The organism is Paenibacillus sp. YN15, assembly GCF_003285005.1.
Taxonomy (GTDB): Bacteria; Bacillota; Bacilli; order Paenibacillales; family NBRC-103111; genus Paenibacillus_AR.
Window position 1 is genome coordinate 115,344 of record NZ_QMFA01000011.1, and the last position, 46,111, is coordinate 161,454.

The 46,111-nt window shown below is 58.0% G+C and carries 40 protein-coding genes and 1 riboswitch (1 of these 41 running past the window's edge); of the genes, 4 read left to right on the plus strand and 36 right to left on the minus strand.

Going from position 1 to position 46,111, the window contains the following annotated elements:
• The 9 genes from DQG13_RS11660 to gcvT all read right to left on the minus strand — a co-directional run.
• A protein-coding gene (locus tag DQG13_RS11660; protein WP_113019929.1) for an ABC transporter ATP-binding protein crosses the window boundary here: on the minus strand, positions 1–1,643 show its 5' portion. 142 nt of this gene lie to the left of the window's left edge; only the first 1,643 of its 1,785 coding nucleotides appear in the window; it begins with the start codon at positions 1,641–1,643; the stop codon falls past the left edge of the window.
• A 158-nt stretch (positions 1,644–1,801) separates the two neighbouring features.
• A complete protein-coding gene (locus DQG13_RS11665) occupies positions 1,802–3,136 on the minus strand; it encodes an ABC transporter substrate-binding protein (protein WP_113019930.1) in 1,335 nt (444 codons plus the stop codon).
• Between the two features lie 85 nt (positions 3,137–3,221).
• A complete protein-coding gene (locus DQG13_RS11670; RefSeq protein WP_113019931.1) occupies positions 3,222–4,814 on the minus strand; it encodes a response regulator transcription factor in 1,593 nt (530 codons plus the stop codon).
• A complete protein-coding gene (locus tag DQG13_RS11675) occupies positions 4,807–6,600 on the minus strand; it encodes a sensor histidine kinase (RefSeq protein ID WP_113019932.1) in 1,794 nt (597 codons plus the stop codon). Before DQG13_RS11675 ends, DQG13_RS11670 begins: the two co-directional genes overlap by 8 nt.
• 178 nt (positions 6,601–6,778) lie before the next feature.
• Positions 6,779–8,365 carry a gamma-glutamyltransferase gene (ggt, locus tag DQG13_RS11680; RefSeq protein ID WP_113019933.1) on the minus strand — a complete coding sequence of 529 codons (1,587 nt, stop codon included), beginning with the start codon at positions 8,363–8,365 and terminating at the stop codon, positions 6,779–6,781.
• Between the two features lie 503 nt (positions 8,366–8,868).
• Entirely contained in the window at positions 8,869–9,255 is a 387-nt protein-coding gene (gene gcvH, locus DQG13_RS11685) for a glycine cleavage system protein GcvH (RefSeq protein WP_113019934.1), read from the minus strand.
• Between the two features lie 81 nt (positions 9,256–9,336).
• A complete protein-coding gene (gene gcvPB / locus DQG13_RS11690) occupies positions 9,337–10,797 on the minus strand; it encodes an aminomethyl-transferring glycine dehydrogenase subunit GcvPB (RefSeq protein WP_113019935.1) in 1,461 nt (486 codons plus the stop codon).
• Positions 10,794–12,152, minus strand: coding sequence for an aminomethyl-transferring glycine dehydrogenase subunit GcvPA (gcvPA, locus tag DQG13_RS11695; protein WP_113019936.1), 1,359 nt, complete (start codon positions 12,150–12,152; stop codon positions 10,794–10,796). Before gcvPA ends, gcvPB begins: the two co-directional genes overlap by 4 nt.
• A gap of 35 nt (positions 12,153–12,187) precedes the next feature.
• Positions 12,188–13,321, minus strand: a complete 1,134-nt coding sequence (gcvT, locus tag DQG13_RS11700; protein WP_113019937.1) for a glycine cleavage system aminomethyltransferase GcvT — start codon at positions 13,319–13,321, stop codon at positions 12,188–12,190.
• A gap of 271 nt (positions 13,322–13,592) precedes the next feature.
• Positions 13,593–13,695: riboswitch (glycine riboswitch) on the minus strand.
• 192 nt (positions 13,696–13,887) lie between these two features.
• Here gcvT and DQG13_RS11705 point away from each other — a divergent pair.
• Positions 13,888–15,291: a TrkH family potassium uptake protein gene (locus DQG13_RS11705; RefSeq protein WP_258525634.1), complete on the plus strand. Its 1,404-nt coding sequence runs from the start codon at positions 13,888–13,890 to the stop codon at positions 15,289–15,291.
• Between the two features lie 117 nt (positions 15,292–15,408).
• A complete protein-coding gene (locus tag DQG13_RS11710) occupies positions 15,409–16,563 on the plus strand; it encodes a DUF2264 domain-containing protein (protein WP_113019938.1) in 1,155 nt (384 codons plus the stop codon).
• A gap of 71 nt (positions 16,564–16,634) precedes the next feature.
• On the opposite strand, the gene DQG13_RS11715 is transcribed toward DQG13_RS11710, so the two are convergent.
• The 27 genes from DQG13_RS11715 to DQG13_RS11845 all read right to left on the minus strand — a co-directional run bounded on the left by DQG13_RS11715 (position 16,635) and on the right by DQG13_RS11845 (position 43,480).
• Complete coding sequence (locus tag DQG13_RS11715; protein WP_113019939.1) at positions 16,635–17,651, minus strand: AI-2E family transporter; 1,017 nt, start codon at positions 17,649–17,651, stop codon at positions 16,635–16,637.
• A 59-nt stretch (positions 17,652–17,710) separates the two neighbouring features.
• Positions 17,711–18,565, minus strand: a complete 855-nt coding sequence (locus DQG13_RS11720) for a 1,4-dihydroxy-6-naphtoate synthase (RefSeq protein WP_113019940.1) — start codon at positions 18,563–18,565, stop codon at positions 17,711–17,713.
• A 77-nt stretch (positions 18,566–18,642) separates the two neighbouring features.
• On the minus strand, positions 18,643–19,317 hold the full coding sequence (locus DQG13_RS11725) for a futalosine hydrolase (RefSeq protein ID WP_113019941.1): 675 nt from the start codon (positions 19,315–19,317) through the stop codon (positions 18,643–18,645).
• Positions 19,318–19,594: 277 nt separating this feature from the next.
• The gene (locus DQG13_RS11730) at positions 19,595–20,119 is read right to left on the minus strand and encodes a DoxX family protein (RefSeq protein WP_113019942.1); all 525 of its coding nucleotides are present in this window, start codon (positions 20,117–20,119) and stop codon (positions 19,595–19,597) included.
• 202 nt (positions 20,120–20,321) lie between these two features.
• The gene (hypE, locus tag DQG13_RS11735; protein ID WP_113019977.1) at positions 20,322–21,338 is read right to left on the minus strand and encodes a hydrogenase expression/formation protein HypE; all 1,017 of its coding nucleotides are present in this window, start codon (positions 21,336–21,338) and stop codon (positions 20,322–20,324) included.
• Positions 21,339–21,343: 5 nt separating this feature from the next.
• Positions 21,344–22,516 (minus strand): hydrogenase formation protein HypD, encoded by a 1,173-nt coding sequence (gene hypD, locus DQG13_RS11740; protein WP_258525635.1) that lies wholly within the window; start codon positions 22,514–22,516, stop codon positions 21,344–21,346.
• The gene (locus DQG13_RS11745; RefSeq protein ID WP_113019943.1) at positions 22,485–22,724 is read right to left on the minus strand and encodes a HypC/HybG/HupF family hydrogenase formation chaperone; all 240 of its coding nucleotides are present in this window, start codon (positions 22,722–22,724) and stop codon (positions 22,485–22,487) included. Before DQG13_RS11745 ends, hypD begins: the two co-directional genes overlap by 32 nt.
• Before the next feature lie 50 nt (positions 22,725–22,774).
• Positions 22,775–25,333 (minus strand): carbamoyltransferase HypF, encoded by a 2,559-nt coding sequence (hypF, locus tag DQG13_RS11750; RefSeq protein WP_113019944.1) that lies wholly within the window; start codon positions 25,331–25,333, stop codon positions 22,775–22,777.
• The gene (gene hypB, locus DQG13_RS11755; RefSeq protein WP_113019945.1) at positions 25,270–25,953 is read right to left on the minus strand and encodes a hydrogenase nickel incorporation protein HypB; all 684 of its coding nucleotides are present in this window, start codon (positions 25,951–25,953) and stop codon (positions 25,270–25,272) included. Before hypB ends, hypF begins: the two co-directional genes overlap by 64 nt.
• Positions 25,954–26,212: 259 nt before the next feature.
• Positions 26,213–26,569 carry a hydrogenase maturation nickel metallochaperone HypA/HybF gene (locus DQG13_RS11760; protein ID WP_113019946.1) on the minus strand — a complete coding sequence of 119 codons (357 nt, stop codon included), beginning with the start codon at positions 26,567–26,569 and terminating at the stop codon, positions 26,213–26,215.
• On the minus strand, positions 26,569–26,961 hold the full coding sequence (locus tag DQG13_RS11765) for a hypothetical protein (RefSeq protein WP_181592710.1): 393 nt from the start codon (positions 26,959–26,961) through the stop codon (positions 26,569–26,571). Before DQG13_RS11765 ends, DQG13_RS11760 begins: the two co-directional genes overlap by 1 nt.
• On the minus strand, positions 26,958–27,533 hold the full coding sequence (locus tag DQG13_RS11770; protein WP_113019979.1) for a HyaD/HybD family hydrogenase maturation endopeptidase: 576 nt from the start codon (positions 27,531–27,533) through the stop codon (positions 26,958–26,960). The genes DQG13_RS11765 and DQG13_RS11770 overlap by 4 nt, the downstream gene beginning before the upstream one ends.
• Entirely contained in the window at positions 27,526–28,341 is an 816-nt protein-coding gene (gene cybH / locus DQG13_RS11775; protein ID WP_113019948.1) for a Ni/Fe-hydrogenase, b-type cytochrome subunit, read from the minus strand. Before cybH ends, DQG13_RS11770 begins: the two co-directional genes overlap by 8 nt.
• Before the next feature lie 11 nt (positions 28,342–28,352).
• Entirely contained in the window at positions 28,353–30,068 is a 1,716-nt protein-coding gene (locus tag DQG13_RS11780) for a nickel-dependent hydrogenase large subunit (protein WP_113019949.1), read from the minus strand.
• Positions 30,065–31,261, minus strand: coding sequence for a hydrogenase small subunit (locus DQG13_RS11785; protein WP_113019950.1), 1,197 nt, complete (start codon positions 31,259–31,261; stop codon positions 30,065–30,067). Before DQG13_RS11785 ends, DQG13_RS11780 begins: the two co-directional genes overlap by 4 nt.
• A gap of 302 nt (positions 31,262–31,563) precedes the next feature.
• Positions 31,564–31,677, minus strand: a complete 114-nt coding sequence (locus DQG13_RS31210) for a putative holin-like toxin (protein WP_220094367.1) — start codon at positions 31,675–31,677, stop codon at positions 31,564–31,566.
• Between the two features lie 216 nt (positions 31,678–31,893).
• Entirely contained in the window at positions 31,894–32,820 is a 927-nt protein-coding gene (locus tag DQG13_RS11795; protein ID WP_113019952.1) for an SPFH domain-containing protein, read from the minus strand.
• Positions 32,821–32,824: 4 nt separating this feature from the next.
• Positions 32,825–33,253, minus strand: a complete 429-nt coding sequence (locus DQG13_RS11800) for an NfeD family protein (protein ID WP_113019953.1) — start codon at positions 33,251–33,253, stop codon at positions 32,825–32,827.
• Positions 33,254–33,804: 551 nt separating this feature from the next.
• Positions 33,805–34,458: a response regulator transcription factor gene (locus tag DQG13_RS11805; protein ID WP_113019954.1), complete on the minus strand. Its 654-nt coding sequence runs from the start codon at positions 34,456–34,458 to the stop codon at positions 33,805–33,807.
• A 28-nt stretch (positions 34,459–34,486) separates the two neighbouring features.
• The gene (locus tag DQG13_RS11810; RefSeq protein ID WP_113019955.1) at positions 34,487–35,758 is read right to left on the minus strand and encodes a sensor histidine kinase; all 1,272 of its coding nucleotides are present in this window, start codon (positions 35,756–35,758) and stop codon (positions 34,487–34,489) included.
• A gap of 267 nt (positions 35,759–36,025) precedes the next feature.
• Entirely contained in the window at positions 36,026–36,649 is a 624-nt protein-coding gene (locus DQG13_RS11815; protein ID WP_113019956.1) for a hypothetical protein, read from the minus strand.
• Complete coding sequence (locus DQG13_RS11820) at positions 36,639–37,229, minus strand: TetR/AcrR family transcriptional regulator (protein WP_113019957.1); 591 nt, start codon at positions 37,227–37,229, stop codon at positions 36,639–36,641. The genes DQG13_RS11815 and DQG13_RS11820 overlap by 11 nt, the downstream gene beginning before the upstream one ends.
• A gap of 170 nt (positions 37,230–37,399) precedes the next feature.
• Positions 37,400–37,876, minus strand: a complete 477-nt coding sequence (locus DQG13_RS11825; protein WP_258525636.1) for a UPF0158 family protein — start codon at positions 37,874–37,876, stop codon at positions 37,400–37,402.
• A gap of 202 nt (positions 37,877–38,078) precedes the next feature.
• Entirely contained in the window at positions 38,079–39,005 is a 927-nt protein-coding gene (locus DQG13_RS11830; protein WP_181592711.1) for an aromatic acid exporter family protein, read from the minus strand.
• A gap of 335 nt (positions 39,006–39,340) precedes the next feature.
• Positions 39,341–40,267 carry a UTP--glucose-1-phosphate uridylyltransferase GalU gene (gene galU, locus DQG13_RS11835; protein WP_113019960.1) on the minus strand — a complete coding sequence of 309 codons (927 nt, stop codon included), beginning with the start codon at positions 40,265–40,267 and terminating at the stop codon, positions 39,341–39,343.
• Between the two features lie 30 nt (positions 40,268–40,297).
• Positions 40,298–41,284, minus strand: coding sequence for a glycosyltransferase family 2 protein (locus DQG13_RS11840; protein WP_113019961.1), 987 nt, complete (start codon positions 41,282–41,284; stop codon positions 40,298–40,300).
• 21 nt (positions 41,285–41,305) lie between these two features.
• Complete coding sequence (locus DQG13_RS11845) at positions 41,306–43,480, minus strand: glycosyltransferase family 39 protein (protein ID WP_113019962.1); 2,175 nt, start codon at positions 43,478–43,480, stop codon at positions 41,306–41,308.
• Between the two features lie 275 nt (positions 43,481–43,755).
• Between DQG13_RS11845 and DQG13_RS11850 the strand changes: the two genes are divergently transcribed.
• A complete protein-coding gene (locus DQG13_RS11850; protein WP_113019963.1) occupies positions 43,756–44,442 on the plus strand; it encodes a response regulator transcription factor in 687 nt (228 codons plus the stop codon).
• The gene (locus DQG13_RS11855) at positions 44,439–46,022 is read left to right on the plus strand and encodes a sensor histidine kinase (RefSeq protein WP_113019964.1); all 1,584 of its coding nucleotides are present in this window, start codon (positions 44,439–44,441) and stop codon (positions 46,020–46,022) included. The genes DQG13_RS11850 and DQG13_RS11855 overlap by 4 nt, the downstream gene beginning before the upstream one ends.
• Positions 46,023–46,111: the final 89 nt, after the last annotated feature.

Genomic DNA, 46,111 nt, shown 5'->3' on the forward strand with positions numbered 1-46,111 from the left:
ATGAAGGTGGTGCGGCCGCGGATCAGCTCCTGCATGGCCTTCTGCACCACATGCTCCGAGATATTGTCCAAGGCCGAGGTGGCCTCATCCAGCAGGATGATCTCGGGGTCGCGGATCATGGCCCGGGCAATGGCAATGCGCTGCCGCTGCCCGCCGGACAGCTTGCCGCCGTGCTCGCCGATGAGGGTATCCAGGCCGTCGGGCATTTCGGCCACCACATCCTGAAGATTGGCCATATGCACCACTTCCATAACCCGCTCCTCCGGCACATTGTCCAGCCCGAAGGTAATATTGCTGCGGATGCTTCCGGAGAAAAGCACCGTGCTTTGGGGCACCACCGCCAGCTTTTGCCGGTACAGCCGCATATCCAGCTCGTCCATGGGAACGCCGTCTACCAGAATGCGGCCGCCGGTGGGCCGGTAGAAGCCTACCACCATGCTGAGCACCGTGGATTTGCCGGCTCCCGATTCTCCTACAAAGGCGATGCATTCTCCGGCTTTGACGCTTAGGTTGAACTCGGACAGCACATGCTTGTCGGTGTCCTTATAGCTGAACCGCACATTCTGGAATTCGAATGCGCCGCGGAACGCCTCCACTTTCCGGGTTCCCTGATACTCCTCCACCTGATTGGAGGTAAGCACCTCGGAGATGGAGTGGATGGATTCGAAGCCCCGGGCAAATTGGGGATAGACGCTCAGGATAGCGTTCAGCGAAGAAAGGATGGTGGCGAAGAAGCCCTGGTACATCACCACATCGCCCACCGGAATCTGGCCCCTGTAAGCCATGACGCAGGTAAAGCCGAGACACAGCGCCTGGAACAGGGTGAACACCACCCAACTGGAAGCGCCGAACAAGGCTTCGGTAATATCCAGCCGGTAGCCCTTGCCCTTCAGCTCATGAAGGGTATTGTCCACCTTCTCGATTTCAAACTCATCCAGCCCATGGGCCCGGGTGACGGGAATCATCTCCACCGTCTCCGCCACCTGGCCGGACATATGCTCGATATGGCGGCGGAATTCCCGGTTGCGGCTGCGGATTTTTTTGCGGAAGGAGGTGATCAGAACAGCGCCGCAGGGAATCACCAGGATAAAAAAGGCGGATACCGTCAGGCTTTTGGTGACCGTCAGCACAATGGCGATCAGCACATTGGTGATGGCCGGGATAAAGGAGTACATCATCTGCTTGGAAAGGGTTTCAATCGCTTCCACATCGCGGAGCACCTTGGATTGCAGCTTGCCCGAGCGCAGATCGGAGTGATACGACATGGACAGATGCTGGAGCTTGCGGATCAGTGTCCCCCGCAGCCCCGCCTCCACCTGCCGCGACGAGCGGCTCATGAAGCTGACATGGATCACGGCAGAGGGAATGTTTTGGATAATAACAACGGCCAGCACCGCCAGATCAATCCACAGCCAATTCAGATTCTCCGGCTTGGGTCCGCTCAGGCGGTTGATCATATCCGCCGTAACAATGGGGATGACCCAGGTTGGCGCATGTTTTGTAATGTAAAAGATAAGGGATATTAGCAAATTTACCCTCAAACCCTTGTACAGCAGCAAAAGGGTGCGAAACGGGCGGTCCTTGCGCAGGCTTCCATTCATGAATAAATGCTCAAAATCCAGCGGCTTTCCCAGGTTAGCCATGTTTTCTTTTTCTCTCCCGTCCTTTTTGTTGTCTGTTTTCCCAACATACCATCCCCCATATTAGAACTGTCCCGAGCGGAAGTCAATGGTTCTTCCTTCTATTGATCGAGCAAATAAAAAGAAAAAACCTCCGGATTTCTCTCCGGAGGCGCTCATTCTTATTTATTCTTGGCAAGAACCGCGTTGGCATCCTTGCGGAACTTGGCTGCGGCATCGGCCACGGAAATCTTCTTGTAGATGATTTGCTCGCTGATGTCCTTCAACAGCTTTTCCACTTCCACGGAACCCACAGGGTTCGGGGGGTCCATCGGGCTGCTGTTTTGCTCGGCCCAGGCTACGAAATCGAATACCTTGATTTCAGCGGGGGTCAGGAGGGGCTTCAGCGCTTCCTTCACCTTGGAGGATACGGGAACGCCGCGTTCGCCCTTAATGATCTTGTTGGCTTCGATATCATTGATCCAGAAATTGATGAACTTGGCCGCTTCTTCCTTCTGCTTGGAGTTCTTGGTGACGGAGAAGTACATGCTGGGCTTCAGGAACAGACCCTTGTTGGCCCCGGGACCCGGCATAGGCTGCAATTCCAGGTCGCGCTTGGCGGTGCTTTGCAGAAGCACAAACTGGTTGGACCAGCCTACAGTGGAGATGGAATTGCCCATAACCATTTCGTCTTCTTCCGGTGTGCCCTTCTTGGTAGCTTCCTTGTCCAGAGTCAGGAGAAGGCCGCTGTCATACCATTTTTGGTACATGGTGAAGTAGTCCACAAACGGCTTGTCGTCGGTATAGGCCAATCCGGTGCCGTCTTCCTTGTACATCTTCATGTCCAGGGTGCGCAGATAGTACGGGAAGTATACGTCATGCCGGAAGCCGCCCATAATCTTGCCCTTGCCCTTGGCTGCTTCGCCGATTTTGGTCAAATCATCCCAGGTCCAATCCTTCTTGGGGGTTTCGATGCCCAGAGTCTTCAGCATGCCGAAGTCCATAGTGATGCCTAGGGCATTGACGCCCAGATTCATAGCCACCAGCTTGCCGTTTACCTTGCCGCCGTCAACGGCGTTTGCGCTTACGCTGGACAGGTCCAGAATGCCGTTTTTGGTGTACGGAGTCAAATCCTCAAGCTGGTCGCGTCCGCCGTATTGGGTCAGGTAGGAAATATCCATCTGGATAATGTCGGGAAGCTGATTGGCGGCCGCTTGGGGAGCTAGCTTCTTCCAGTAATCATCAAAAGGCGCGTACTCCGATTCGATGGTCACATGGGGATTTGCCTTTTGGTACATTTCGATAACCTTCAAGGTGTAGTCATGTCTGGCTTGGCCGCCCCACCAGGCGATCCGCAGTTTTACGGGATCTTTCTTGGCGCCTGCTGCGGCCGATGCTGCGCCTGCAGTGGGGGCGGCGCTGGCTGCTCCCGAATCCTTCTTGTCCCCGCCGCCTCCGCAGCCGGCTGCAGTTACCAAAAGAGCAGCGGATAAAACTGCTGTAAGTGTCTTTTTCACATTTATTCCTCCCCTTTATATTAAAGCAAGTTTGGAAGTGCTTTCATTCCTGACACTGTTATTATCCGCTATTTCGCTCCAACTTTTAATCCAAAAATCCGTCATCCTTGTTTAAAAAACCGAGTTGTGTGGGAGATTTCATATATTCCGAAGGGGTGCAGCCTACCACTTTTTTGAAAACCTGGCTGAAATACTGGGGATTATCTCCGAAACCCAGCTGCTCCGCCAGCTCGAAGATCTTCACATCCTCATTCTGGGCGATCCGTTCCGCCGCCTTTTTGATCCGCTGCTTAATGACATAGGTGGAGAATTTGTCCCCCGTTTCCTTTTTGAACAGCTTGCCCAGGTAGTCCGCATTCATGTACAGCATTTGGTTGGCCACCCAGTTGAGCGACAGCTCCGGGTCGGAGATATGCTGCTCAATGATATCCAGCACCTTGCCGATAATGGCGGAGTGCTTTTGCTTGTTTTGCTCATAATGCTTCTTGGCGATTTCCCCGGCTACCTGCAGGAAGGTCTGCTGGATGCCCGGCAAAGTGTTGGTCTCCAGCAGCTGGACCAGCTTGTTCATGTACCGGGTAATATCCTCCTTGCCGCCCTGGCGGATCATGGCCATGTAGCTCTGGATGATGTAGGACTTGGAGGTATGGAGATCCTGGCGCATCTCGGCCACCTGGCGGAACAACCGCTGGATCGTCTCCTCGGCATGTTCGGTCTGGCCGGATTTGAGCTGGAGCAGGAAGCTCTCCTCGTCGAAGGGCAGCTCGGCAATAACCGGCGTTTCCGGAGCCTGGATGTCCCGCAGGGTGATCAAGCTCCCTTCGCCCAGATAGAAGCGGTGGTTCAGGCATTCCAGGGTTTGCTTGTAAAGCAGCCTCGCCTGGGCCATATCTCCGGGTTCGCTTAAGGCAATGGTCAGCCCCAGCTTATAAAAGCCCTGAAAGGTCTGGCGGATATCCGCCATCCGCTGGTAGGTTTCCTCCGTATGCCCGTCGTCCTCAATCAAGAGCAGCACCTGATGGCCTACAGTGGAGCTGAGCAGCGGCCTGTCCAGAATTTCCTCGGCAATATTCTTCACGGCAAACAGATGCTCAAATTCAAAAGGCCCCTCCAGCTGAAACAGAATCAGCCGGACCCGGCGGTTTTCCCAATGCAGGTCGAAAAGCTTGCAATAATAGTCCCAATCCTGGCTTCCATAGGTTTTATTGGTAACAAATTCCTTAAGAAACTGTTCCTTCACATGGGGCATCACCTTTTCCAGACGATGCTTCAAATTTTGGACAAACTGCTCCTTGCCCTCATGCTGCCGAATGTCCTCCGCCAGCTCCTTCAGGGAAGCCTCGATGACGGACTCATTGCAGGGCTTGAGCAGATAATGCTTGACGCCATACTGCATGGCGGTTTTGGCGTAATCGAATTCGCTGAAGCCGGAGAGCAGGATAAAGCGGATATCGGGATTGATGGCGTTCACCTTGGCCACCAGCTCCAGTCCGTCCATGCCGGGCATGCGGATATCGCTGATAATAATGTCGGGCGGAGTAGACATGATGAAATCCAGGGCCTCCAGCCCGTTGCGGGCGGTTCCCGCCAGCTCCGTGCCGCAGCTCTGCCAATCGACGATTTGCGAAATGCCGGTCAGGATGATGCGCTCGTCATCCACCAACAAAACCTTATACATGGCTATCCTTCCTTTCCAGCGGAATATGAACCAGAACCCGCGTGCCCCGCTGCGGCTCACTTTCCATTTCCAGCCCGTAACCTTCTCCAAAAGCCAGCACAATCCGTTCCCGGATATTCGATAAGCCAATGCCGTTGCCCTTGGACTGCACCTCGCCGCGGCGCACCCGCTCCAGCATTTCGGGGGCCATGCCCGGCCCGTTATCCTCCACGGCCACCAGCAGATGATCCGACTCCTCCCGGGCGCGGATGGTGATATGGCAAGGGTTCACCATAGGCTCCAGGGCATGGTGGATGGCATTCTCCACCAGGGGCTGCAGCGTAAGCTTGGGGATGGGACAGGAATAAAAATGCTGGGGCACATCCTGAGCATACACCAGCCGCTCCTCGAAGCGGGTTTGCTGGATGGTCAGATAATGGCGGATGATGTCCAGCTCCTGGCCCAGGGTTACGATAGACTCCTTCTGGCTGATGGAGTTCCGCAGCAGAAACCCGAGGGATTCCACCATCCGGGAAATTTGCGGCTGGCCGCCCATTTTGGCCTCCCAATTGATGGACTCCAGGGTGTTGTACAAAAAATGGGGGTTGATCTGGGCCTGCAGCGCCTTGAACTGGGTCTCCTTGATGGTCAGCTGTTTGGCGTAATTCTCATGGATCAGCTCGTCAATCTGCTGGATCATGATCCGGAAGGTCCGGTGCAGCTGCCCCACCTCATCCTTATTCAGATTATTGCCCACCGTCAGATCGGCAATGCCCTCTGTGGAAAAATCCCCTTTTTGCACCTGCTTCATTCTGCCAATCAGCTCCTCGATGGGACCGGTTATGCCTTGGGCCACCCGGAAGGCCAGCAGAATAATCACTAACATGCTGGCGGAGAAAACGGCGATCAGCAGATTTTTCATCCAGGAAATCCGCTCAAAAATGCTGTCGAAGGGGATAATGCTGGAGTAAATCCAGCCAGTATAGCCCGATATCATCTGAGATACAAAAATCTTATGGCCGTTTTCATTCCTCACTTCATAAGGCTTGGCCAAAGGCTTCTGCAAAAAGTCCTGCTGGGAGCCCACAAGGGAATCCGTGCCGGAAAAGATCAGACCCTTGCCCGTGGAAATCAGCAGCTCCCCGGAGGCCAGCTCCGAGCCGGCAGCCACATTGTGGACAACCTCGTTTATGCGGACGCGGACCACCAACACCCCCAGCGTCTCCAAATCCAGTCTCAGGTTAGAGTTATAGGAGCGGATGAGCCGGACAGCCACCAGATAGGGATCCCCTTCCATAGGAAGCATCCAGCGCATTTTGCCTTCTCCCAGGCTGGCCTCATTCCAGATGCTTCGTTTGTATTCCTCTGTCCAGATCGCCTCCCGGCCGGCAGAGATAATGTTGCCGGACAAATCCATAATGTCCGCGGTGGCCATATATTTTTCGGAGCCGGCAGATTGAACCAGGCGCACAATGATGTCATCGCGGATTTTGTGGCGCTCGTAATTCATTTCGGAGGGATCGGCCCGGAGAGCGTTCAGGCTGCTCTGGATGGTGGGATCGATGGCGATATTGAAGCTGGTATTTTCAATGCCTCTAAGCTCATTCTCAATACTGTTGGCCGTCAGGTTCAGCACCTGGGAGGAGCGTTCGTAAATCTGCCGGTCATAAATGGAATAGGCATATTGAAGCACGCCGTAAGTCAGCATAATACAACCGATCATAATGGAAAAAAGCATAATAAACAGCTTCAGCTTAATCCGCAGGTTCCGGTAAAACTGTGTAATGGAATGGAATAGCTTTCCCATGCTCCACCCCTCTCCGGGAATTTACCCATAGATATTCCCATTTTCATTATACCGGAACCATGGGGTTGTCCAAAGGGAAAAAGCAGTGCCGAATGTTGAAAAAGCCGACTTGAAGCCATCCCTTTGTTTGGGATGGCAAGCGGCTTTACTCATGTATATGCTGCTGCCCGGCGCAATCTCACCACCCGATGACGGAGCCGTCGCCCCGCGGGTCTGTTCCTCCCTCCAGGCAGCCGTTCTCATTCACCCGAATAGCGTGGACGTGGCCCATAAGCCTGTCGAAGGGCTTCACTGTTTTCACCTGGTGCCCCGCCTGCTTCAGCTTGTCCATCACCTCGCCCGGCAGCCGCTTTTCCAGCTTCAGCTCCGTGGCCTGCTCTCCCCAGGTCCTCCCCCACAGCCAGCGCGGCTCATTAATCGCCTCCTGGGGGTCCATGCCGTAATCAAGCATCCGGGTAAGCATCGCCGTTTGGGTCTGAGGCTGGCCGTCGCCGCCCTGGCCTCCGTAAAGAATGGCCGGTTTCCCCTCCCGCAGGGCCATGGCCGGCATCAGGGTGTGAAAGCAGCGTTTGCCCGGCTCCAGCACGTTGGGATGCCGCGGGTCCAGGGAAAAGTGGGAGCCCCGGTTTTGCAGCAGGATGCCGGTATCCCCCGCCGTCACCAAGGAGCCGAATTCATGGAAAAGGCTCTGCATGAAGGAAACCGCATTGCCGTCCTTGTCCATCACAGCCGCAAACGCCGCGTCTTCCCCCATGGCCGCTGCTTTCCGGTCCGCAGCCGCCCGGCTCAGGCTAATATCGGCAAACCGGCTGCAGGCGTAATCCTTGGACAGCAAGCGGTCCAACGGAACGGGATGGAATGCGGGATCGGCAAGGTAACGGTCCCGGTCCTGCAGGCCGGTCTTCAGCGCTTCCACCAGCAGATGGTAATATTCATAAGAGCCGTGGGGAACGGCGCTTATGTCCGTATGCCCGAGTATATGCAGCGCCAGAATGCCGGCAAAGCCTTGGGAGTTGGGAGGGGCCTGGCAGATTTCATAGCCCCGGTAGGCGCCGGTGACAGGCAGGGTCCAGTCGCCGGAATGGGCAGCGAAATCCTCCATGGTCAGCAACCCGCCCTGTGCCTGCAAATCCTCCGTAATAGCCCGGCCAAGCTCCCCCTTGTAAAAAACATCCCTTCCGCCTGCCGCCAGCTTCCGCAGGCTTTCCCCCAGCTGCCGCTGGAAGAGCCTCGTACCGGTCTGGGGAATCTTGCCCCCGGGCAGGTACACCCTGGCCGTGCCGCTGTGCATGGAAAGCATCAGCGCCCGCTCCGACAGGGCTCCGTGCAAATGGGGGGCCACAGGCATGCCGTCGACGGCATAGCGGACAGCCGGCTCCAGCACCTCTGCCAGCGGCATGGTGCCGTACTCCCGCAGCACCGCCTCCCAGCCGTCAACCATTCCCGGCACGACAAGGGCGCTTTTGGGGCCCCGCGCAGGAAGCACCGCCTCCCCGGCAAACCGCTCGCGGGCCGCCAGACGGCCGGCACGTCCGCTGGCATTGTACACCCGGACGGCTCCGTCCCCCCGGTGGTAGGTCATCCAAAAGGCGTCCCCGCCCAGCCCGGCCATATGCGGATACACCACCGCCAGACAGGCGCTGACTGCCACCGCGGCATCAAAAGCATTGCCGCCCTTCATGAGCATCCCCGCTCCGGCGGCAGTAGCCAGATGATGAGGACTTACAACCATCGCTTCCGTACCCGACACAGCTTTAAGGCTCATCATTGACCACTCCTTGCTTCATCTCTTAGTTAAAATAATAATCGTTGTTCAAAAAATTTTCATCTTTTTGAGGTAAAAATCCCAGGTTCTCCCCACTATCCCCTGCGCTCAGGCACTCTACGCTCCCCCCGCTGGCACCTGCACTCCGAGTACCCGTTTTCGTGACTCCCCCTGCACTCCGAGCACCCACACCGTTTTCTTGGCTCCCCCTGCACTCCGAGCACCCACACCGTTTTCTTGGCTCCCCCTGCACTCCGAGCACCCACACCGTTTTCTTGGCTCCCCCTCCCCTTAAGGTCACTCCATCGCCTTTCTCTACTATCCCCTGTACTCAGGTTTGGGCTCTAATTGGCCCATACCGTTGAGGATACAGCCTCTTCCTGAGCGAAGGGGAGAGTATGCGAAGGGCGGGGAAAACCCCTTATACAGCACAAAACACCGTTTGCGCTTCCCGGAGGAAGCGCAAACGGTGTCCCATGATACCCTATAGAGCACTAAACCAATTATTCCACAAGGGCCTTGTAGGCTGCGGGATCAAGCAGGCTGCCAACCGCCGCCGCGGCGGACTCCACCTGAATTTCCGCAATCCACCCGCCTTCGTAGGGTTCTGCATTCACCAGCTCGGGCTGATCCAGCAGGGCTTCATTCACCTTAATCACCTTGCCGCCAACCGGGCTATAGAGGTCGGATACCGTCTTTACAGACTCGATGGAGCCCAGGCTGTCCCCCGGCGCAACAGCTGCGCCGATCTCCGGCAGCTCCACGAACACAATATCGCCCAACTGGATTTGCGCATAATCCGTAATCCCGATGCGTACGGTGTTTTCGTCTGCGGCCAACGCCCATTCATGCTCTTCCGTGTAGCCCAAACCTTCCCTGATCTCGCTCATCTTCCTACGCGCCTCCTCATTTCGCCTTACCTTATATATTCTCTTCGCCGCCGGATATGAAATTCCCTGCTGACCGCGGCGTCATCCGCAGCTGCAGTTAAGCACCGGCTTCCGGGCCGCCGCCGTTTCATCCAGACGCTTGACTACCGTTTCGTAAGGGGCGTTTTTCACCAGCTCCGGGTCCCGGGCCGCCTCCTCCACAATCTGGATCATCGTGTCGATAAACCCGTCCAGCGCCTCCTTGCTCTCCGTCTCCGTGGGCTCGATCATGATGCACTCCTCCACATTCAGCGGAAAATAAATCGTGGGCGGATGATAGCCGAAATCCAGCAGCCGTTTGGCCACATCCAGCGTACGAACCCCGTACTGCTTCAGATTTTTGCCGGAGAGGACAAATTCATGCTTGCACACGCCGGGGTACGGCACATAGAAGTAAGGCTCCAGCCGCTTGCGCATATAGTTGGCGTTCAGCACCGCGCATTCGGACACCCGCTTCAGCCCCTCCGGGCCGTAAGAGCGGATGTAGGCATACGCCCGAACCAGAATCCCGAAGTTGCCGTAATAGGATTTCACCCGTCCGATGGAGTCGGGACGGTGCCAATCCCAGAAGTATGCGCCATCCTCCTCCCGGCGGCCCACCACAGGCTTCGGCAGGAAGGGAATCAGCTTCTCCTTTACCCCCACCGGCCCTGCGCCCGGTCCTCCGCCGCCGTGGGGAGTGCTCATGGTTTTGTGCAAATTGAGATGGACCACATCGAAACCCATGTCCCCCGGCCGGGTAATCCCCATAATGGCGTTGGAGTTGGCGCCGTCATAATAGAGCAGGCCTCCGGCCTCGTGAACAATCCCGGCAATCTCCGCAATGTTGCGCTCGAACAGCCCCAGGGTGCTGGGGTTGGTCAGCATCAGCGCGGCGGTGTCCGGGCCAACCGCGGCCTGCAGCGCCGCCAAATCCACCATCCCGCCTGCATCGGAGGGGATGGTCAGGGTCTCGAAGCCAGCGGCGGTGGCGCTGGCGGGATTGGTGCCGTGGGACGAGTCCGGCACCAGCACCTTAGTGCGCCGTTCGCCCCGGCTCTCATGGTAGGCGCGGATGAGCATCAGCCCGGTCCATTCGCCATGGGCGCCGGCGGCCGGCTGCAGGGTTACCGCGTCCATGCCTGTGAGCGCGGCCAGGTCCTGCTGCAGCGTGTACAGCAGCTCCAGCGCGCCCTGCACCGACGCCTCCGGCTGGTACGGATGAATCCGGGCAAAGCCGGGAAGCCGGGCGGCGTCCTCGTTCAGCTTGGGGTTATATTTCATGGTGCAGGAGCCCAACGGGTAAAATCCGTTGTCCACACCGAAATTCCGCCGGGACAGCTCCGTATAATGGCGGACCACATCCACCTCGGACAGCTCCGGCAAGGCGGCGGGAGCGGTACGCAGCAGGCTGCCGGGAATCGCCTCCGCCGGATCAGCCTCCGGCACGTCGCACTCCGGCAGGGAATAGGCGGTTCTGCCCGGCTTGCTCAATTCAAAGATCAGCGCTTTTTCCGGTTTCATAGACAAGCCTCCAGTTCCCGCATGAATGCGTCAATTTCATCCTTGGTCCGCTGCTCCGTCACGGCTACCAGCATATGGCCGACCAGCTCGGGATAAGCCAGCCCCAGATCATAGCCGCCCAGGAAGCCCTTCTCCAGAAGCTTGGCATTCACCGCTTGAATGTCTGCACCCTCCGGCAGCCGGAGGGAGAACTCATTAAAGAAGGGGGCCGCAAAAGCAAGCTGCACCCGGGAGTCCCCGGAAGCCGCCGCCAGCCCGGCCGCATACCGCGCTTTGCGGTAATTCAGCAGCGCCGCCTCGCGGAAGCCCTCTTTGCCCATGACGGACATATAAACCGATGCGCACAGCGCCAAAAGCGCCTGGTTGGAGCAAATATTGGAGGTGGCCTTCTCCCGGCGGATATGCTGCTCCCGGGCCTGAAGCGTCAGCACGAAGCCGCGCTTGCCGTCCTTGTCCACGGTCTGGCCCACGATCCGGCCGGGCATCCGGCGCATCAAGGCCTCCGTTACCGCGAAGAAGCCGCAGGTGGGACCGCCAAAGGAGGCGGGGATTCCCAAAGGCTGGGCATCGCCTACTACAACATCCGCCCCCAGCTTGCCGGGGGATTCCAGAAGGCCCAGGGACAAGGGGTTCACGCTCATGACCAGGAGCCCCTTGGCCTGATGGATCAGCGCTTCAATGGCGGGAATATCCTCCAGATGGCCGAGGAAATTGGGGGTCTGCACCAGAACGGCGGCCGTGTCTCCGTCAATGGCGGCAGCCAGCTTTTCCAGATCGGTGACCCCGTCCTTGAAGTCTGCCTCCACCACCTCCAGATCAAGGCCGCGGGCTGTGGTGCGGACAATCTCCCGGGCTTCGGGATGGACAGTCCGGGTTACCACGATCTTCCGCCGTTTCACCGCTCCCGCCGCCAGCGCCGCCGCCTCGGCCAGGGCTGTCGCCCCGTCGTACATGCTGGCGTTGGCCACCTTCATCCCGGTAAGCTCGCAAATATAGGATTGGAACTCGAAAATCGCCTGCAGCTCCCCCTGGCTGATCTCCGGCTGGTACGGCGTGTACGCCGTATAAAACTCGGAGCGGGAGATCAGATGCTGGATCACCACGGGCACCTGATGGTCATACAGCCCTGCTCCCAAAAAGGAGGCATAGCGTTCAAAGTCCGCATTCCGTCCCGCAAGCTCCTTCAGATGCTTCATTAATGCCGGCTCGCTTAAGGGCCCGGACATGGGCAGGGTGCCGGCATATTTCACTTCGTCGGGAATATCCGCGAACAGCTCCGCCACCGACTGCGCGCCGATCACCTCCAGCATTTCCTGCTCATCCGACCGCGTCATAGGCAAATACCGATGCTTCATATGGCTCTTTCCTCCTGTCTCCTGGTTGAAATCTCCTATTCCGCCGCGCCTCTCTTGTAGAACGGCGTTTTCACTACCTGGGCCTTAAGCCGTTTGCCGCGGATTTCCACCCACACCTCCGTATCGGGGGCGCTGTATTCCCGCTTCAGCAAGGCCAGGCCCACATTGCGCTTCAGCGTCGGCGATTGGGTGCCGGTGGTGACTTCACCGATCTGCTCTCCGTCCGGTCCGGCATAAACCGGATAATGGCTGCGGGGGATGCCTCTGTCCAGCATCTCAATGCCTGTAAGCTTCCGCGGCAGACCCGCCTCCTTTTGCTTCAGCAGCGCCTCCCGGCCGATAAAATCCCCTTTGTCCAGCTTGACAAAAATACCCAATCCCGCTTCCAACGGGGTAATCTCCCGGGAAAGCTCCTGGCCGTAGAGGGGCAGCCGCGCCTCAAAACGCAGCGTATCCCTGGCCCCCAGGCCCACGGGAACCAGCCCGTCATCCTTGCCCGCAGCCAGCAGGCCGCGCCAGACAGCGGCGGCGTCCTCCGCCCGCAGATACAGCTCAAAGCCGTCCTCCCCGGTGTAGCCGGTGCGGGAGATCAGCGCCTGAACGCCGCAAACATGGGCCTCCTCCACAAAGTGGAAGGCCGCCAGCTCCCCTGCCGGGGCATCCGTCACCCGGGCAAGGATACGCGCCGCCGCAGGCCCCTGAAGCGCCAGCAGGGCGGTGGCGTCAGAGCAATCTGTCAGCTCCACCGCGGGAACCGCCGCATCCCCCGCATCAGGCAGATGGCTCTCCAGCCATTGGAAATCCTTGCCGATGTTGGAGGCGTTGACCACCAGCATAAACCGCTCCTGCCCCAGCCGGTAGATGAGCAGGTCATCCACCACGCCGCCCTCGGGGTAACACATGAGGGTGTATTGGGCTTGCCCCGGGAGCAGCCGGGAAACATCATTGACTGTCACCCGCTGAAGGAACTGCTCGGCTTGCGGTCCCGTCACCAGGAACTCGCCCATATGGGACACATCGAACAGCCCCGCCCGCCGGCGGACCGCCTCATGCTCCGCCTGAATGCCGGAAAACTGCACCGGCAGCTCCCAGCCGCCGAAATCAATACAGCGCGCTCCTTCCGTTTCCCCGTAGCAGGGGAACAAGGGCGTTCGCTTCAACCCGTCCATGCCGCCACCTCTTTCGCCGCAAATTTTCAAACAAAACAATAAAAAGGACAGGCAAAAGGCCTCAAAGGGAACCACCCGTTGCGTGCACGAATAGATCCGGTAGCCTTCCGCTCTGTCCCTTGTACCTGAGAGTTGCCTTGCCTGCCGTCCGGATGTACCATAACCTTCATCCTGCCATACCATAGGCCAGGAACCCGGTTATTCCGGAGTCAAGTTTCCCCTTGGGTGATCCCATACACGCACAAGCCGCATGGGATGCTCTCCAGAGTTGCGTCCGGCAGAGGTCCTTTTGCCTGAGAGATTCACCTGCTGCCAGGCTTACTCCTTCGGCGCCGCCTCTCCATCTTACAGGCGATCTCTCCCGCTGCCATCATCCGCCTATTCTGTTGTAGTTTGCCGTCTTAAGCATCATTATAAACGTCAGCCCAAGGAAGGCGCAATGAAACTTTCACAGGAATTTCACCATTTTGACAAAAGCACCGATTTCCCTTATGATGAGGCCAATTCCAGCTATTTTCCGCTGCTTGCAAAACGGCAGACAAGCCGCCATCAAGGAGATATGCGTCGTGATCAAAAGCATAAGCGGCCGGTTACATCCGGTCAAACGAAGCTACGAGCAATTGGATATTTACTTCAACCAGGTCAAAAACAAAATCAGCCCGCCCCAGCTGGTTACAGCCATCTTTATTATCCTTATTCTGGCGGGCACTGTTTTGCTCTCCCTTCCCCACGCAGCGGAAGACGGGGAATCCGTCGGATTCCTCAACGCCTTTTTTACCGCCACCTCCGCCGTATGCGTAAACGGCCTCATCGTCATGGATACGGGAAGCTCCTTTTCCCATCTGGGGGAGGTTGTCATCATGCTCCTGATTCAGGTGGGCGGTCTTGGTTTTATGACCATGGGCGTGATGGTGGCCATCATATTGGGCCGCAAAATCGGTCTGAAGCAGCGGCTGATTCTCCAGCAGACCACCCAGTCCACCTCCGTTCAGGGGTTGGTCCGGCTTTCCCTGCATATGGTGGCCATTTCCTTCGTCCTGGAGACCGCAGCCGCCATTATTCTGGCCCTGCGCTGGCAAGGGGAGCTGGGCTGGGGCCGGGCTTTCTATTACGGCATCTTCCATGCCGTATCCGCCTTTAACAACGCCGGTTTTTCCCTGTGGCACGACAGCCTCTCCCGGCATATCGGCGATCCGGTGGTGAACCTGACCATTACCCTGCTGTTTCTCACCGGCGGGTTGGGCTTTATCGTTGTGGTGGAGGTGCTGCGCAAACGCTCCTGGCGAAAGCTTTCCCTTCATTCCAAGGTAGTGCTGCTGGGTTCGGCCATCCTGACCCTTTTGGGCTTCCTGCTGGTATTCCTGCTGGAAAGCTGGAATCCGGCCACCTTCGGCAATTTGAGCTGGCCCGAACGGCTGTTGGCCGCCTTTTTCCAAGGGTCCGCGCCGAGAAGCGCCGGCTTCAACTCCATTGAAATCGGGCAAATGCTGTCCGCCACCCAGTTTCTGACCATCATTCTTATGTTCATCGGCGCCGCATCCGGCGGTACGGGGGGCGGCATCAAGATCAACACCTTCATTGTGCTGGTGCTGGCTACCTTCAATACCTTCCGGGGCGGCGGCCAAATTCATGCCTTCGGCCGGAAGATCAACCAGGAAACGGTGATGCGTGCCCTGGCCGTAACCATGAGCGCCATAGCCGGGGTGCTGATTGTCACCATGGCCTTGACCATTACCGAGGATCTGATGCATGAGCAGTTTCTCTCGATTCTGTTTGAATCGGTTTCCGCCTTCAGCACCACCGGCATGTCCATGGGGCTGACGCCGGAGCTTTCTCCCGCAGGCAAGATGATCGTAACCATCACCATGTTCGCCGGAAGACTGGGTCCCCTGACCTTGGCCTACGCCCTGTCCCAAAAGAAGCGGGTATCCAAAATCGGCTACCCGGAGGACAATATTCTTATCGGCTAGAGCAGGCAGCCCGGTTTGACGGAGGAAGAACGTTTTCCTTGACGCTGCCGGACAAGACTCCTAGACTAGAGGAAGCAACATGTGGAGGTTTGTTTTCTTACAAGGGAGGAAAAAGGAATGTTACCAGGCCTTGAAGACCGCAAGTATTGGGTGGAATCGCTGACGGGCATTGCCCGGCCGGTATTGGAGCGGCTGGCTCAACGGGAGCTGAAGGCGTACATGCCGGTGGAATGTGAAGAAGGGGTGCTTGACCGGCCCAGCTTTTCCCATCTGGAGGCCTTTGGCCGGACCATGACCGGCCTTGCCCCCTGGCTGGAGATGCCCGCTGTAGATCCTGAGGAGGAGCGGCTGCGCCAGGAATTCGCCCAATTGGCCCGCTTAAGCCTTGATGCCGCCACTGACCCGGACTCGCCGGATTACATGAATTTCAGCTACGAATACCAGCCGATTGTGGATGCGGCCTTCCTGGCCCATGCCATTCTCCGGGCTCCCGGGGAGCTGTGGGACAAGCTGGACAGCCGCGTCCGGAATAATCTGGTGGCGGCCCTGAAGCAGACCCGCAGCCGCAAGCCCTTCTTCTGCAATTGGCTGCTGTTCGCGGCCATGATCGAAACGGCGCTGCGGCACATGGGCGCAGATTGGGACCCCATGCGCATCGACTATGCCCTCCGGCAGCATGAGCAATGGTATGCCGGCGACGGGGGGTACGGGGACGGGCCGGAATTTCATTGGGATTACTACAACAGCTTTGTGATCCAGCCGATGCTGGTGGACATTATCCGTTCCGTTGGCAGCGCCTCTCCCGACTGGGCAGCCATGACCCCGGCCATTCTCCGGCGGGCTGTGCGCTACGGCGAGATTCTGGAGCGTTTTATCGCTCCGGACGGAACCTTCCCCCCTATCGGCCGGTCTTTGGCCTACCGGTTCGGGGCCATGCAGCATCTCTCCCAGATGGCGCTGCAGCACACCCTTCCCGCCGGGGTATATCCCTCCCAGGTGCGCTCCGCTCTGACAGCCGTGATCCGGCGGACCCTGGCTGTGCCGGGCACCTTCGACAACGAAGGCTGGCTGCGCATCGGCTTCACCGGAAGCCAGCCGGATGTGGGGGAGCGGTATATTTCCACCGGCAGCTTGTACCTGTGCACAGCCGTATTCCTGCCCCTGGGCCTTCCGGCGGGAGACGAATTCTGGTCGGATGAGCCCCGGGAATGGACCTCCGTCAAAATGTGGTCCGGCCAGCCCGCTCTGCGGGATCATGCTTTAGGGGAATGAAAAACGAAGAAAACCGCTCCGCGGCAGCGTTTGCCGAAGAGCGGTTTTTTTGCATGTTCGTTGGGAGAGGGTCAGGCCTTGGGTTCATCCAGCACCGACACATCGAGAATATCGAGAATGAAGATAAAGATGGGGATACCGATAATAAAGCCCCATACCCCCAGATAATGCTCGGAGAACAGCAGAATCACGAAGGTATAAAATACGGGAAGGTTGGTTTTGGAGGACATCAGCTTGGGATTCAGGAAATAACCCTCGATGAAGTGGAGGACGGTAATCATCACGATGACATAAACCACCATCAGAATGCCGTCCAAGGTATATCCGATAATTCCCAGGGGAACCAGGGAGATCATCACTCCCGCCACCGGAATCAGACTCAGCACAAACACCATAATCCCCAGGGCAAACAGGTACGGGAAGCCCAGCAAGGATAATCCCACAACGGTAAAGGCGGTATTGAACAGGGCAATCATAAACTGCGCTTCAATCACCTTGCCGAAGGAACGCACGAATTTCCGGCCAAAATATTCCATCTCCTGGTATAACCAGCCGATTTTGCTGTGGCGCAGCTTGGAGGTGAATTTCACGATCCGGTTTTTCTCCAGAATGAAGAAGAGACTTAGGATCAGCGCCATCAAAAAGGTCGTACCCCAGTTGCTGATAATCAGGATGTAATCAAAGCCGTGCTGGAGATAGGACTGAAAATTCATTTGCTTCAAAGCATCCGCAATATATTGGGAAACCGTGTTGTTGCCGGGGGGATTGCCGGCGATCTTGATCAGATAGTCGGACAGCTGCCTGATCTGGGATACGATTTTGGGGGAATACATAACAATCCCCAGGGTAACCAGACCCACCACTCCCAGATAGAGCAGAATGACCACCACATGGTACGGCACCTTGAAAAACCGGTTCAGCCATGCGGTAATATGGGACTGCAGGCTGTTCATGATGAAGGTGAATAAAAACACCAGCAGCACCAGATTCAGCATATCCCTCATAAAGTACAAGAGAATGCAGATCAATCCCAGAATAGAAAAGCGTTTCATTGTCGGATTTGAAAATAAACTCCTGAAATAATCCATTGCCACTGCTCCTGTTCACTGAGGGCTTAATCTGTCTATATTATACATGAATCCGCAGCTTATGAAAAACCGGGATGCTCCAGGCTTCCGGGCTCCACGGCGGGAACAAGCCCTTCTTCGGCGGCCCTGGTCAGCAAGGCCCGCACCGCTCCATAGCCCTGCTCTCCCAGGCTGCCTGTAAACTCGTTGACGTACAGACCGATATGGGCATCCGCCACCTGGGGCGACATCTCCTGGGCATGCTCCAGCACGTAGGCCCGGGAAGCCTGCGGGTTGGCCCAGGCATACTCCACGGAGGCGCGCACCGAGCCCGCTACCTGCACGGGGTCCAGGTCCTTGCGGGCGATAATCGCCCCCAGCGGGATCGGCAGGCCGGTGTCCTCCTCCCACCAGGCCCCCATATCCGCCAGCATGGTCAGCCCATAGCTGGGATAGGTGAAGCGGGCTTCATGGATGACCAGCCCGGCATCGATCTCCCCTTTTTGGACAGCGGGCATAATGTGGTGAAACGGCATCACCACTACCTCGCCGATGCCTCCCGGCACATGCTTGGCCGCCCACAGGCGGAACAGCAGATAAGCGGTGGAGCGCTCGCTGGGAACGGCTACCTTCTTGCCGGACAGCACGGACGGGCCGCGCGAAGCCGTTGCCGGGTCCGCCGTCAGCACCAGAGGGCCGCAGCCGCGTCCCAGGGCTCCACCGCAGGGCAACAGATGATACCGGTCCAACACCCACGGAAGGGCGGCATAGGAAATCTTCAGCACCTCGGGGCCTTCGCCTCTGGCGGCCAGCCCGTTGGTCACATCAATATCCGCATAGGTCACATGAAGCTCCGGAGCGCCCGGCACCAGCCCGTGGGCCCAGGCATGAAAGACGAAGGTATCGTTTGGACATGGTGAAAATGCTATGTTCATTTGTGTTGCACCTCCAGAATGGGTGTAGCTTAAAATCCTGCTCTTGTTGCCGTTGCTTCTTTTCTTCCATCCTACCTTTACTCCTCCAGCACATCCTTAAGCACGCTGAAGGCTTCCTCCAGCGCCTGCAAGGCTTCCCCGATGCGCCAGGCAGCCCGGTCCCGGGGGCCCACCGCATTGGAGATGCCCCGCACCTCCATGCAGGGCAGCCCGCACAGGCTGGCCGCACAGGCTACGCCGAAGCCCTCCATGGCTTCGGCGGCGGCTTCGGGATGCCTGCGCCGCCATGCTTCTGCGGTGGCGGCGGTGCCTGTGGCGGTGGACACCGTCAGCACCGGCCCGGTCAGCACCGTGCGGGCGGGAAACCGCTCCGCCAGCACTGCCGTGAGCCTTGCAGCCAGGGGCTGGTGGGCCGGGTGCAGGTTGCCGCCGAAGCCCAATTCGTGGGCGGTCTGAAACCCCTCCCGCGTTTCCGCCCCCAGATCGGCGGCAATGATGGCGTCGGCGATAACCAGGCTGCCCACGGGCGCCCGCCCGGCGAAGCCGCCTCCGATTCCGGCGCTGACCGCAAGCCGATATGCGCCGGAGGCCAATGCGGCTCCCGCTGCAGCCGCTGCCATGCCCACACCCGCCCCCGGCGCTACAACATCGAAGCGGGGATCGCCGTCCAGGCCCCGCAGAATGGCCTGGCGCTCCGCCTCTACGGCGGCAATGACCAGAATACGGGCCTGTCCGGCCGGTTTTGCCTCCATCTTTCATCATCCTTTGCCTTTAGACGTTACAAATACCTATTCTCCTAGTATACGTGAACACGGGCTCGAAAAAAACTGTGCCTGCTGCCCCCGCCCCAGCCCCTTTTCCCAAATAGCAGACATTTGCTGCCCGCTATCATTCCTTCTCCCCGATCCCCAAGATGTCCGTTGGAAGGCGAACACGGGAGAGGGCAGCTACGGGAGCAAAAGGAAAAGAGCCTTCCGCCGTTCAAGCGGGAGGCTCTTTTGGATTTATTGGCTCCGGGATGGCACCCGGTTACGCATTCGTATGTTGTTTATAGCCGGGGCCGGGCTTCAGGCGCAGGAACTTTCTCACATAGGGCAGAACGTAGTAGTCAGCGCCGAACTTGCCGGCATTTGCTCCGGCTACCATGATGATGACGCCCCAGAGAATCAGCCAAGGGTTGGAGGAAACAGTGCCGGCCAAGAGGAACATGAAGTTCATCAGTACGCCGAAGAAAGCCGCTGCGGTGGTGAGACAGCCCAGAATCAGGCCAAGACCTACCAGGAATTCCCCCCACGGAATCAGGATCTTGAAGAGTCCTGCATTCGGCAATGCGAAGTTATCAAGGAATGCCACGTAAGTAGGATACAGCTTAGTTTGTGTTCCGGTTTCGAGGACCGGCTTGGCGATAGCATTCTTCAGGAAGCCCGATGCGTCGAAGGAGCCGCCGGTGATCTTATCCCAGCCATGATGCATCCAATCCCAGCCGATGTACAGTCTGATCAGCAGTAATGCTCCGGCTGCATACACATTTTCCCGCAAAAATTTGACGATCATATCTGATCTCTCCCTTTGAATAGGTTGCTTTCCCTATGTGACAATATTAACACCATGTGAAATGGGTCACAATACCAAAAATGAAATGTTCAAATTTTGATAATAAAGATGTGTCGTAATATTGAACAATTACTTTGAGATATTCTTTTTTAACGCATAATGATTTTTAAACAATCTTCATTGTTGTAAAAACGGACGGCTCTTAACAGATGCGGGGAAGCATGCTTCCTGCCAGCCGGTACAGCCGCCTTGTGGAGCCAAAGGGGGTCCGGATGAGCAGTTGGCCCTTTTCCCTGTTGGTGACAAATCCGACAATACGGGCATCCCTCCCTTCGGAAAAATGCCGCAGCGCATCCAGCACCCCTTCCGCGTCCCGGGCGGGCAGGATCATCACCGCTTTGCCTTCGTTGGCCAAATACAGAGGGTCAAAGCCCATCAGCTCGCAGGCCCCCTCTACCTCCGGCCTCACAGGAAGCAAATCCTCCTCCAGCTCCACCGTCAGCCCGTAGTCCTCGCAGATTTCCGCCAGCGCCGTAGCCAGCCCGCCCCGGGTAGGATCGCGGATAATGCGGATATTCCCCGAGACCTGTCTGGCCTTGTGCAGCATGGGGAAAAGCGTCGCGCAGTCGGAGGGAATCTCCGACATAAGCCCCAGCTCCTCCCTGGCCGTCAGAATGGCGATGCCGTGATCCCCGATGGCCCCGGTAACCAGCACGGCGTCTCCCGGCTCGATGAGCTGCGGCTGGAGCTCCGCTCCCGGCTCCACCACGCCGATGCCCGTCGTGTTGATAAACAAACCGTCGCAGTCGCCTTTTCCCACCACCTTGGTATCTCCCGCCACCAGCCTGATGCCGGAGACGGCAGCCTCCTTGGCCATGGACCTGCAGATGGTCTGCAGGCTTGCCACAGGCAGCCCTTCTTCTAAGATAAAGGATACGGTCAAATACAAGGGCACCGCGCCGCTGACCGCCAAATCATTGACTGTTCCCGCCACTGCCAGCTTGCCGATATCCCCGCCGGGAAAAAACAGCGGCTTGATCACAAAGCTGTCTGTGGTCACAGCCAGCTTCCCCGCCGCCGGAGCAGGCAGCAGCGCTGCGTCGCCCAAAGGCTCCCGGCTTTCAGCCCCGGTCAGCGCCGGAAGAATCACTTGAGAAAGCAGCCGATGGGCGGCTTCTCCTCCATCCCCGTGGCTCATGTTGATCAGTTCCGTTTCCATCATGCTTATCCCTCCCGGCTGTATGCATATTCCGCAGCGCAAGCGCCTTCCGCCGATACCATGCAGGGACCGGCCGGCTGATACGGCGTGCAGCTTCTGCCGAACAGGCCGCAGCGCGAAGGCGGAATCAGTCCGCGAATCACGTCCCCGCAGCGGCAGCCGGTCGGTTTGGGCAGGGGTGCAGCGGTCGCCGGGAAGCGCTCGGCGGCGTCCAAAGCGGCAAACTCAGACCGGATAGCCATGCCGCTGTCGGGAATCGCTCCGATTCCCCGCCACCTGGCTTCGCAGGGCCGGAAATACCGGTCCATCACGGCCAAGGCTGCCGGATTGCCGTCAGGCGACACAACGGAGGCATAGTCGTTCCGGATGACGGCTTGGCCGTCTGCAACCAGCTCCAGCAGCCGGTGAATGCCGCTGGCCAGCTCCAACGGCTCGAAGCCGCTGATCACCCCGGGAAGGCCGTACTCCTCCGCCAGAAAAGCAAAGGCGCGGCTTCCTGTCACCATCGCCACATGGCCGGGAAGTAAAAATCCGTCCAATTGCACCTCCTGCAGGTGCAGCAGATGCCGCAGTACCGGCTCCACCCGTTTGGCCGAAAGCCTCATGCTGAAGTTGGTCAAGCTCCGTTTTTCCGCCTCCATCAGGGCCGCTCCCAGCACGGGAAGGGTGGTTTCAAAGCCGATGCCGAGAAACACCACCTGCCGTTCGGGATGGGCGGCGGCCAGCTCCACCGCATCCATAGGGGCGTAGACCACCCGCACATCCCTTCCCTGGGCCCTGGCCTGGAGAAGGGTGCCGCTTGTGCCCGGAACCCGCATCATGTCGCCAAAGGTGCAAACCGTCCGGTTGTCCTCGCGGGCTAAGGCAATCATGGCGTCAATATCCGATTGATCCGTTACGCATACGGGGCAGCCGGGACCGGACAGGAGCCGGACATGACCCTGGAGGCTTTTGCGCAGGCCCGACCGGGCCAGGGCCATGGTATGGGAGCCGCAAACCTCCATGATTACCGGCTGGCGGCCATGTTTGGCGGCGAAGCCGTCCGCCAGGCCCAAGATCCCTTGCAGCAGCCCTTCGTGCAGACTGCCGCCGGGCGGTCTCCGACGCCCCACAGCCGTTCCGCCGCCCGAATGGCCCAGCTCCGGTTCACCTGGAAGAACCTTCCGCATCTCGCTCATGCATGATCCGCCTCCATTCCTCCAGGCTTTCCTCCGCCGCCTGACGGTCAATGATGCTCATGGCCTGCCCGGCATGAACGATGACAAACTCCCCAAGGGCAACCTCCGGCACGAATATAATCCCCACCTTCATCCGGGTTCCCATACAATCCACAATGGCGGCATAGCCGTCGATTTCCACAATTTGCGCAGGTACGCCCACACACATCGGTTTTCCCTCCTTGTTGCCGTCAAAGCCGCCGCGGGATTAGCGGACGTCTAACCTAGCCTTGCCTTTGCTTGGCCTTGTCTTGCAAAGGCTGCAGCCATCAGCTGCCCCACGGACAAGCCGCCGTCTCCCGCAGGCACCAGGCGGTGCCGGTAAGGCGCCAACCCCCGGCTCCGCAGCAAGGCGGGAATCCGCCTGGCCAGATACGGGTTATGGAAGGAGCCTCCGGAGAGCATCACCTTGGGGACGAAAGCGGGATTCAACGCTGCTTTCCCATCTTTTTCTATGGCGCGCAGCAAAAGCTCCACAGCAGCCTGGGCCACCGTTTCGTGAAAGCGCAATGCGATCTCCTCCAACGGCAGGCCGCCCAGCCGTTCTTCCGCAATACAGCCAAGGGCTTCCGCCATATCCAGCTCCAGCGCCTGCTCCTCCTTGTCCCGGACGGCATACCCGTAAGGCAGAATGGCATCCTCCCCGTCCATGCGGGCAAACGCCGCCAGCTCGGACAGCCGGATAGCCGCTTCGCCGTCATAGCCGGAAACTGTCACCAGACCCAGGATGGCGGATACGGCGTCGAACAGCCTGCCGCAGGTGCCTGCATTCGGGCTGTTGATCCGGTTGATGGCCATTCTGGCGATCACCGGCAGCTCCCGGCTTTTCCCGGGAAATAGCTGTTCGCCCCATAACGGGGCCTGCTCCGGGAAAAGCGCCGCCAACATCCCCACGGCGTTGCGCCAGGGCTCCTGTACCGCCTTTTTCCCGCCGGGCAAAGGGGTATAGCGCAGATGTCCCAGCCGCCGCCAGCCGGCTGCGTTTCCGGCCAGGACCTCGAAGCCCCAGATGCAGCCGTCCGGACCGTAGCCGGTTCCGTCCAGAATAATCCCGTACACCTCTTCCTCCGGAGGCAGCCCGTTGTCCGCCATACACGAAACCAGATGAGCGTGATGGTGCTGAACCTGAACCGTCTCCTGGCCTATGCTGCGGCTCATCCGCCCGGTTTCATAACCCGGATGCAAATCCGCCGCCGACCGCTGCGGCTCCGCCCCCAGCAGCCTGACGAAGTGGGCCAGCTCCTTTTGCCAGTGGTCCTGGGTCTCCACACTGTCCATGTCCCCGATATGGGGTCCGGTAAAAAGCTGCCTGCCTCTGCCCAGGGCAAAGGTGTTTTTCTGCTGCCCGCCCAAAGCGGCCACTCCGCTCAAATCAACGGGAGCAGCCAGCGGATCGGGGGCATAACCTCTGGACCGGCGGAGGATATCCGGTTCGCCGTCTATAACCTGCACCACCGAATCGTCCAGGGGGTGAAGAATTTCACGGTTATGGGCAAGCACGTAATCGGCGATACCGGCCAAATAGGTGAAGGCTTCCTCATCCCGGTACAAAATAGGCTGGCTTGAAGGATTGGCGCTGGTCATCACAAGAAAGGGCAGCTCCTCCATCAGCAGCACATGAAGCGGGGTGTAGGGCAGCATCAGCCCTACCGTTGCCATTCCCGGCGCCACAGCCTCCGCAAGCGGCCCCGCCTCCGCCTTGCGGGCGATGACGATGGGCGCCTCCGGCGAGGCCAAGAGCCGCAGCTCCCGGCTGCCCAGCACTGCCGCCCGGCTGGCGATGGCCGCATCCGCCGCCATCACCGCCAGCGGCCGGGTCGGCCGCCGCTTGCGCTGACGAAGCCGGGCCACCGCCGGGCCGTTGGTGGCGTCGCAGGCCAAATGATAGCCGCCGATGCCCTTCACGGCGACAATGGCGCCTTGGCGCAGCAGGCGGACGCATTGGCGCACCGCCTCATCGGCCTCCGCCAGCGCCTCCCGGGCGCCGCCGCAGCTCCCGCCATCCCGCGCCGTCCAGACCGTCGGCGCGGGCTCTTCCATGGCGTACAGCCGCAAGCGCGGGCCGCACTCGGGGCAAGCGATAGGCTGGGCATGATGGCGGCGGTTCGATATATCCTCATATTCCGCCCGGCAAGCCTCACACATGGGAAAGCTGCTCATGGAGGTATACGGACGGTCATAAGGCAGCTCCCGGATGATGGTGTAGCGGGGACCGCATTGGGTGCAGGTAATAAACGGATACCGGTAGCGGCGGTTGGCCGGGTCCTTCAGCTCCGCCAGGCAGTCGGGACATAACCCCGCATCCACGGGAATCACCAGGGAGGAGGTTCCCTCCCGGCTGCTTGCCACAATGCGGAAGCCCAACCGCCCTTCCGCCGGCAGCGGCTCGGCCCGGATTTCGTCCACCCGGGCCAGCCGGGGAGCCTCCCGCCGGATAGCCGCCAGGAGCTCCTGCAGCGCCTGCAGCGTTCCTTCCGCTTCCATGCGGATGCCGTCCATATTATTCTGGACGGTGCCGCTGATAGCGTACCGCTCCGCCAGCCCGAACAGGAAGGGCCGGAAGCCCACACCCTGGACCCTGCCCTTCACCGTTACCAGCAGCGCTTCCCGGGTTGAACCGCCCTTCTTCTCCGATAAACCGGAAGCCGCTCCGGCTGCCTTAGGCTCAGGCTCCGACTCCACAGCTATCCCTGCCGCAAGGCCGGTTCCCGCCTTCAGCCTGGCTGTCCCGCCTCCGCCGCACCGTTCCTGATGTCCGCAAGTCTGGCCTCGATCCATGCCGTCCACAGCTCCATCCCTTCCCCGGTGCGGGCCGACAACGGGATCAGCGCCGATTCCGGGTTCATTTGAAACAGATCCTCACGGGCCGCCTCCACACTGAAATCCACATAAGGAAGAAGATCGACTTTGTTCAGCAGCACCAAACCCGTCCGCATAAACATGGTCGGATACTTGGGAATCTTATCGTTGCCCTCGGGAACGCTGAGCACCGCCACCTTATGGTTCTGCCCCAGGTCATAGCCGGAGGGGCAAACCAGATTGCCCACATTTTCGATAAACAGAATATCCGTCTCCTCCAGTTGGAAACGGGAAAGCACCTTGGTGACCATTCTCGCATCCAGATGGCAGCCGCCGCCGGTATTGATCTGCACCGCATTGACGCCCAGGGCGCGGATGCGGTCCGCATCCTTCTCCGTAGCCAAATCCCCTTCGATAACGCCCACTCTAAAACGCGGGGCAAGCCGCCTGATGGTTGCCTCCAGCAGCGTGGTTTTGCCTGCGCCGGGGGAGCTCATCAGATTGATGGCCAGCACCCTGTGGCGCGCAAGCTGCTCCCGGATATACGCTGCCGCAGTATTGTTGTCCTTCAGCACATCCTCATTCAACACAATTTCCATGGACGGACCGGAGTCTGCCGCTAGAAGTCTGTCCGACGGTGTTGCTTAAGCGAATCAATAATCATCGGATTTCATTCCTTACCGGGAAAGCAATGCCTTGGATGCTCAAACAGTTTTTGTCGGTTTTGATTTTAATTGAATGTTTAAGGTGTCAAAGCCGCCAAAAAAACTCGCCCTCAAGTCATTCTTTCCCTCCCAGTCATTTCATCATGAATATTTATTCGCTTGTTCCTTTCGTCGGACAGACTTCGCCAGACCCCTACCTCCCTTCGTAGGATAAGACCTTGAATTCCTCACCTTCGGTAATCCGGCCGCCGGGGAAGCGGCATACCGGGCACATTGCCGCAGCCGCACTTCGCTCCGGCACATAATCCAGCCCGCACAGCACACAGGTAGCCCGGGCCTGCCGGAGCTCCAGGGCAAGCTGCGCCTCCGAAGCAAGCATGGCCGTTCCTTCCGCTTTATACATGTCAAAGGCCATCTCCAGCGCATCTGGCAGGGCATTGCTCAAGTCGCCTACCAACAGCCGCACCCGGGTAATTTCCGCAAAGCCGCGGGCTTCCGCATCCCGCTTCACCAGGGCAAGGACATCGCCCATCAGCGACAGCTCGTGCATCAGAACGCCTCCCTTGCGGGCAGCCCCACCTGAAGAAGCGCATTGGCCCGCCTCACGGGAAGCAGGGCAAGCCGGGTATCCTCGCCCAGACGGTAATTCTGGTCACAAGCAAAGCATTTCAGCTCAGCCGCATAGGACAAAAAATGTAAATGCTGCTTGCAGGACGGACAAACCGCGCTGTACGCCCTCCACTCCCCGTCCTCCTGATTCAGCAGGAACGGATGGCCTGCCGACTGCTCCATCACCGGCCAGATACGGGGCGGAGCAACGGTATGATACTCATGCCCGCTCAGCTTGTCGGCCAACTGGGTCAGCTTTTTCACATCCCGTTCCACCAAAGGCCCCGCCGCTTCCCGGATGGCCCCGGTGACGCCCCTTCGGAGCTCTCTCATAAATTCCCTGCGGTCCAAGGGGCACTCCTCCATTCCCGGACCTGCCGGTTTACCAGCTCCGCCAGTCCAGCCAGACGTCCGCGCACCGTGTCCGACAGGCCGATGCCGAATTCCAGAGAGGCGGGCTGCACGCCGAACAGCACCATTCTTGCCGGCAGCCGCTCCCGGATGCGGGCGGCAAACAGCACCTCCTGGAAGCCCAACTGATGCACCGACATTTTCACATTGCAATATGCCGGGATATCCTCTCGCTCTACAGTGTACAGATGGCCCGGAGGCGCTCCGCCGTTGATGGAATCCAGCAGAATCAGTTGGTCTGTGTCCTCCACCGGTCCAAGCAGCCTGATGCCGTCGGTGGAGCCTTCGATGATCTCTATGTTCTCCGTCCCGGCCAGGATTTCCTCCAGGAGAGGCAGCACATGGATGCCCACCCCTTCATCGGTGTAAAGGGTATTGCCCAGCCCGATTACCGTTATCTTCTCCGGCTGGGTTCCGTCTCCCTGCAAGCCGATCTCACCGTTCCAGAGATCCGTCAGCGCCGCATTGGCCAATTCGCCGCTCCCGCTACTCATGCTCCGCATCCTTTTCCGCCGCCTCCAGAGCATTCGGGTCCACTCCTTCGTGGGTTTCCACCTTATCCTTCTTCTCGGTTTTGAAGCCGGTGAAGATGGAGCTCATGGTGCCGTTTTTCTCCAGCCAATCCTCCCGGAAGGACAGGTACACATGGATCACGATGAAAATGATGAAGACCCATGCCATCAGATGATGCCAGGAGCGGACCGAGAAGCTTCCCCCGAAGATGAAGGGCACCCAAGCAAACAGCTTACCGAAGAAGGATTCCGGCTGCGGCTCGAAATACAGATAAAACCCGGTAAACATGGCCACAATGGAGCCGCCGCCCATCAGCACCAAATAGGTCAGCTGCGCCAGCGGGTTATGTCCGGTATAGTGGGGCTTGCGGTTTTTCATAAAAAGGTAAAATTTCACTGTCTGCAAGGTTTCTTTCCAGAAGGCCGGTTTCAACGCATTGGTGGTGACGAAGGAATTGCCCTTAAAGACCCAATACAGCCTGAAAATCATATTGGCGGTAAACAGAAACGCCGCAAAAAAGTGGATGTACCTGACCCAGCCCATCACGAAGGTATAATAGGCCTCCTCGCCGGTGGTGGAGCCTACAATGGGATTGCCGATGTACAGGCCGGTCAGAATGAGAAGCATGATGGCGCCGGCGTTGATCCAGTGGAAAATCCGCACCGGCAGCTCCCAGACGTATACCTTGACCACGTCCTTGGACAGCTCCTCCATCTTCACCTTCCGCTTGCCCTTGAGTACAATCTCCGATTTGGGATGGTCTGCCCCATGATGGTCGATCATGCTCATGGTCCTTCCCCCTATCCGATCCGTATGTCTACGGCAGATTGATTTTGCAAATCCGTCATATGCACCGCGCAGGCCAGACAGGGGTCAAAGGAATGGATGATCCGCAGAATCTCCAAGGGCTGATGCTTATCCGCCACAGGCGTTCCGGTAAGCGCCGCCTCGTAGGCGCCCTTCTGATTTTTGCCGTCCCGGGGGGAGGCGTTCCAGGTGGAGGGGACCACTGCCTGGTAGTTGGCGGTTTTGCCGTTTTCGATGTTGATCCAGTGCCCCAACGCGCCCCGGGGCGCTTCGATCCAGCCGACGCCCTGGGCCTTCTTCGGCCAGGAGGAGGGTTCCCATTTGGCCTTGTTGAAGGTGGTCTGATCGCCGTTTTTGATATTTTTCAACAGCTCATCCATATCGCTGCGGAGCCAGCCGCCCACAATCTGGGCCTCCAACCCCCGGGCCAAAGTCCGGCCCAACGCCGATTTCAACGCAGAGAGAGGCACGCCCAGCTTTCTTAAGCTGTTGTCCACGCTTTGGACAAACTCATCCTTCTTGGCCGCATAGCCCACCATAACCCGGGCCAGGGGCCCTGTTTCCATGGGCTGCTCCTTCCAGCGGGGGGTTTTGAGCCAACTGTACTTGTCGTTGGTGTTCAATGTATCGTACCGGCCCTTCGGTCCCGTATAGTGGAAAGTGGTTTCCCCTTCCCAAGGATGGCGACCGCCGGTGGTTTTGCCGCCGTAGGTATACCAGGAGAAATCGATCCATTCCTTGATCTGCTCCGGGTCCCTGGGGTCCACGTCGTGAATTTCGTTGAGATTGCCGCCTAGAATGATGCCCCGGGGCATACGGTACATGCCGATATCCCGGATATCGCCTTTGGAGAAATCCCCGTAGCACAGGTAATTGTCCAGTCCGCCGCCATAGGTCCAATCCTTATAAAATGACCCGATAGCCTGCAAATCAGGCAGATACACCTGCTCCACAAACTCGATGGCCTGGTCAATCAGCTGGGACACATGCATCAGGCGCTCGGCGTGGATGCCGTTGTCGCTGTTGATGTCGATAGGGGTGGCCATCCCGCCCACCAGATAGTGGGGATGGGGATTTTTTCCGCCGAAGATGGTATGGATCTTGACGATCTCCTTCTGCCAGTCCAGCGCCTCCAGATAATGGGCCACGGCCAGGAGATTCACCTCAGGCGGCAGCCGGTAGCCGGAATGTCCCCAATATCCGTTGGCGAAAATGCCCAGTTGGCCGCTGTCCACAATCTTTTTCACCTTGTCCTGAATATCCTTGAAGTAGCCGGGCGAGGACTTGGGCCACTTGGAGATGGACTGGGCCAGGGTGCTGGTGGCCTTGGGATCGGCCTTCAGGGCATTGACCACGTCCACCCAATCGAAGGCGTGCAGATGATAAAAATGGACCACATGGTCATGCATCATAAGGGTTCCGTTCATAATTTCCCGGATCAAATGGGCGTTGCGGGGAATCTTGATGTCCAGCGCATCCTCCACACACCGGACGGCAGCCAGGGCATGGGTGGTGGTGCACACGCCGCAAATCCGCTGCACATACGCCCACACGTCCCGGGGGTCCCGGTCCTTCACAATCAGCTCCAGGCCGCGGATGGCCGTGCCCGAGCTGAAGGCGTCCTTGATCACGCCGTTATCAATATCCGCTTCAATCCGCAAATGGCCTTCGATCCGGGTAACCGGGTCAACTACAATTCGTTCGCTCATACCGATGCGCCGCCTCCTATCCCGCTATTCGGGCCCTGCCCCGGAGGGGGACCGCTTTTCTTCGGCTTCTCGTCAACGGGGCTTGCCGCTTCATCATGGCCGCTTGCCGCTCCGCGCTTCTTTTCATCCAGCATTTTTTTGACGGCTGTGGCGCCTGCATGAACGGCCACGCCGCCTACTGTCGCGCCCAACAGGCCCACTCCCACCAGATCCGGATTGATGGTGGTCTGGGTGCCGGGAATCTGGGATACCCGGGTGGTGAAGGGCCCCATGTCCCAGAAGGCGTTCTCCGAACAGCCGATGCAGGGATTGCCGGACTGGATGGGATAGCTCACCCCTCCGTTCCAGCGCATTTCGGCGCAGGAATTATACGTGGTGGGACCTTTGCAGCCCACCTTATAGAGGCAATACCCCTGCCTCAGCCCCTCATCGTCGAAAGACTCCACAAACAGCCCGGCATCGAAATAAGCGCGCCGGTTGCATTTGTCATGAATGCGGTGCCGATAAAAAGCCTTGGGCCTACCCTGGCTGTCCAGCTCCGGAACCGCTCCGAAGGTCAGCACATGGGCAATGACGCCGGTCATCACTTCGGCGATGGGCGGGCAGCCCGGCACCCGGATCACCGGTTTATCCTTGATCACATCGGTAATGGGCATGGCTCCCGTGGGGTTGGGCCCTGCCGCGGCAATGCCGCCCCAGGAGGAGCAGCTGCCGTAGGCGAGAATCAGCTTGGCCTTGGCCGCCGTTTCCAGGAGCACGTCCTTGGCGGGAACGCCTCCCACCATCAGATATTCGGCGCTTTTGGGCACACTGCCCTCCACCGCCAGCACATATTCTCCGGCATACTCTTCAATCACCTTCTTGCGTGCCTCCTCCACCTGATGCCCGGAGGCTGCGGACAGCACCTCGCTGTACTCCAGCGAGATCATATCGAACAAGACACTTTCCAGCCTGGGATGCGTCGTCCGGATAAAAGATTCCGAGCAGCCCGTGCAATCCTGCATCTGCAGCCAGATTACCGGAACCCGCTTGGCCGCTTCCACCGCCTTGACCACCTTTTCCTCGAAGGCGATATCCAGCCCCATTACCGCTGTAAGCACCGTACACATCTTCAGAAAATCCCGCCGGGTAACCCCTCTTTCCATTGCCGCTTCATAAATGGTCTTCCTGCCGGCCACCTTGCTCACCTCCATGTTGCGTTTCCTTCAACATTTGTAAGCCTTTACAACCATCATCGCACATCGCTTAGGGTTGCGCTATAGGAAAAACCGGAAATTCCTGCCGGGAATTTCCCTACACGAAACTGAGAGCAAGATTCCACTCGCCTCATTGCGCCGCATTAAATGTGCATGGTATACTGGAGTTAGAAACAGCCAACAATGCAAAGAGAGCCGTGCTGAGAACACGACTCTCCCGCGCAACAGCCGCTTGAAAGGCGGTCGGCTTTTAGGTTTATTGGTCGGAGAAATAGACCGCTACCTTTGACCAGGGCGGTCTATTTCTTTGTGTTATGGTTAACCGCTACGACGATGGCCACAATCAACGTCAGCAGCGCAACAAGCAGCGCACCGAAGCTAATCATGAGCGTCAAAGCGTCTTTAACCTCCACAGGCATCACCCGAGGGCTTTCGTGAGAAAGCCTGCTTCGTAAGCATATGCTAACCGGGAGATTAGCCGACCGCCCTTGCAAGCCTATTCTATTGCTCTTGCATTGTACCATACCAAATCCCCTGCAGTAAGTCCCAATTATGGACATTTCCTACATATGAAACAACGGGTCACCCCCGAAAGCCTCTTCCAGATGACCCGTGTTTATCCTCTTGCCTTATTTGCTCCCCTTCAGCATTTCGCCGATGGCGCCGATGCTGCCCAGAGTTTCCACCGCCTTGGTGGGAATGAACACCTTGTTGGCAGCGCCGTTAGCCACCTCGCCCAATGCTTCCAAGGCGCGGTATGTAAGCACCTGCTCGTCAAGCCCGGCCTCCCGCAGGAGCTGGATGCGGAGCTTTTCGGCGTCGGCGATGGATTGAATCGCCTTGGCTTCCCCCAGAGCCTCCAGCTCCTTGGCCTGCCGGACGCCCTCCGCCTGCCGGATGCGGGCTTCCTTCTCGCCCTCTGCCTTCAGGATTTGGCTTTGCTTGTTGCCCTCGGCGCGCAAAATCATATCCTGCTTGGCCGCCTCCGCTTCCAGCACCATGGCCCGTTTGCTGCGCTCCGCCTTCATTTGCTTATCCATGGCATCCTGAATGTCGCTGGGCGGCTGAATATCGATAACCTCTACCCGCTCGATCCGCACGCCCCATTTTTCCGTAGCCTCATCCAAGGCGACCCGGATATCGGTAGAGATTTTTTCCCGTCCGGACAAGGTTTCATCCAGCTCCATCTTGCCGATAATCTGCCGCATGGTAGCCGTGGTGATGTTGCGCACCCCGTATACGTAATCGGAAATTCCGTATGTAGCCTGCTCCGGTCCCGTCACCTGGTAAAAGATGATGGTATCGATTTTGACCTGGACATTGTCCTTGGTAATGACGGTTTGCGGCGGCACATTGGCCTGCTGGACGCGCAAATCGTGATAGGTCCGCACATGATCGATAATCGGAATCAGGATATTGATGCCCGGCGTCAGCAGATGATTGAACTTGCCCAGTCTTTCCACAACGCCAACCTTCTGCTGCGGGATGATTTTGACCGACAGCGATATAAACACAACTGCCAGCACAACAATCAGGATAGGAATGGCATAAATCATTTCGTCAGCCTCCTCTTTTGGTTACCTGCAATAAAGCGCTTCCACGAGCCAATACCACTACTGTCTCGCCCTTCTGCAAACTTTCGTCCGACTCCGCACTCCACAGCTCGCCGCCAACCTTGACAATTCCCCGCCGGCCCGCCTCGATCTCCTCAATCACGGTCCCTTCCTTGCCCACAAGCTCGTCAACGGCATCCTTGAATCCTCTCGCCTTCACAATCCGCCTGGTCAACGGTTTGGTAAACACCGTCAGCAGCAGCGCAACCACACAGCCGGTGACCACCTCCGCCACCCAAGCGCCCGGGAAAATTAAATCCACTATCATGGCCACCAATGCGCCCAGCCCCAGCCACAGCAGATAAAAGGTCAGCGTCAGCATTTCCGCAATAACCAGAAGACCGGCCACTATTAGCCAAATCAGCCACAGATCCATCTCATCACCTGCCCTTCAGCACTTAATGTATTCGCTCCGGACCAGACAAAGACCTGCTGCATCGTGAATAAATTGTCGAAGATGGGAGTTTTTTCAGATGGGAAACGGGGATAGTTATCCGGCGGCGTTCTTGCGGCGGCGTGCGTTTGTCCAGAAGGCGGTCGGTTTCCCGGAAAGCCCTCCCGTGCCCTTGCGCCACACATCTTTTTGTACGGACCCAGATTCCGTTATTTCACAAAAATTCACCCTTTTGGGTTGGGGGTGGACACAGAATCCGCTAAGTGTGAAAAAACGGGGGTGCCCTGTGCTTCTGGTGCGAAATAGCGGAGCGTCTGTCCGTGAAAATCTGGAAAAGGGCCATCCGCGGAAAATAACGGATGCTCTGTCCGCGCCCATCAGACAGCCTGTTCTCCGCAGCCGTCAATAGGGGACATGTGCACCGCCCGTGCCGCGCAGTTCGTCCTTGGATGTTGTTTTTATCGCCAATCAGATGTGTCTTACTGAAATTGCGCCTTCCGATATGCTAAAAAACCGTGCCGGAGCCGGAGCCCCTACACGGTTTTATCGGAAATGATATTATGCTTCAGCGCGTAACGGACCATGTCCGAACGTTTGGTGAGATTGAGCTTCTCGCGGATTCGGGTTTTGTAGGAATCCACGGTTTTGATGCTGACTGTCAGCTGCTCGGCGATTTCCTGCTGGGTATGGCCCAAGGCAATCAGCAGCAGCACCTCCTGCTCCCGCGGGCTCAGCACCTCCTCCTGCACCTCATCGGCAGCCGCTTTGCCTCCGGGTTTGCAGAACCCGCCCAAGAGGGTGGGATAAATGTAGCGCTCCCCCTCCATCACCGCCCGGATGGCGATGATCAGCTCCGTGTCCACCGCCCGCTTCAGCACATAACCGGAGGCGCCGGCCTCCATGCTTTCCTGCCAATAGGCATCATCGGAATAGGTGGAGAGCATCAGCACTTTAATGGAAGGATCATGCTCCTTCAGCTGCCTGGTGCATTCGATGCCGTCCATCACCGGCATGCTCACGTCCATGATGACCAGATCGGGCTTGCAGCCCCGGGCCAGAAGCAGCGCTTCGTCTCCCCGGCTGGCTTCCCCGACAATATTGAAGGCCGGGTCCGCCTGAAGCACATTCTTGAGACCAGAGCGGAACAGCGGATGGTCGTCCGCCAACAGAACTCGTATGGGTTGCATAATGCCGCTCCTTCCAAACAGAGGCCAGTCAGCCTGCATAGGTTTCTTTGCCGGCAAACAACGGCAGGTTGACGAATACCGTCGTTCCCGATCCAAAGCCGGATTCAATCTTCAGTGTCCCGTTCAGCAGAACCGCCCGCTCCTGCATCCCGCGCAAGCCCAGATTGGACCGGGTCGGCTCCCGCCCCAGAACCTGCTCCACATCGAAGCCTGCCCCATCATCCTCGATGATGACGGAAAGCTGGCATTGCTTGCGGCTGATAATGACGCTCACATTCCGCGCTCTTGCATAGCGGGCCACATTGGTCAGCGCTTCCTGGATAATCCGGTAAACGGAGATTTCAATCTCCATGGGCAATCTGACCTCATCCAGTCCCACTATGCACAAATCCGTGTCAATCCCGTATTTGCTCCGGTATTGCTCCATATATCTTTCCAACGCTATGGCAAGACCGTATTTGTCCAAAACACTGGGCCGCAGCTGCCAAGCCAGATCGTGGACCTCCTCCAGGGTTTCCTGCACCATTTGCCGCAGGCCCCGAAGATGCTCGTGCCGCTCCGCCTCCGTCTTTTTGTCCGCCAGCACGCTTAATCCCAGCAGAATGGAGGTAAGGGACTGGCTGGTTTCGTCATGCAGCTCCCGGGCAATGCGCTTCCGCTCCTCCTCCTGGGCCTGAATGACCTTGTCCAGAAGCTGCAGCCGGAGCGCTTCCTTTTGCTTGAGCTCATGCCATAACCGGAGGTTCTCCGCGGTAACATAAATCTGGTTGGCCAGGGACTGGAGGACATTGACGGACTGGGCATTCAGCGGCAGATAGCTGCATACGGCCAGCTGGCCGATCCGGTTGTCCGTTCCTCCTACGGGAAACACCAGATAGTAGATGGACACAATCGAGCAATAACATTCGCGTCCCTGGAGACGCTCGCAGCGGTCGCAGGGGCATTCCACAATTTTGTAAGGCAGGTCGAGGTATTCACCCACCACGTTAATTTGAATCACAGCCGAATGGAGCTGAAGATCGGTAACAGCCCGCTTCAAAAACTGCTCGAGCATTCCCTTCATTTCCGGAATGGAACGGACCTGCCCGCTGAGCTCATTCAATAGAGAAAGCTCCCGGTTCTGCAGGAGAATTTCCTGGCGCTCCTCCAGCTCTTTGTGGCCCATCAGCAGCCTGGCAAACAAGCTGCGGAGAATTTCCATGCTTCGCCGTCTCACCAGCAGCAGCCATTTGCGCAGGGAGATTTTCCGGATAAACCTGAAAAGCCTCGGAATGTTCAGAATCCATGCTTTTGCGCCCATACCGATCTCCTTCCGCAAGTCCCTGTGGGTATCCGCTTCCGGTCTATGTCGCTAAAATTATACCATGGGGCATAAAGGGCAACAAGACACCAATAAATCTTCTGGTTTTCCAGGAATCGCCTGCCTCCCGGAAGAGCGCAAAACGGAACTGAGCGGCTCTTAAAGCAGCTCCGTAAAACATCCAAATTCCCGCTTTTGCCGCCATAAGAGCCGCTGAGTTCCGCAGCAGGAAGCTGAATCGCTAAAAACATGCTGCTGTCACTCCTTTTACACAATCTTACGATCCATACTCCCGCGGCTCTGCCGCCGGAAGTGCCGGGCAGACAAGGCCATTACAGGCGCAAAATAAACGCACCATCCCATCAGGGCATATACCCCCGCATTGCCGCCGCTTCCCTCCGGAAAAATATCCAGCACCGGCATCAGCACACATGCGGGGAAAAAGATGCCGTGGAGCAGCAGCAGCCATTTCAGTATTTTATCCCCGGCTGCGGCAGGCACCATGGACAAGCCGATCAAGAAGGTAGATAAACCCATCAGGCCGTATCCCAGAAGGTCCAGACCAAACATCCAGCTTCCCTGCTGAAAACGCAGCACCCGGAGCACCTCCGCATTTGCCGTTCCCTGTGCCACTGTGGTCACTTGGGTATAATAGACCAGGTTGGTCAGTAGGGAATAGACGGCGGCAATGGCAATGCCTGCTCCCGCTACCCCTTTCCGGTCTGCCGGAGCCTCCTGGGCAAGAGCGCAAGCCGTCCCGATGTATGCCCAGCTCAGCACCAGGCAGGACCAGTAATTCAGACTGTCGTTCCAGGTGATCAGCCCCACAAAAAACAAGAGCGTACAGATCAGCGCAGATAATGATGCAATCAAGCCGAATTTATGATTCATGAACATCGCTCCCGAATAAGCGGTCCGCCATCCAGCCGATAAAGCGGTCCCGCTCCTCTTTATTTTCCATATCATAGCCGAACAGCTCCTTGCTCAATTCCTTCCTCAGAAATGCGGCCTGCATCAAAGCCGTTAAAGCAAATACTGCAGGTTTGCAGTCCTGCTCCCCGGCGCTGGCGCCTCCCCTCCAGGCTGCGGCAAAACCCGCCATGGTAAGAGCGGTGTTGTCGCCGGGCGCGGGATGGTTCAGATCGCCAAGAATCGAAATCCGCGAGATAGCCGGATTAGCCGCAAGAAAATCGGCCACCTGCCTGGCCACCGCCTTCACCCGGGCAAGCTGGGTGTCCGCCGCAGCTATGGAAGGGCGGAAATCCTCAATCACCCCGGTAATAATCCGCTGCACACAAAGCTCCACCAGCCGCTCCTTGGTCTGAAAATGATAGTGGAGCAGGCTGATCCCGATTCCCGCCTCTTCGGCGATCATCCGGGTGGTGATCTCTCCGATATTGCCGTTCCCCTGCTCAATAAGCCGGATGGTGCTCCGGATAATCCGTTCCTTCATTTCCTCCGCTTTCTTCATCTGCAGCTCCTTTCGTCACCGCCATTTCACCGCGCTAAAACTGATCACTGATTTGATCATTGATCAGTTTTAGGATAGCATGATTTCCCTACGGGCACAAGAACGAAAGATACGTGTTAAAAAAAGCACTGCAGCATCTCAGATTGAGATCGCAGTGCTGCATTGCCCCATCACTCCAGAATCAGCTTCACATCAATGGACTCCAACCAATCCGAGACGCGCACGCCATTCCGCTCTTCCACAAAGCGGTAATAGCGCTCCAACTGCTTTCTGTCCGAGGATAAGGCGTCCTTGAATCTGCGGAATACTCCCTTACCGCCATTCAAGATATACATTAATGTAGATTTCAGTTGCTCGTCTTCAACCGTTGCGGCAAAATCAACCATATCCTCAAATCCTTCAAACGATTCCAGCTGCGGTATCGAAAAGTAAATTTCGTTGTACCCTTCTTCAACCATTTCGCTTAATTCTTCGTCTTCCTCATCCTGATCCTGATCAAACGTCCGCAGCATGACCACATCGCCGGTTTCGATATTCAGGAAGGACTCCATTCCTTCTATGTACATGCCAAAGGTATCCACGAGCTCCTGAAACTGCTGCTTGTTCAATTTCAATTCCTTCACGTGATCATCTCCCGCTTCGTTCATGTTTATCAACCCTCCTCCTTGTTCTGCCTCATGTTCCTCATATTGCTCCCATGTGACCCCATAGGCGAAGCCTCCAGCCGTATATCCGGCAATAAAATAAAAATTCTCGTCTTGCTCAAGCAATCCTGCATGATCCGTTTTCTGATCGGTTCGCTTCCTTTTCTTCCTGCCGCGCATGAAGCTCTCCTCCCATTTATTCCCCCTACAACGTCTCCATAAACCGCTCCAGCTCGTTGGCAACAGCGTACAGACTGGCCCGGTTCTCGAATTCGTCCCGGGTGACGGGCATGGGCAGGAGCTTGTGATAGTCCCGGATGCCGCGCAGCTTCTCCCGCAGATGGGGGGAGGAGATGCCGCTGCTCATGTGGGCGTTCATCTCTTCGATGAGCTCCCCGATGCGGAAGCCCTGCTCAAGCTGGATGGAGATGCCGGAAACCGCCGGCAGCATCCGGTCGAGAATTTCATATTGGCGGCGCTTCTCCTCAAAATAATAGCGGTAAGAATTGTCTTTGCGGTGCAGGCTGTTCTCGTCATCCAGCAGCGCCAGCTCGGAGGCCTTGCGCAGAGTGTCGCCCAGAAGCAGCAGTTCCTTGCCGTCCCATTGGGTTCGCCCTTCCTTCAGATACAGGGAAACCTCCTTCAGGATGGCGGCAATGAGCCCGTCCACCTGATCCTTGTACCGGTTCAACTCCTTGTCGATGCTGGGCATGTACCAGTTGACGGCCAAAGCCACGCCCAGACCGATGAGAATGACGCAGATTTCGTTCAGAAAAAAGCTCCACTCCCATTGACTGTGCATATAGACGTGCATGACGATGACGATGCTGCTGGCAATCCCCTGCTGGATGCGCAGGCGCACTGTCAACGGAATGAAAAAAAGCAGCAGCACCAGAAAGCCGTAAGCCCCATAGCCGATGGCCTCAAACAGCAGGGTGGAGGCAAACAGCGATATTAGGCACGCAAATAGGCGGCTTAAAGCCGCCTGAAAGGATTGCTTGCGGGACTTCTGGATGCAGAGCAGGGTCAGGATTCCCGCCGCGGTAAAATATTGCAAGCCCAGAGACTGGGCAATGAAGACGGATAAGGCAACGCCAACGGCGGTTTTTAAGGTGCGGAACCCAATTTTCATGTGCGCTTGCGCCCCCATGGTGTTTTGGATTTATTGTACACAGGGGAATGGGCGGGGTCAATATAAGCGGGGGATGCGGAGAATTTGAGTGATTTAGCGGCGGGCTATCCTCCAAAAGTGCAGTTATTTTTGACCGTAAACCCGCTTTTGCGCTCCTATCCTGCATAAATGCAGCTATTTTTCGGTGAAACCGCCACACGGGCGGCATTCGCGGGAAATAAATGCACTTTTGCATTTTGGCCCTCCAAGTTAGCGGCTGACTCAGAAAATAAATGCACTTTTGCATTTGGACATCTGGCCTTCCAGCTTCGTATGCCGCCCGGTCGGCCAGAAACTTACCGGTTGGCCCGGCGAAGCAGCCCTTCGCTGCCGGAGCGGGCCGCCTGGGCAGGACGCAGGCTGTCGGCCAGCCCCATTAAATAAGGCTTCAGCTGTTCTCTCAAATCCTCCCGGGCCAGTCCCATTTCCAGCACCGCCTGAATATAACCCAGCTTGTCGCCGATATCATACCGCCGTCCCTTCAGCTCCAGAGCCAAAAGCCCCTCCCTGCCGCAGGCGGCATGAAGCGCGTCCGTCAGCTGGTACTCTCCGCCTCTTCCCTTGTCCATAGTTTCCAGGATCTCAAAAATTTGCGGATGCAGAATATATCTTCCCATCACCGCACGGTTGGAGGGAGCTTCATGGACAGGCGGTTTTTCCACCAGACCGGTAACCTCGTGCAGCCCATTTTGGGGCCCGCCGGAGGCAATGACGCCATACTTGCCCACCTCTGCGGCGGGGACGGGCTGAACCCCCACCATCTGCATGCCAATCCGGTCATGGACCCGGATCATCTGCTCCAGGGCGGGAGGGTCGGAGACCATAATATCGTCCCCCAGCAGCACGGCGAAGGGCTCATCCCCGATAAACTGCCTGGCGCACAGCACCGCATGGCCCAAGCCCAGGGGCTCCTTCTGGCGGATATAATGGATGGCGGCCATATTGCTGATGGCCCGGACCTCCTCCAGAAGCGCTGTCTTCCCCTTGTCCTCCAGCGCCTGCTCCAGCTCCACAGACCGGTCGAAATGGTCCTCGATGGCCTTTTTGTTGCGGCCGGTGACGATAATAATGCTTTCAATGCCGGAGCGGACCGCTTCCTCCACGATGTATTGAATGGCCGGCTTGTCGACCACCGGCAGCATTTCCTTGGGCTGCGCCTTGGTGGCCGGAAGAAACCGGGTTCCCAGGCCGGCGGCGGGTATAACGGCTTTCCTGATTTTCATGGCGATCCCTCCTGGTTTTCATTTGGGGATTTAACCTCGTTGGTTCTCCACCGTCCGGTAGCGAACCGGCTCCGGCTTTTTCTCCTGGGCGCCGCCTTCCTTCAGAATATACAGCGGCCGGTTTTTGCTTTCATCGTAAATCCGTCCCACATATTCCCCCAGAATGCCCATCATCAGCAAAATGACCCCATCCAGCAGCAGGGTGATTCCCATCAGCGAGGTCCAGCCCTTTACGGCGCTGTCGGTAAATACGGCCAGGCAGAGGATATAGACCAGATACACAAAACCCGCTGCGGACATCAACGCCCCCGCATACCCGGCAAGCTTCAACGGCTTGGAGGAAAAAGAGGTAATGCCGTCCAGGCACAGCTTCATCATTTTGCGGAAAGGGTACTTGGTCTCTCCAGCCAGCCGCTCCTCCCGCTCATACTCGATGGCGGTCTGCCGAAAGCCCACCCAGCTGACCAGCCCCCGGACAAAACGGTTCTTTTCGGGCAACCGCTTCATTTCATCCACAATCCTCCGGTCCATCAGCCGGAAATCTCCGGTATCCACGGGGATCGGCGTATCCGTGCAGGTCCGCAGCACCCGGTAAAAGGCGCTGGCGGTAGCCCGCTTGAACCAGGTTTCCCCCTTGCGCTTCAGCCGCTGGGCATAGACCACGTCATAGCCTTCCTTCCACTTGGCGATCATCCGGAGAATCAGCTCGGGCGGGTCCTGCAAATCGGCATCGATAAGAATCACCGCATCTCCCGCGGCATGGTCCATACCGGCGGTGATGGCTACCTGATGGCCGAAGTTGCGGGAGAATTCCAGGAGCCGGACATTGCTGTCCCAAAAGGCATATTCCCGGATAATTTCCGCACACCTGTCCCGGCTGCCGTCGTTGACAAACAAGAGCTCGTAGGGCTCGCCGGCGGTACTCATCACTTTTTTCAAACGGCGGTACGTTCCTTCGATGACTTCTTCCTCATTGTACATGGGAATCACAACGGAATAACGGACTTTTCCGGCCATACAGTTCATCCTCCTTCAGATTCAGTCAAGTGTCACTTCATATAACGTTCCGCTGCTGCCGCCATACTCGCTCTCCGAAATAGCTTTGCCGTGGGAGGTAATCCACTGGGTCAGCCCGGAGCTGCCGCCTCCCGGACCGCCGTTATTGGATATCAGGAAATATTTCACTTTTCCCTCGGCCACCATGGCCGTAAGGGATTCCTCGGTGAGAATCGGATCAGAGCCGGAGTAGCCTCCCATGGCCATCACCGCTGCGCCTTTTTCGATGATATACGGAACCGCCGTATTGTAGCGGGTGGTAGCAAACAGGAAGGTTTCCCCGGTCTGATGCGCCGTGAGATATTGATACAGCCCTTCGTCGATACTGGCGGACTCGCCGCCTCTTCCTCCGACAAATCCGCCGCCGCGGCTGGAGGTGCCCGGTCCCGCCTGGGGAAGCTGGGCGCTCTGCCCGTAGGTAATGGGTGTGGCGGCCCAATACAGGGGAGCGATGAGCAGCACCAGAAAGGCCAGTACGGCTGCCGCTGCGGGTACGGTTTTCTTGAGCAGCTTCGCCAGGATCAGAAAGCCGGCCGCTGCGCCGCCTGCAGCAGCCACAGCCATGGACCAGCCGCTGCCGAATTGGCTGTCATACGGCTGCACGAAATACCACTGGAGCGCTGCCGTTGCCGCTACGGCTGCCGGGAACAGCCAGACTGTCCAGCCCGCATTCTCCCGGTATCTGCGCCACAGCTCCATCCAGCCTGCCCCGCTCATGGCCGCAATGGGCGGAGCCAGCATAATCAGATAATAATGGTGAAAAAAACCGGCAATGCTGAAGAATATCATCCCGGGAACCAGCCAGGCCAACCAAAATGCCGTTTCCTTATGGGCCTCGGTTATATTCCTTCTGCGTATGCTTGCCAACACGCCTGCCGCTCCAATGAAGGCAAAGGGGATCATCCAGCTGGCCTGGCCGGACAGCTCGGTCTGGAAGAGCCGGAACACGCCTTTGGTTCCGGTGCCGAACATGCCGCCACCCTGGCCGCCGCCGCGGTTCATCTGGCCGTCCTGGGGCAGCTGCCCTCCCCCGTCCTGGCGGGTCTGTCCGTCCTGGCGCATCTGCCCGCCTTCAGGCATCTGTCCCCCTCCGTCCTGGCGCATCTGCCCGCCTTCGGGCATTTGGCCTCCGTCCTGGCGGTTTTGTCCAGCCTGGGGCATTTGCCCGCCCTCCGGCTGGGCCCGTCCGTCCCGGGGGGTCGGTTGGGCTCCGCTCTGCCCGGACGAATCGTTCTGCGGCGGCTGCATGCCGTCCTGCCGGGAGGCTGCGCCGTTGGCGGCATCATCCATACCGCCTCCCGGCTGCATATTCATCATGCCGCGTCCGCCGCCACCGCCGTCCCCACCGTTGCCGCCGCCTGTGCCCCGGTCGCCGGTCAGTCTGGAAACGCCGTTGTAGCCAAAGGCCAGCTCCAGCACCGAGTTGGTCTGGCTGCTGCCCACATAAGGCCGTTGGTCCGCCGGAACCATGTCCACAATCACCGGCCATGAAAGAGATACGAGGAGAAGCGATGCCGTCACCGCCGCCAGACCGGCCAACTTCTTTTTCCAATTGACGCGGTATCCGATCAGGTAGAACAGATAAAAGGCGGGCAGCACCAGATACGCCTGCAGCATCTTCATGTTGAAGCCCAGGCCGACTACGGCAAAAGCGGCCATCAAGAGCCACAGGCTTTTCCTGCGCACTCCGCGAAACAGCAGCCAGGTGCCTGCCAGAAGAGCAAATACCAGCATGCTGTCGATATTGTTGGTCCGGCTTACCGCCGCGGCAATGGGGGTGCAGGCCAAAACCAATGCCGCCAGCCGCGCCGCCCCCTGTCCGAAGGTGGGCTTTACCAGCGCATACATCAGCAACACGGAGCCGACGCCTGCCAGCGCCTGGGGCAGAATGACGCTCCAGCCATGGACGCCGAACAAGGCGGCGCTGGCCGTTTGAATCCAGAAGACCACCGGAGGCTTATCCACCGTCACGAAGCCGCCGGGGTCAAAGGACCCGTAGAAAAAATTATGAAAGCTCTGCAGCATACTGGCTACAGCAGCTGTGTAATAAGAGTTGGCATATTGCTCATTCCAAATGCCGTACCCGTTCAGAAACGCCGCGAGCAGGGCGATAAGCGCCAATGGAAGGTCCAATCTTGTTTTGCGAAGCCATTGCATGCCGTCCGCCGCCTTTCTGTTTTTTTGTAGAAAATATGAGGAAAAGGTTTGGTATAATGTTGTTGCCGATTGCTTTCTATTCTGATCCTTTTATCTGAAGCGGTCATGAAGGCAGGCTGAATGTTGCCTGAAAATCAGCGCCCGCCCTACCGGGAAAAGGCTGTTCAGCACAGCTTCAGCAGGCCTTCAGACAATCTTCAGCTACGCCTTATATAATGTAAAAAACAATCCCCATCTGAAACAGAAAGGCAACTTACATTTAGGAGAGAAGCGCCATGAAAATGACCAAAGGTGTCAAAATACTGCTTGTGGATGATGAACCGCATATCTTGCAATTTCTTGAGCTGGGTCTGGTGAATGAGGGATTCGAGGTAAGAACTGCGCCGGACGGCTTGATGGCGGTGAATGCGGCTGCGGAATTCCAGCCCCAGGTGGTGATTCTGGATGTGATGATGCCAGGAATGGACGGCTTTGAGGCCTGCCGGATGATGCGCAAAACCGGAATTAACGCCGCCATCATCATGCTCACCGCCAAGGATGAAATCGAGGACCGGGTGAAGGGGCTGGGGCTGGGAGCCGACGATTACCTGGTCAAGCCCTTCAGCTTCGAGGAGCTGCTGGCCCGGATTCACGCCAGACTGCGCAACCAGTTCCCGAGCCTTTTGGGCGAAGTAAACCACGGGCCCTTCCGGCTGGACGACAGGCGCAAGGAGATCAGCTACCGGGGGCAGGTGCTGGAGCTGTCTCCTACGGAATACGAGCTGCTTCACTATTTGGTGATTAATCATGGCATTGTGCTGAGCAAGGCGAAAATTTTGGACTCCGTATGGGGCTATGATTTTGGCGGGGAGGAAAATATTGTGGAGGTGTACATCCGTTCCCTGCGGGAGAAATTGGAGGACAAGGAACATAAGCTGATCCGGACACTCCGGGGTTCGGGCTACCGGGTTGATCTGCCATGAAAACCCTGGCCCGGCGGATGCGGCGGCTGGTGGTCCCCCATTCCCTGCGCTACCAGTTGGTTACCCGCTCCCTGTTGATCATGGCGGTGCTGCTTCTGTCCATCGGCGTCTTTCAGTATTGGTTCATGAAGAATTTTCTCTACAAAAATCAGGCGGAGGCCATGTTCACTCAAATGAATTCGGTGCCCCGGGAGCTGGTGGGGGCCGAGCCTATGCCCGACCGCAAGGACAGGCAAAACCAGGGCCAGCGGCTGGAAAAGCTCCCCGGCGTCAACGGGGGCGCTCCGGCGCAGAATCAGCCGGCAGCACCGGCAGATTCTTCATTGGAGCCGGTTAATGGGGAAGGGCGGCGGCCGTACTTTTTTCTGCCGGATACGGCATTGGCCACAGTGGACATCAATGGCAATGTAACCCGGCTGTCCGAGGAAGGCGGCCATCCGATGCCCTCCATCTCCAAGGAGCAATATGCCGAAATTCTGCAGGAGGTAAAGGCCAACAACAAACCCCAATATTGGGTGGCGGACGGCAGCGACGGCTCAGGCCGGCAATTGGTGGTTTTCCGCTCTACCTTGGGAGCACCTGGCCGAACCGGGGATACTTTTATCCAGATGAGCATACCTACGTCGTCTTTGGATGATACCGTGCTGCAGCAGCTGATGATTTTTGTCGTCCTGTCGGCAGCGGCCCTTCTGGCCGGCATTGGCCTGTATTTGCCGGTTATCCGGCGGACGCTGGTGCCTCTGTCCCGGATGGTCAGCGCGGTCCAGCGGACGGATGCAGGCACATTGAACGAACGGCTGCCTATCGGCCAAGGCCAGGAGGAAATTGACCAATTGGCCAATTCCTTCAACGGAATGCTGAAGCGCCTGGATGATTCCTTCCGGGCAGAACGGGAGGCCAAGGAGCAGATGGCCCGCTTTATTGCCGACGCCTCCCATGAGCTGCGGACCCCACTGACCTCCATTCACGGCTTCCTGGAGGTGCTGCTCCGCGGGGCCATGAACAACCCCGGGCAGCTCCAAAGCGCCCTCTCCAGCATGCACGGCGAATCCAAACGGATCAACAAGCTGGTGGAGGATCTGCTGCTCCTGGCCAAGCTTGACCGGGCGCCTCAGCTGACCTTTAAGGACACGGCCCTGGACGAGCTGATCCGGGAGATGGAGCCCCAACTGCGGATGCTGGCAGGCAAACGGGAGGTTCTCATCTCCGTCCAGCCCAAGGTGCAGGGGGTGTATGATCCGGACAAAATCAAACAGGTGGTGCTGAACCTGTTCCACAACGCGGTCCAGCATACAGACCCGGAAACGGGCCGGATTTCCCTCACCCTGGCCGCCCGCAAGGACAGCGCCGAGCTCAGTGTGCGGGACAACGGCCCGGGCATCCCGGAGGAGCATCTGCCCCATGTGTTCGACCGGTTCTACCGCAGCGAATCCTCCCGGACCCGCCGCTCCGGCGGCGCAGGCCTGGGGCTCTCCATCTCCAAGTCCCTGGTGGAGGCCCACGGCGGGGACATCTGGGTGGAGAGCGCCGTGGGCGAAGGCACCACTTTCGCCCTCCGGCTGCCGCGGAAGCAGGGCTAATCTGCTTGTGGGGAGCAGCCTGACAAGTCATAACCACCGGCTTAGCCGGTGGCTTCCATCAGCCCTATAAGGGCACGGTACTAGCACGC

Excerpts from the sequence above, each read along its gene's own strand:
- DQG13_RS11715 (WP_113019939.1), bottom strand. The coding sequence starts at position 17,651 with ATGGATTATTTCAGGAGTTTATTTTCAAATCCGACAATGAAACGCTTT.
- DQG13_RS11675 (WP_113019932.1), bottom strand. The coding sequence starts at position 6,600 with ATGGGAAAGCTATTCCATTCCATTACACAGTTTTACCGGAACCTGCGG.
- ggt (WP_113019933.1), bottom strand. The coding sequence starts at position 8,365 with ATGAGCCTTAAAGCTGTGTCGGGTACGGAAGCGATGGTTGTAAGTCCT.
- DQG13_RS11725 (WP_113019941.1), bottom strand. The coding sequence starts at position 19,317 with ATGGAGGCAAAACCGGCCGGACAGGCCCGTATTCTGGTCATTGCCGCC.
- DQG13_RS11800 (WP_113019953.1), bottom strand. The coding sequence starts at position 33,253 with ATGGATCTGTGGCTGATTTGGCTAATAGTGGCCGGTCTTCTGGTTATT.
- DQG13_RS11785 (WP_113019950.1), bottom strand. The coding sequence starts at position 31,261 with ATGGAGGTGAGCAAGGTGGCCGGCAGGAAGACCATTTATGAAGCGGCA.
- hypE (WP_113019977.1), bottom strand. The coding sequence starts at position 21,338 with ATGGAAACGGAACTGATCAACATGAGCCACGGGGATGGAGGAGAAGCC.
- hypF (WP_113019944.1), bottom strand. The coding sequence starts at position 25,333 with ATGGATCGAGGCCAGACTTGCGGACATCAGGAACGGTGCGGCGGAGGC.
- DQG13_RS11810 (WP_113019955.1), bottom strand. The coding sequence starts at position 35,758 with ATGGGCGCAAAAGCATGGATTCTGAACATTCCGAGGCTTTTCAGGTTT.
- DQG13_RS11850 (WP_113019963.1), top strand. The coding sequence starts at position 43,756 with ATGAAAATGACCAAAGGTGTCAAAATACTGCTTGTGGATGATGAACCG.
- DQG13_RS11825 (WP_258525636.1), bottom strand. The coding sequence starts at position 37,876 with ATGAACGAAGCGGGAGATGATCACGTGAAGGAATTGAAATTGAACAAG.
- DQG13_RS11820 (WP_113019957.1), bottom strand. The coding sequence starts at position 37,229 with ATGAAGAAAGCGGAGGAAATGAAGGAACGGATTATCCGGAGCACCATC.
- DQG13_RS11770 (WP_113019979.1), bottom strand. The coding sequence starts at position 27,533 with ATGAGTAGCGGGAGCGGCGAATTGGCCAATGCGGCGCTGACGGATCTC.
- DQG13_RS11720 (WP_113019940.1), bottom strand. The coding sequence starts at position 18,565 with ATGAACATAGCATTTTCACCATGTCCAAACGATACCTTCGTCTTTCAT.
- gcvPB (WP_113019935.1), bottom strand. The coding sequence starts at position 10,797 with ATGAAACCGGAAAAAGCGCTGATCTTTGAATTGAGCAAGCCGGGCAGA.
- cybH (WP_113019948.1), bottom strand. The coding sequence starts at position 28,341 with ATGAGCATGATCGACCATCATGGGGCAGACCATCCCAAATCGGAGATT.
- gcvT (WP_113019937.1), bottom strand. The coding sequence starts at position 13,321 with ATGGACGGGTTGAAGCGAACGCCCTTGTTCCCCTGCTACGGGGAAACG.
- galU (WP_113019960.1), bottom strand. The coding sequence starts at position 40,267 with ATGAAAATCAGGAAAGCCGTTATACCCGCCGCCGGCCTGGGAACCCGG.
- DQG13_RS11855 (WP_113019964.1), top strand. The coding sequence starts at position 44,439 with ATGAAAACCCTGGCCCGGCGGATGCGGCGGCTGGTGGTCCCCCATTCC.
- DQG13_RS11795 (WP_113019952.1), bottom strand. The coding sequence starts at position 32,820 with ATGATTTATGCCATTCCTATCCTGATTGTTGTGCTGGCAGTTGTGTTT.
- DQG13_RS11670 (WP_113019931.1), bottom strand. The coding sequence starts at position 4,814 with ATGTATAAGGTTTTGTTGGTGGATGACGAGCGCATCATCCTGACCGGC.
- DQG13_RS11805 (WP_113019954.1), bottom strand. The coding sequence starts at position 34,458 with ATGCAACCCATACGAGTTCTGTTGGCGGACGACCATCCGCTGTTCCGC.
- DQG13_RS11845 (WP_113019962.1), bottom strand. The coding sequence starts at position 43,480 with ATGCAATGGCTTCGCAAAACAAGATTGGACCTTCCATTGGCGCTTATC.
- DQG13_RS11710 (WP_113019938.1), top strand. The coding sequence starts at position 15,409 with ATGTTACCAGGCCTTGAAGACCGCAAGTATTGGGTGGAATCGCTGACG.
- DQG13_RS11840 (WP_113019961.1), bottom strand. The coding sequence starts at position 41,284 with ATGGCCGGAAAAGTCCGTTATTCCGTTGTGATTCCCATGTACAATGAG.
- gcvPA (WP_113019936.1), bottom strand. The coding sequence starts at position 12,152 with ATGAAGCATCGGTATTTGCCTATGACGCGGTCGGATGAGCAGGAAATG.
- DQG13_RS11760 (WP_113019946.1), bottom strand. The coding sequence starts at position 26,569 with ATGCACGAGCTGTCGCTGATGGGCGATGTCCTTGCCCTGGTGAAGCGG.
- hypB (WP_113019945.1), bottom strand. The coding sequence starts at position 25,953 with ATGGAAATTGTGTTGAATGAGGATGTGCTGAAGGACAACAATACTGCG.
- DQG13_RS11730 (WP_113019942.1), bottom strand. The coding sequence starts at position 20,119 with ATGATCGTCAAATTTTTGCGGGAAAATGTGTATGCAGCCGGAGCATTA.
- DQG13_RS11830 (WP_181592711.1), bottom strand. The coding sequence starts at position 39,005 with ATGAAAATTGGGTTCCGCACCTTAAAAACCGCCGTTGGCGTTGCCTTA.
- DQG13_RS11780 (WP_113019949.1), bottom strand. The coding sequence starts at position 30,068 with ATGAGCGAACGAATTGTAGTTGACCCGGTTACCCGGATCGAAGGCCAT.
- DQG13_RS11815 (WP_113019956.1), bottom strand. The coding sequence starts at position 36,649 with ATGAATCATAAATTCGGCTTGATTGCATCATTATCTGCGCTGATCTGT.
- hypD (WP_258525635.1), bottom strand. The coding sequence starts at position 22,516 with ATGAGCGAGATGCGGAAGGTTCTTCCAGGTGAACCGGAGCTGGGCCAT.
- DQG13_RS11765 (WP_181592710.1), bottom strand. The coding sequence starts at position 26,961 with ATGAGAGAGCTCCGAAGGGGCGTCACCGGGGCCATCCGGGAAGCGGCG.
- DQG13_RS11745 (WP_113019943.1), bottom strand. The coding sequence starts at position 22,724 with ATGTGTGTGGGCGTACCTGCGCAAATTGTGGAAATCGACGGCTATGCC.
- gcvH (WP_113019934.1), bottom strand. The coding sequence starts at position 9,255 with ATGAGCGAGATCAGGGAAGGTTTGGGCTACACGGAAGAGCATGAATGG.